Annotated in this window: 47 protein-coding genes (1 of these 47 only partly in view); 33 read left to right on the top strand and 14 right to left on the bottom strand. The window is 62.4% G+C overall.

The genetic code is table 11. The annotated features are described in order from the left end of the window. The 7 genes from B0B52_RS02740 to B0B52_RS02710 all read left to right on the top strand — a co-directional run. Window positions 1-560, top strand: the end of a protein-coding gene (locus B0B52_RS02740; RefSeq protein ID WP_077592070.1) for a sugar ABC transporter ATP-binding protein. Its footprint begins 970 nt before the window's first position; the window shows 560 of its 1,530 coding nt (coding positions 971-1,530); its start codon lies off the left edge, out of view; its stop codon occupies window positions 558-560. Further along, complete coding sequence (locus B0B52_RS02735) at window positions 553-1,602, top strand: ABC transporter permease (RefSeq protein WP_077592069.1); 1,050 nt, start codon at window positions 553-555, stop codon at window positions 1,600-1,602. Before B0B52_RS02740 ends, B0B52_RS02735 begins: the two co-directional genes overlap by 8 nt. After that, on the top strand, window positions 1,599-2,639 hold the full coding sequence (gene yjfF, locus B0B52_RS02730) for a galactofuranose ABC transporter, permease protein YjfF (protein WP_077592068.1): 1,041 nt from the start codon (window positions 1,599-1,601) through the stop codon (window positions 2,637-2,639). The genes B0B52_RS02735 and yjfF overlap by 4 nt, the downstream gene beginning before the upstream one ends. Before the next feature lie 11 nt (window positions 2,640-2,650). Continuing rightward, window positions 2,651-4,384 carry an IlvD/Edd family dehydratase gene (locus B0B52_RS02725; RefSeq protein ID WP_077592067.1) on the top strand — a complete coding sequence of 578 codons (1,734 nt, stop codon included), beginning with the start codon at window positions 2,651-2,653 and terminating at the stop codon, window positions 4,382-4,384. 57 nt (window positions 4,385-4,441) lie between these two features. Further along, window positions 4,442-5,371 carry a dihydrodipicolinate synthase family protein gene (locus B0B52_RS02720; protein ID WP_077592066.1) on the top strand — a complete coding sequence of 310 codons (930 nt, stop codon included), beginning with the start codon at window positions 4,442-4,444 and terminating at the stop codon, window positions 5,369-5,371. A gap of 117 nt (window positions 5,372-5,488) precedes the next feature. Then, on the top strand, window positions 5,489-6,205 hold the full coding sequence (locus B0B52_RS02715; protein ID WP_139351787.1) for a haloacid dehalogenase type II: 717 nt from the start codon (window positions 5,489-5,491) through the stop codon (window positions 6,203-6,205). A 48-nt stretch (window positions 6,206-6,253) separates the two neighbouring features. Next, window positions 6,254-8,470, top strand: a complete 2,217-nt coding sequence (locus tag B0B52_RS02710; RefSeq protein ID WP_077592065.1) for a malate synthase G — start codon at window positions 6,254-6,256, stop codon at window positions 8,468-8,470. A gap of 140 nt (window positions 8,471-8,610) precedes the next feature. Here the strand turns inward: B0B52_RS02710 and B0B52_RS02705 are convergent, their stop codons facing one another. The 3 genes from B0B52_RS02705 to B0B52_RS02695 form a co-directional block, all read right to left on the bottom strand. Continuing rightward, entirely contained in the window at window positions 8,611-9,894 is a 1,284-nt protein-coding gene (locus B0B52_RS02705) for a glucarate dehydratase family protein (RefSeq protein ID WP_077592064.1), read from the bottom strand. Window position 9,895: 1 nt separating this feature from the next. After that, on the bottom strand, window positions 9,896-10,909 hold the full coding sequence (locus B0B52_RS02700; protein WP_077592063.1) for a tripartite tricarboxylate transporter substrate binding protein: 1,014 nt from the start codon (window positions 10,907-10,909) through the stop codon (window positions 9,896-9,898). Window positions 10,910-11,037: 128 nt separating this feature from the next. Next, window positions 11,038-12,081, bottom strand: a complete 1,044-nt coding sequence (locus tag B0B52_RS02695) for a LacI family DNA-binding transcriptional regulator (RefSeq protein WP_077592062.1) — start codon at window positions 12,079-12,081, stop codon at window positions 11,038-11,040. 510 nt (window positions 12,082-12,591) lie between these two features. Here B0B52_RS02695 and B0B52_RS02690 point away from each other — a divergent pair. After that, window positions 12,592-15,180 (top strand): DUF1631 family protein, encoded by a 2,589-nt coding sequence (locus B0B52_RS02690; RefSeq protein WP_077592061.1) that lies wholly within the window; start codon window positions 12,592-12,594, stop codon window positions 15,178-15,180. A gap of 131 nt (window positions 15,181-15,311) precedes the next feature. Here B0B52_RS02690 and dacB read toward each other — a convergent pair whose 3' ends face one another. Then, on the bottom strand, window positions 15,312-16,805 hold the full coding sequence (gene dacB, locus B0B52_RS02685; protein WP_077592060.1) for a D-alanyl-D-alanine carboxypeptidase/D-alanyl-D-alanine-endopeptidase: 1,494 nt from the start codon (window positions 16,803-16,805) through the stop codon (window positions 15,312-15,314). A 63-nt stretch (window positions 16,806-16,868) separates the two neighbouring features. On the opposite strand from dacB, the gene B0B52_RS02680 reads away from it, so the two are divergent. The 4 genes from B0B52_RS02680 to B0B52_RS02665 are packed head-to-tail and all read left to right on the top strand — an operon-like array spanning window position 16,869 to window position 20,088. After that, the gene (locus B0B52_RS02680) at window positions 16,869-17,885 is read left to right on the top strand and encodes a DMT family transporter (RefSeq protein ID WP_077592059.1); all 1,017 of its coding nucleotides are present in this window, start codon (window positions 16,869-16,871) and stop codon (window positions 17,883-17,885) included. A 15-nt stretch (window positions 17,886-17,900) separates the two neighbouring features. Beyond that, entirely contained in the window at window positions 17,901-18,626 is a 726-nt protein-coding gene (gene tsaB, locus B0B52_RS02675) for a tRNA (adenosine(37)-N6)-threonylcarbamoyltransferase complex dimerization subunit type 1 TsaB (protein ID WP_077592058.1), read from the top strand. A gap of 6 nt (window positions 18,627-18,632) precedes the next feature. After that, window positions 18,633-19,133 (top strand): ribosomal protein S18-alanine N-acetyltransferase, encoded by a 501-nt coding sequence (gene rimI, locus B0B52_RS02670; protein ID WP_077592057.1) that lies wholly within the window; start codon window positions 18,633-18,635, stop codon window positions 19,131-19,133. Window positions 19,134-19,191: 58 nt separating this feature from the next. Continuing rightward, entirely contained in the window at window positions 19,192-20,088 is an 897-nt protein-coding gene (locus tag B0B52_RS02665) for a uracil-DNA glycosylase family protein (protein ID WP_254425617.1), read from the top strand. A 126-nt stretch (window positions 20,089-20,214) separates the two neighbouring features. Here the strand turns inward: B0B52_RS02665 and B0B52_RS02660 are convergent, their stop codons facing one another. Then, window positions 20,215-21,099, bottom strand: coding sequence for a DMT family transporter (locus tag B0B52_RS02660; RefSeq protein WP_077592056.1), 885 nt, complete (start codon window positions 21,097-21,099; stop codon window positions 20,215-20,217). Window positions 21,100-21,225: 126 nt separating this feature from the next. Between B0B52_RS02660 and pyrF the strand changes: the two genes are divergently transcribed. The 4 genes from pyrF (at window position 21,226) to B0B52_RS02640 (ending at window position 25,033) form a co-directional block, all read left to right on the top strand. Continuing rightward, on the top strand, window positions 21,226-22,050 hold the full coding sequence (pyrF, locus tag B0B52_RS02655) for an orotidine-5'-phosphate decarboxylase (RefSeq protein ID WP_174575465.1): 825 nt from the start codon (window positions 21,226-21,228) through the stop codon (window positions 22,048-22,050). A gap of 29 nt (window positions 22,051-22,079) precedes the next feature. Continuing rightward, window positions 22,080-22,979: a LysR family transcriptional regulator gene (locus tag B0B52_RS02650; RefSeq protein ID WP_077592055.1), complete on the top strand. Its 900-nt coding sequence runs from the start codon at window positions 22,080-22,082 to the stop codon at window positions 22,977-22,979. A gap of 100 nt (window positions 22,980-23,079) precedes the next feature. Further along, window positions 23,080-24,063 (top strand): tripartite tricarboxylate transporter substrate binding protein, encoded by a 984-nt coding sequence (locus tag B0B52_RS02645; protein ID WP_077592054.1) that lies wholly within the window; start codon window positions 23,080-23,082, stop codon window positions 24,061-24,063. Further along, window positions 24,056-25,033 carry a succinylglutamate desuccinylase/aspartoacylase family protein gene (locus tag B0B52_RS02640; RefSeq protein WP_077592053.1) on the top strand — a complete coding sequence of 326 codons (978 nt, stop codon included), beginning with the start codon at window positions 24,056-24,058 and terminating at the stop codon, window positions 25,031-25,033. The genes B0B52_RS02645 and B0B52_RS02640 overlap by 8 nt, the downstream gene beginning before the upstream one ends. 111 nt (window positions 25,034-25,144) lie before the next feature. Here B0B52_RS02640 and B0B52_RS02635 read toward each other — a convergent pair whose 3' ends face one another. After that, window positions 25,145-25,789 carry an NAD(P)-dependent oxidoreductase gene (locus B0B52_RS02635; RefSeq protein WP_077592052.1) on the bottom strand — a complete coding sequence of 215 codons (645 nt, stop codon included), beginning with the start codon at window positions 25,787-25,789 and terminating at the stop codon, window positions 25,145-25,147. Between the two features lie 111 nt (window positions 25,790-25,900). Here B0B52_RS02635 and B0B52_RS02630 point away from each other — a divergent pair, with 111 nt between their 5' ends. Then, a complete protein-coding gene (locus B0B52_RS02630; protein ID WP_077592051.1) occupies window positions 25,901-26,818 on the top strand; it encodes a LysR family transcriptional regulator in 918 nt (305 codons plus the stop codon). Here B0B52_RS02630 and B0B52_RS02625 read toward each other — a convergent pair. From B0B52_RS02625 to adh, 3 genes are all read right to left on the bottom strand, one after another. Next, window positions 26,805-27,716, bottom strand: a complete 912-nt coding sequence (locus B0B52_RS02625) for an EamA family transporter (protein ID WP_077592050.1) — start codon at window positions 27,714-27,716, stop codon at window positions 26,805-26,807. The genes B0B52_RS02630 and B0B52_RS02625 overlap by 14 nt on opposite strands. Then, a complete protein-coding gene (locus tag B0B52_RS02620) occupies window positions 27,716-28,165 on the bottom strand; it encodes an acyl-CoA thioesterase (protein WP_077592049.1) in 450 nt (149 codons plus the stop codon). Before B0B52_RS02620 ends, B0B52_RS02625 begins: the two co-directional genes overlap by 1 nt. Before the next feature lie 182 nt (window positions 28,166-28,347). Further along, the gene (gene adh / locus B0B52_RS02615) at window positions 28,348-29,868 is read right to left on the bottom strand and encodes an aldehyde dehydrogenase (RefSeq protein ID WP_077592048.1); all 1,521 of its coding nucleotides are present in this window, start codon (window positions 29,866-29,868) and stop codon (window positions 28,348-28,350) included. Between the two features lie 280 nt (window positions 29,869-30,148). Here adh and B0B52_RS02610 point away from each other — a divergent pair, with 280 nt between their 5' ends. Beyond that, a complete protein-coding gene (locus B0B52_RS02610) occupies window positions 30,149-32,065 on the top strand; it encodes a sigma-54-dependent Fis family transcriptional regulator (RefSeq protein WP_077592047.1) in 1,917 nt (638 codons plus the stop codon). A 7-nt stretch (window positions 32,066-32,072) separates the two neighbouring features. Here B0B52_RS02610 and uvrA read toward each other — a convergent pair whose 3' ends face one another. After that, a complete protein-coding gene (uvrA, locus tag B0B52_RS02605) occupies window positions 32,073-35,174 on the bottom strand; it encodes an excinuclease ABC subunit UvrA (protein ID WP_077592151.1) in 3,102 nt (1,033 codons plus the stop codon). A 214-nt stretch (window positions 35,175-35,388) separates the two neighbouring features. On the opposite strand from uvrA, the gene B0B52_RS02600 reads away from it, so the two are divergent. From B0B52_RS02600 to B0B52_RS02580, 5 genes are all read left to right on the top strand, one after another. After that, window positions 35,389-36,633, top strand: a complete 1,245-nt coding sequence (locus B0B52_RS02600) for an MFS transporter (protein WP_077592046.1) — start codon at window positions 35,389-35,391, stop codon at window positions 36,631-36,633. Window positions 36,634-36,652: 19 nt separating this feature from the next. Beyond that, window positions 36,653-37,153 (top strand): single-stranded DNA-binding protein, encoded by a 501-nt coding sequence (gene ssb / locus B0B52_RS02595; RefSeq protein ID WP_077592045.1) that lies wholly within the window; start codon window positions 36,653-36,655, stop codon window positions 37,151-37,153. 148 nt (window positions 37,154-37,301) lie between these two features. Further along, a complete protein-coding gene (locus tag B0B52_RS02590; RefSeq protein WP_077592150.1) occupies window positions 37,302-38,720 on the top strand; it encodes a MipA/OmpV family protein in 1,419 nt (472 codons plus the stop codon). 254 nt (window positions 38,721-38,974) lie between these two features. Then, window positions 38,975-39,706, top strand: a complete 732-nt coding sequence (locus B0B52_RS02585; protein WP_077592044.1) for a response regulator transcription factor — start codon at window positions 38,975-38,977, stop codon at window positions 39,704-39,706. Next, entirely contained in the window at window positions 39,703-41,556 is a 1,854-nt protein-coding gene (locus tag B0B52_RS02580; RefSeq protein WP_077592043.1) for a histidine kinase, read from the top strand. Before B0B52_RS02585 ends, B0B52_RS02580 begins: the two co-directional genes overlap by 4 nt. A 99-nt stretch (window positions 41,557-41,655) precedes the next feature. Here B0B52_RS02580 and mnmA read toward each other — a convergent pair whose 3' ends face one another. Further along, window positions 41,656-42,843 (bottom strand): tRNA 2-thiouridine(34) synthase MnmA, encoded by a 1,188-nt coding sequence (gene mnmA / locus B0B52_RS02575; RefSeq protein WP_077592149.1) that lies wholly within the window; start codon window positions 42,841-42,843, stop codon window positions 41,656-41,658. 216 nt (window positions 42,844-43,059) lie between these two features. Here mnmA and B0B52_RS02570 point away from each other — a divergent pair, with 216 nt between their 5' ends. Beyond that, on the top strand, window positions 43,060-44,661 hold the full coding sequence (locus B0B52_RS02570) for a glucan biosynthesis protein D (protein WP_168173462.1): 1,602 nt from the start codon (window positions 43,060-43,062) through the stop codon (window positions 44,659-44,661). A 76-nt stretch (window positions 44,662-44,737) separates the two neighbouring features. Here the strand turns inward: B0B52_RS02570 and B0B52_RS02565 are convergent, their stop codons facing one another. Beyond that, entirely contained in the window at window positions 44,738-45,241 is a 504-nt protein-coding gene (locus B0B52_RS02565) for an NUDIX hydrolase (RefSeq protein WP_077592147.1), read from the bottom strand. Window positions 45,242-45,389: 148 nt separating this feature from the next. Here B0B52_RS02565 and B0B52_RS02560 point away from each other — a divergent pair, with 148 nt between their 5' ends. From B0B52_RS02560 to B0B52_RS02535, 6 genes are all read left to right on the top strand, one after another. After that, window positions 45,390-46,505, top strand: coding sequence for a Re/Si-specific NAD(P)(+) transhydrogenase subunit alpha (locus B0B52_RS02560; protein ID WP_077592042.1), 1,116 nt, complete (start codon window positions 45,390-45,392; stop codon window positions 46,503-46,505). A gap of 17 nt (window positions 46,506-46,522) precedes the next feature. Further along, window positions 46,523-47,062: a phenylacetic acid degradation protein gene (locus B0B52_RS02555; RefSeq protein ID WP_077592041.1), complete on the top strand. Its 540-nt coding sequence runs from the start codon at window positions 46,523-46,525 to the stop codon at window positions 47,060-47,062. Between the two features lie 25 nt (window positions 47,063-47,087). Further along, window positions 47,088-47,423 (top strand): NAD(P) transhydrogenase subunit alpha, encoded by a 336-nt coding sequence (locus tag B0B52_RS02550; RefSeq protein ID WP_077592040.1) that lies wholly within the window; start codon window positions 47,088-47,090, stop codon window positions 47,421-47,423. After that, complete coding sequence (locus B0B52_RS02545; protein WP_077592039.1) at window positions 47,420-48,853, top strand: NAD(P)(+) transhydrogenase (Re/Si-specific) subunit beta; 1,434 nt, start codon at window positions 47,420-47,422, stop codon at window positions 48,851-48,853. Before B0B52_RS02550 ends, B0B52_RS02545 begins: the two co-directional genes overlap by 4 nt. Window positions 48,854-49,031: 178 nt before the next feature. Further along, entirely contained in the window at window positions 49,032-50,720 is a 1,689-nt protein-coding gene (locus tag B0B52_RS02540) for a long-chain-fatty-acid--CoA ligase (protein ID WP_077592038.1), read from the top strand. A gap of 81 nt (window positions 50,721-50,801) precedes the next feature. Then, window positions 50,802-51,533, top strand: a complete 732-nt coding sequence (locus B0B52_RS02535; RefSeq protein WP_077592146.1) for a 5'-methylthioadenosine/adenosylhomocysteine nucleosidase — start codon at window positions 50,802-50,804, stop codon at window positions 51,531-51,533. A gap of 196 nt (window positions 51,534-51,729) precedes the next feature. On the opposite strand, the gene corA is transcribed toward B0B52_RS02535, so the two are convergent. Together corA and B0B52_RS02525 are read right to left on the bottom strand one after the other, a co-directional pair. Further along, window positions 51,730-52,716, bottom strand: coding sequence for a magnesium/cobalt transporter CorA (gene corA, locus B0B52_RS02530; protein ID WP_077592037.1), 987 nt, complete (start codon window positions 52,714-52,716; stop codon window positions 51,730-51,732). Between the two features lie 217 nt (window positions 52,717-52,933). Beyond that, window positions 52,934-54,148, bottom strand: a complete 1,215-nt coding sequence (locus B0B52_RS02525) for a patatin-like phospholipase family protein (RefSeq protein ID WP_077592036.1) — start codon at window positions 54,146-54,148, stop codon at window positions 52,934-52,936. Between the two features lie 229 nt (window positions 54,149-54,377). Here B0B52_RS02525 and B0B52_RS02520 point away from each other — a divergent pair, with 229 nt between their 5' ends. From B0B52_RS02520 to ptsN, 3 genes are all read left to right on the top strand, one after another. Beyond that, a complete protein-coding gene (locus B0B52_RS02520; protein WP_077592035.1) occupies window positions 54,378-56,411 on the top strand; it encodes a response regulator in 2,034 nt (677 codons plus the stop codon). A 278-nt stretch (window positions 56,412-56,689) separates the two neighbouring features. Further along, window positions 56,690-57,019: a ribosome hibernation-promoting factor, HPF/YfiA family gene (gene hpf / locus B0B52_RS02515; protein WP_077592034.1), complete on the top strand. Its 330-nt coding sequence runs from the start codon at window positions 56,690-56,692 to the stop codon at window positions 57,017-57,019. A gap of 158 nt (window positions 57,020-57,177) precedes the next feature. Then, on the top strand, window positions 57,178-57,651 hold the full coding sequence (ptsN, locus tag B0B52_RS02510) for a PTS IIA-like nitrogen regulatory protein PtsN (RefSeq protein ID WP_077592033.1): 474 nt from the start codon (window positions 57,178-57,180) through the stop codon (window positions 57,649-57,651). Window positions 57,652-57,671 lie beyond the last annotated feature (20 nt).

Below are 57,671 nucleotides of genomic sequence, written 5' to 3'. Positions count from 1 at the left end.
TCAAAATCGACGGCCAGGTGGTGACTTTTTCCAGCCCCGCCGATGCGATCCGCCATGGCCTGGCGCTATGCCCTGAAGAGCGCAAGACCGACGGCATCGTGGCTGAGCTGTCGCTGCGCGAAAACATCGCGCTGGCCCTGCAGGCCCGCATGGGCATGCGCCGCTTCCTGTCGCGGGCCCAGCAGACGGCACTGGCTGAACGTTTTGTCCAGGCGATGGGCATCAAGACCGCGAGTGTGGACACGCCCATCGGCTTGCTGTCAGGTGGCAACCAGCAAAAGGCCATGATCGCCCGATGGCTCGCGACCGAACCGCGCCTGCTGATCCTCGACGAACCGACGCGCGGCATCGACGTGGCCGCCAAACAGGAAATCATGGAGCAGATCCTGCGCCTGGCACAGGCCGGCATGGCCGTGATTTTCATCTCCTCCGAAATGAGCGAAGTGGTGCGGGTGGCGCACCGCATCGTCGTGCTGCGCGACCGCCGTAAAGTGGGCGAACTGCCTGCGGGCAGCAGCGAAGACACCGTCTATGAACTGATTGCCGCTGAACATGTCTGAAGCTTCCCACTCCCCTCTGACGGCGCTGCTGCGACACCGCCTGGCCTGGCCGCTGCTGACGCTGGTTCTATTGCTGGTGGTGAACACGGTTTTCAACGCCAGCTTTTTGCACATCGAGTGGCGCGATGGCCACCTCTACGGCAGCCTGATCGACATTCTCAACCGCGCGGCGCCGCTGGTGCTGGTGTCGCTCGGCATGACGATGGTGATCGCCACCCGCGGCATCGACATTTCTGTGGGCGCCGTGGTGGCCATTGCGGCCGCCGTGGCCGCCTGGATGATAGGTGGCTCAGTGTCGGGAAGCGTGAGCCGTTTCCCCATGCCGCTGGCGATTCTGGCGGCGCTGGGTGTCGCTCTGGTGTGCGGGTTGTGGAATGGCCTGCTGGTCGCCAAGGTCGGCATGCAGCCGATCATTGCCACACTGATCCTCATGGTGGCAGGCCGCGGTATCGCACAGCTGATCACCGACGGACAGATCATCACCATCTATTACGCACCTTTCTTTTTCCTGGGTGGCGGCTACCTTTGGGGCCTGCCGTTTTCGCTGTTTATTGCGGCAACGGTGTTCGGTGTGCTTTACCTGGCCGTGACGCGCACGGCCCTGGGCCTGTTCGTCCAGGCGGTCGGCATCAACCCGACAGCGGCTCGCGTGGCTGGCGTGCAGGCCCGGCGGCTGATCATTGCTGCCTATGCTTTCTGCGGCCTGTGTGCCGGCATTGCAGGCTTGCTGATCAGCTCCAACGTCAAAAGCGCCGACGGCAACAATGCAGGCCAGCTGCTCGAGCTTGACGCCATTCTGGCCGTGACGCTGGGCGGAACCGCCCTCACCGGAGGACGCTTCAGCCTGGTAGGCAGCGTGATAGGCGCCCTGATCATTCAGACCCTGACTTACGCCATCTACTCCCTGGGTGTTCCGCCCGAGATCAACCTGGTGGTCAAGGCCGTGGTGGTGTTTGTCGTGATGATGCTGCAGTCGCCAGAATTCCGCGCCCAGGTCGGCGCCTGGGTACGCCGGCCGGCAGCACGCGAGATGTTGTCATGAGCGAGGTCGTGACCACCCCCGCGGCAGCGAGCGCGCCCAAACAGCCAGCGCGTTCGCCGGCATCCAGCTTCAACCCCAAATACCTGCCGCTGGCGGCCACCATTTCACTGTTCATGGCCATGGCGACCTTGGGCTCAGTGCTTTACAGCGGGTTTTTCTCGGCGCAGGTCTTCCTCAACCTGCTGGTCGACAACGCTTTCCTGATCATCGTTGCGGTGGGCATGACCTTTGTCATTCTTTCCGGCGGTATCGACCTGTCGGTCGGCTCGGTGATTGCGCTGACCACCATGGTCTCCGCTTCGCTGGTGGAACACCGGGGCTGGAGCCCAGCCGTGGTGATTCCGCTGGTACTCCTCATGGGTTCGGCCTTCGGCGCTTTCATGGGCTTTCTGATCGAGCGTTTCCGTCTGCAGCCTTTCATCGTGACGCTGGCCGGCATGTTTCTCGCGCGTGGCCTGTGTTACCTGATCAGCGTGGACTCGATCAGCATGACCAACGAGTTTTATTCAGAGGTCTCGCAGTGGCGTGTTTCCTTGTGGGAGGGCGCCTCGCTTTCCGTCGGTGCGGTGATATCCATTGCAGTGCTGCTGGCGGCGGTGTTCATTGCACACTGCACGTCGTTCGGCCGCACTGTTTACGCGATTGGAGGCAGCGAACAGTCGGCACTGCTGATGGGCCTGCCGGTACGTGCCACGCTGGTGGGGGTGTACACACTTTCCGGTTTCTGCTCGGCGCTGGCAGGCGTGGTCTTCACCTTCTACATGCTCTCGGGCTACGGCTTGCACGCTGTCGGGATGGAACTCGACGCCATAGCCGCGGTGGTCATTGGCGGCACGCTGCTCACCGGCGGCGTGGGTTATGTGGCCGGCACGCTGTTCGGTGTGCTGATGCTCGGGATCATCCAGACCCTGATTTCCTTCGACGGCACCTTGAGCTCCTGGTGGACCCGCATTGTCGTCGGAGCCCTGCTGTTCGTTTTCTGCCTGCTGCAACGCCTGCTGACCAGCCGCCGAACCAAATCTTCCGAAATCAATTGACAGACCTTTTCATGACAAACACCAAGCGAAAACTGCGCTCCACCGAATGGTTCGGCTCAGCCGACAAAAACGGTTTCATGTACCGCAGCTGGATGAAGAATCAGGGCATACCTGACCATGAGTTCGATGGCCGCCCCATCATCGGCATCTGCAACACCTGGTCGGAACTGACCCCCTGCAATGCCCACTTCCGCAAGATTGCCGAGCATGTGAAGCGCGGCATTTCCGAGGCTGGTGGTTTTCCGGTGGAATTCCCGGTGTTCTCCAACGGTGAGTCGAATCTGCGGCCCACGGCCATGCTCACGCGCAACCTCGCCAGCATGGACGTGGAAGAAGCAATTCGCGGCAACCCCATTGATGCCGTGGTGCTGCTCACCGGCTGCGACAAGACCACGCCCGCGCTGCTGATGGGTGCCGCGAGCTGCGACATACCGGCCATCGTGGTGACAGGCGGGCCCATGCTCAACGGCAAGCTTGAAGGCAAGAACATCGGCTCGGGCACCGCAGTGTGGCAGCTGCATGAGTCTCTGAAAGCGGGCGAGATTCAGCTGCACCAGTTTCTCGCGGCAGAAGGCGGCATGTCACGTTCAGCCGGCACCTGCAACACCATGGGCACAGCCTCCACCATGGCCTGCATGGCCGAAGCGCTGGGCACGTCGCTGCCGCACAACGCAGCGATTCCCGCAGTGGATGCGCGCCGCTATGTGCTGGCGCAAATGTCAGGCATGCGCGCCGTCGAGATGGCCCGCGAGGGCCTGACGCTGTCGAAAATCCTCACGCGCGAAGCCTTCGAAAATGCGATTCGCGTCAACGCCGCCATTGGCGGCTCCACCAACGCAGTGATTCACCTCAAGGCCATTGCAGGCCGCATGGGCGTGCAACTGGACCTGGAGGACTGGACGCGGATCGGCCGTGGCACTCCTACCCTGGTCGACCTGCAGCCCTCCGGCCGCTTCCTGATGGAGGAGTTCTACTACGCCGGCGGCCTGCCCGCCGTGTTGCGCCGCCTGGGTGAAAACGGTTTGCTGCCTCACCCCAGTGCGCTCACCGTCAATGGCCAGTCGATCTGGGATAACGTTCGTGAGGCCCCGCAATACAACGACGAAGTGATCCGCCCGCTCGACAACCCGCTGATCGCCGACGGCGGCATCTGCATTCTGCGCGGTAACCTGGCGCCGCGCGGTGCGGTGCTCAAGCCTTCCGCTGCTTCGCCCGAACTGCTCAAGCACCGTGGCCGCGCAGTTGTGTTCGAGAACCTGGAACACTACAAAGAGCGCATCGTCAACGAGAACCTCGACATTGACGCCAGCTGCGTCATGGTGATGAAAAATTGCGGCCCCAAGGGCTATCCCGGCATGGCCGAGGTCGGCAACATGGGCCTGCCGCCCAAGCTGCTGCGCCAGGGTGTCAAGGACATGGTGCGCATCTCGGACGCGCGCATGAGCGGCACTGCTTACGGTACTGTGGTGCTGCATGTGGCCCCCGAAGCCGCAGCCGGGGGACCGTTGGCCGCTGTGCGCGACGGCGACTGGATCGAGCTTGACTGCGATGCAGGCCGCCTGCACCTGGACATCAGCGATGCCGAACTGGCAGAACGCCTCGCGGCCCTGGAGAAGGCTCCGGCTGGCATGCGTGGCGGCTACCAGCGCCTGTATGTCGACCACGTGCTGCAAGCCGACGAAGGTTGCGATTTCGATTTCCTGGTCGGCTGCCGCGGCTCCGAAGTCCCCCGCCATTCCCACTAAACCGGTGAATCACTCAATCAGCGAACACTGCATTCTCTTCAACCTGATCCAGACCCAATGACCACGCCTCGCCAGCCGCGCTACCGCGGCATCTTCCCCGTCGCCCCCACCACATTCACCGAAACTGGCGAGCTTGACCTTGAAAGCCAGAAACGCTGCATCGACTTCATGATCGATGCCGGATCCGACGGCATCTGCATCCTGGCCAACTTCTCCGAGCAGTTCGTACTTTCGGACGAAGAGCGTGAAATCCTGACCCGCACCATCCTCGAACACGTGGCCGGCCGCGTGCCCATCATCGTGACCACCACCCACTTCGGCACGAAGATCTGTGCCGAGCGTAGCCGCCGCGCGCAGGACATGGGCGCCGCCATGCTGATGGTCATGCCGCCGTATCACGGTGCGACCTTTCGCGTGGGCGAGCAGCAGATTTACGAGTTTTATGCGCGCCTGTCGGATGCCGTGAACATTCCCATCATGATCCAGGACGCCCCCGCCAGCGGCACGGTGCTTTCGGCCGCTTTCCTGGCACGCATGGCACGCGAAATCGAACACATTGCCTATTTCAAGATCGAAACAGCTGGCGCAGCGTCCAAGCTGCGCGAGCTGATCCGTTTAGGCGGCGACGCCGTGGAAGGACCTTGGGACGGCGAAGAGGCCATCACGCTGCTGCCCGACCTGGACGCCGGCGCCACCGGCTCCATGACCGGCGGCGCTTATCCGGATGGCATTCGCCCCATCATCGAGGCGCACCGCACCGGCGACCATGACAAGGCCTACGCCCTCTACCAGCAGTGGCTGCCACTGATCAATTACGAAAACCGCCAGGCAGGGCTGCTGGCCGCCAAAACCCTCATGAAAGAAGGCGGCGTGATCGCCTGCGAAGCACCGCGCCATCCCTTTCCGGCCATGCACCCGGAGACACGTGCGGGCCTGCTGGCTACCGCCAGACGGCTCGATCCCCTGGTACTGCGCTGGGCAAGGTAGTCCGCCATTTTCCGTGAGGGGATGCTGATATTCCCCGCTATTACATGCATTAATGTCACTGATAAGTAGACTTTTGATTTATTAATCTGCATTGAAGTATCAAATACAGTTGGGGTTATGGAAAAACCTAAAACCGGGCACATGGTGCCGCGGGCTGTTCTCTTTGATGCTTATGGCACGCTGTTTGATGTGTACAGCGTCGGTCTGCTCGCGGAACAGCTGTTTCCCGGCCAGGGCCAGGCGTTAGGCCTGCTCTGGCGTGACAAACAGATTGAATACACCCGACTGGTCACCACCAGCAACGAGGGCGCCTACTACCAGCCCTTTTGGGAGCTGACGCGCGCCGGACTGCGCTACGCATGCAAACGGCTTGCGTTGCACCTGACCCCGGAATACGAACTGCGGCTGATGAACCAGTACCGTCACCTGTCGGCCTTTCCGGAGACTCACGAGGTGTTGCAGGTGCTGAAGGAGCGCGGCATTGTCACCGGTATTTTGTCCAATGGCGACCCGGGCATGCTGGAGGTAGCCGTCAAGTCTGCCGGATTGGAAGGCCTGCTCGACCACGTGCTTAGCGTCGACAGCATCCGCAAATACAAGACCCACCCGGACGCCTACGCTCTCGGGCCCAAGGCCATCGGCCTGCCGGCGCGGCAGATCGCTTTTGTCAGCTGCAACAGCTGGGATGCGCTGGCGGCCACCTGGTACGGCTACCAGACGCTGTGGGTCAACCGTTACGCCTTGCCGTTTGAAGAGTTGGGCACGCAGCCGGCGCGCACCGGCACCAGCTTGCGCGAAGTGCTGGAATTTTTCCCTTCTGCATCAGCGTCCTGATTTCCAGTTTTCCCTTCACTTTCATTTTTCTTTTTCTGAGGTTTCACCATGACAACAACTCCACGCACATCACTCCATCGCCTGCAGGTGGCCACGGTACTGCAACGCTTTGTGGATGAACAAGTTCTGCCCGGCACCGGCGTGGATCGCGCATCGTTCTGGAAAGGCTTTGACGCCATCGTGGCCGACCTGGCGCCGAAAAACATTGCCCTGCTGGCCGAGCGCGACCGCCTGCAAAGCGAGATGGACGCCTGGCACAAAGCCAACCCCGGCCCGATTGCAGACATGAAAGCCTACCGCGCCTTTCTGGAGAAAACCGGCTACCTCGTACCCCAGCCGAAAAAGGTCACCATCACTACCGGCAATGTCGATGCCGAACTGGCCAAGCAGGCCGGCCCACAGCTGGTGGTGCCCATCCTGAACGCACGCTACGCGCTCAATGCGGCCAATGCCCGCTGGGGCTCCCTGTATGACGCGCTGTACGGCACCGATGCGATTCCCGAAACCGGCGGCGCCGAAAAAGGCAAGGGCTACAACCCGGTACGCGGCGCCAAAGTGATTGAGTACGCGCGTTACGTGCTGGACCGCACCGCGCCGCTGAAGAAGGGCTCGCACATCGACTCGACCGCTTATGCTGTCAAGGGCGGCAAGCTCGTCGTCACCCTGAAAGGCGGCAGGACAACGGCGCTGGAAAACGCCAGCCAATTCATTGGCTTCCAGGGCAAGGCTTCCGCGCCGTCGTCGGTGCTGCTGCAGCACAACGGCCTGCACATCGACATCCGCATTGACCGCAGCACGCCCATCGGCAAAACTGATGCTGCTGGCGTGAGCGACCTGGTGATAGAGGCTGCACTGTCCACCATCATGGACCTGGAAGATTCCGTGGCGGTGGTGGATGCCGACGACAAAGTATTGGCCTACAGCAACTGGCTCGGCATTTTGCAGGGCACACTGATCGAAAGCGTCACCAAGGACGGCAAGACCTTCACGCGCGGCCTGAACCCGGACCGTGAATACACCTCCCCCAAGGGCAAGCCCGTCACGCTGCACGGCCGCTCGCTGATGTTTGTGCGCAATGTCGGCCACCTGATGACCAACCCGGCCGTGCTGTATACCGCAGCCGACGGTGCGACGCGCGAGATTCCCGAAGGCATCCTGGACGCAGTGATCACCACGACGATTGCGATTCACGACCTCCAGCGCAAAAGCAAGAAAGGCATCAAGAACTCGCGCAAGGGCTCGGTCTACATCGTCAAACCCAAAATGCACGGCCCGGCCGAAGTCGCCTTTGCCGCCGAGCTGTTCAGCCGCGTCGAGAAGATGCTGGGCCTGCCCGACAGCACCGTCAAGCTCGGCATCATGGACGAAGAGCGCCGCACCAGCGTCAACCTGAAAGCCTGCATCGCCGCTGCCGCCAGCCGTGTGGCCTTCATCAACACCGGCTTCCTGGACCGCACCGGCGACGAGATGCACACCGCCATGCAAGCCGGCCCGATGATCCGCAAGGGCAACATGAAAATCAGCGCCTGGCTCAGCGCCTACGAGCGCAGCAACGTGCTGGTGGGGCTGGTCTGCGGCCTGCGCGGCCGCGCCCAGATCGGCAAGGGCATGTGGGCCATGCCCGACCTGATGGCCGACATGCTCAAGACCAAAATCTCGCACCCGCAGGCTGGCGCCAACACCGCCTGGGTCCCTTCGCCCACGGCCGCGACGCTGCACGCGCTGCACTACCACCAGGTCAATGTGGCGGCGGTGCAGAAGGAAACCGAGAAGAAGGTCGACCTGCGGTCCGAAATCGCCCGCCTGCTGCCCGAGCTGCTGATGGTGCCGGTTTCGCCCGACGCAAAATGGACACCCGCCGAGAAACAGCAGGAACTCGACAACAACGCCCAGGGCATCCTCGGCTACGTGGTGCGCTGGATCGACCAGGGCGTCGGTTGCTCCAAGGTGCCCGACATTCACAACGTGGGCCTGATGGAAGATCGCGCCACACTGCGCATCTCCAGCCAGCACATCGCCAACTGGCTGTTGCACGGCGTGGTGAGCAAAGCGCAGGTGAAAGAGACCTTTGAACGCATGGCTGCCGTCGTGGATGGGCAAAACGCTGGCGACCCGCTGTACAAAAAGATGGCCGGTAACTTCGAGACCTCGGCTGCCTACAAGGCCGCCTGCGACCTGGTCTTCAAGGGCCTGGAGCAGCCAAGCGGCTACACCGAGCCGCTGCTGCACGCCTGGCGGCTGAAGGTGAAAGCCGGCATCGCCTGAGCGCTACCAAATTAATAGCTGCTTGCGCCCGTGTTTATTGGGCTGATGGCACATATAGTTGGGTAAAAAGCTTGGGGCGGCAAGTGCCGCCCCAAGCTTGAGTTTCCGCCAGCGAAAACTCCCCGCGTCCTGCCGCAGCTTCAATAACGCGGGCTGATGCCGGAAAACCCCGGGTCGTACTTGCGCATCTGCGCCAGATCATTGCGGTTGCGCACACCGCAGTCCAGGTACTGCTGGTGCAGCTTTTCCAGTTGCGCGTGATCAAGCTCCACGCCCAGACCCGGCACTGTCGGCACCTTGACCGAACCCTCATGAAAAGCTATGCGGCCGCCCTTGATGACTTCTTCCTCTTGCCACGGGTAATGCGTGTCGCAGGCATAGGTGAGGTTGGGAATCGCGGCGGCGGCGTGCGTCATGGCCATCAAGCTGATGCCGAGGTGTGAATTGGAGTGCATGGACATGCCCATGCCGAATACATCACACATTCGCGCGAGGGAAGCGGTGGCGCGCAGGCCGCCCCAGTAGTGGTGGTCTGACAGCAATATCTTCACCGCATGGGTGGTGGCATTGCGCTTGAACTCTTCCATGGTCGTGACACACATGTTGGTTGCCAGCGGTGCGCGGCAATGTTTCGCCAGTTCGGCCATGGCTTCCTGGCCGGGCGCCGGGTCTTCGTAGTACTCCAGCAGGTCGTCAAGCTCCTTCGCCGCGGCGATGCTGGTCTCCAGCGACCAGTTGGCATTTGGGTCCAGCCGCAGGGGCACACCCGGGAAAGCTTTCGCCAGCGCTTTCATGGCGGCAATTTCTTCGGCCGGCGGAAACACGCCGCCCTTGAGCTTGATGCTCTTGAAACCGTAGAGCGCCACCATGCGTTGCGCCTGCTTCACCACCTGCTCCGGTGTGACGGCTTCGCCCCAGGCGTCGGGCGCATAGGGTTTGCCGGCGTGCTCGGCGTATTTGTAGAACAGGTAGGCGCTGTAAGGCACCTCGTCGCGCACCGCACCACCGAGCAAGTCGCAGACGGGCAAGCCCAGAATCTGCCCCTGCAGGTCAAGCATGGCAACTTCCATCGTGCTGATGACCTTGTCGGCGTTCTTGGCGGTGTGCGAGCCGGGCGCGAGTTCGAACTGCACGCTGCCGTCGGCCTTGTGGCCCGGTTTGATGGCGGCGCGCACGTTTTCTTCCATCACGTTCAAGTCAAACGGTGACAGCCCCATCACCAATGCCCGGGCCTGCTCCAGCACCTTGACCATGGGTTCATCGCCATAGGTTTCGGCGATACCGATCCGGCCGTCCGAAGTTTCGATTTCAACAATGCTGCGCAGGGCCCAGGGTTCGTGGATGCCGCTGGCGTTGAGAAGCGGGCCGTCGCGGAACGCAATTGGCGTGATGCGCACCTGTGCGATTCGAATGTCTTTTCTCATGTCAGCTGGCGGTTGCTCCGGATTTTTTGACCAGATCGGCCCAGCGGGCGATCTCGGACTTCATGTGCGCAGCGAGTTCGTCTGGTGAGCTGCCGATGATTTCCATACCGAGCTGGCCATTGAGCTTGGCCACCACGTCCGGCATTTTCAGGATCTTGACGATCTCGGCGTTGAGGCGCTGCACGATGGGTTTGGGCGTTCCCTTGGGGGCGTACACAGCCTGCCAGGAGGACATCTCGAATTTGGACACGCCGGACTCCATCATGGTCGGCAACTGGGGCGCCAGCGCGATGCGTTTGCCGGTGGTGACGGCCAGCAGCTTGAGCTTGCCGGCCTGCACCAAGGAGACTGCGGCCGTCATCTGGTCGAACATGAAAGGCACCTGGCCGGACGAGACATCCATCATGGCCGGCGGCGTGCCCTTGTAGGCAATGTGCGTCAACGGCACGCCAATCAGGTCGGCAAACATTTCACCGGCCAGGTGAGTGGAGGTGCCCGCGCCCGATGAGGCGAAGCTGCGCTTTGTAGGGTCACGCTTGAGCAGCGCTACCAGCTCCGCTACGGAGTTGACGCCGAGCTCGGGGTTGACGATTAGCACGTTGGGCAACATGGCCACCAGCGCGATCGGTTCAAAGTCCTTGACCGGGTCATAGGGCAGGTTTTTGTACAGGCTGGCGTTGATGGCATGGGTGCTGATGGTGCCGCCGAACAGCGTGTAGCCGTCGGGTTTGGCACGGGCGGCCGCTGTGGCGCCGACTGCACCGGCGGCACCGGGCTTGTTGTCCACCACAACCGGCTGGCCCAGTACCTCGCTCAGTTTCTGCGCCAGGGTGCGGCCAATCACATCGGTCGAACCGCCGGGTGTGAACGGCACGATGTAGGCGATGGGTTTGGTCGGCCAGCCGGGCGTGGCCGGTGACGTACTCTGGGCGCGCAACGGCAGGGGCAGCATGGTCGCCAGGCTGAAACCGGCCAACCCCTGAAGGGCGGCACGGCGGGTAGGACGGATGGTCATGGAAGTCTCCAGTGGAAAGGCGCGGCGCGCCCTTTTTTGACAAGAATGGACAGCAGATTGGTTTTGATGCTCGCATAATGTTAGCGCTAACAAATGGATGTTAACGGTGCGACGGAGTAGTCGTCAAGCTAGACGCTGGCTCTTTTGACTATGGAAAACCCGAGGTCACGGACCTTGGGGCCGGGATCTCGGTTTTCGACCCGGTCGAGGATGAAACGCGCCGCCTGGCGGCCAATTTCAGCGCCGTCGACTCGCACCGTGCTGAGGGGTGGATGGGTGTGACTGGCAAATGGCATGTCGCCAAAACCCATCACCGCCACGTCGTCCGGCACGGCCATACCGGCAGCTTGCACTTCGGTCATCACGCCATGGGCCAGCATGTCGGAGCTGCAGACAACTACATCAATGTGCTGGTCCTGCCTGCGCAGCTCTGCCCAGCCGGCGCGCCCATTGCCCAGTGACGAGGGTGCAGGCACCACGCAGGCTGGCAGGGCGCCGAAGCCCAGTTCGCGCAAGCGCTGCTCGAAGCCGGCCCGGCGCAGGCCGGCGCGGTGGTCGTCTGCAGTCACGATGGCAGGGTGGCGATGACCCTGCTCATGGATGAAGTCGGCCACCGCGCGGCCAATTTTCTCGTGAGAGAACCCGACAATCATGTCGATCGGCGTGGGGGTGAGGTCCCAGGTTTCAACCACCGGAATGCCGCAGGCCAGCAGCTTGCGTCGTGCCTCGGCCGAATGCATGATGCCGGTCAGCACAATGCCGTCGGGCCGGCGGCCAACGATGGCGTCAATAAGTGCATCCTCACGCAGCCCGGTGTAGCCGCTTTGCCCCAGCATCAGCTGGCAGCCGGCCTCGGCCAGCGCGTCGGTTAGCGCCTGTATGGTTTCCAGGAAAACCGGCCCGGCGATGGTGGGCACCAGCGCCGCCACCAACCGGCTGCGGTTGGATGCCAGGCCACCGGCCACCAGGTTGGGCACATAGCCGCTGCGCGAAATCGCGCCACGCACCCGCTCCAGGGTGTGCGGCGAGACAGCCGCCGGCGTGTTCAGCACCCGCGAAACCGTGATGGCTGAAACGCCGGCCAGCCGGGCCACGTCGGCCAAGGTGATGCCGCCTGTGCCCGGACGGGCGGCGCGGCTGTTCTTTTTACGGCTGGATGGTGGCGTTTCCACGCGCAGATGTTAACGCTACCCACGACATGCTGACCCCGTCACCTCGCACCCATGGGACCCCATGCATCCCCCGCTCCGATCTTTACATTCGGAAGAGCCACGGCAAACTGCAACGGTTTGTTGTGGCTCTCGTCTTTTTGGGCCACCCGAGGAGGAGACCCCATGCGTGCGGCCTGCACGGAGGTTTGCTGTGCCTAGAAATTTTCAATGCTACAAAATATATAGCGTGTAGTGCCCATTAAATAAGGGCAAATAACCCATATCATCCTGCTGTCAGGATGATTCACACCACGGCGCAATAGCTCGCCACACCCGGTTCCGCGCTGCCCGCGAATGTAAGAAGCGTTTTTTTGATGCGCTCTTAGTTAGAAATAGTTACAAGATACTTCTGGATTTTCGGCACCCGAGAGCGGGTTCAGACCACACTTCAAGGTCGGTCCCGGCGGAATTTTTTCCCAAAAAATTAACTTGACGCGTTTCCACTTCTGTTTTTGATTGCCTCCTTTCTATATGGCACTGCAAGCCGACGTTTTTCAGCGATGTCTCCAGGAAGCCGCCAAGGCGGGTAAACCTGCGCTTGAACGCTGTATTGACCACGCCGTGTCGGCGTTGCAGGTGGCGGAAACCCAAAGCATGAAGGCGGTCGAGCGGGACGAGCTGGGCCAGGCCTGGCGCGAGCTGGTGAGACTCAAGGGCAGCTGGTGCCAGCAATATGCGGCAGACCTTTCGCAGGCCTTCAATGCCGCGGCTTCCGCCACCCCCAAGGTCAAAGTAATGTCCACTTCCCGGCCGGCCGCCCTCGCGCTGGCGGGGGCCGACTTGTTTTCGCTCGTCGATGACACCCAGGTCGAGGCAGGCATCGAGTCTTCACGACTGATGCAACAGGTCGCGCCTGTCGTTGAGCAGGTTCTGGCCGAACTCGATGGTTTGATGAGCTCGGCACAGGGTCTGGTCAACGTCAGTCCCGAGGCCAATCCGGTTCGGCCCGAAGTGTATGTACAAGCGCTGCGCGCCCTGCTGGCTGCCACGCCGGCGGCGCCCGGCGTCGGTGCCCTGTGGGTAAAGCATCTGGCCGAGCCGCTCGGACGGGAACTCAAGCGGGTCTACGAGCAGTTGGTCAACATGCTGGAGCTGGCCCAGGTGCGGGCGGCCAGCTACCGGGTACTGCAAACGCCTGCCGGCAACGAGAGAAAGCCGACCCAGGCAAGTGCCGCAATGGGAAGACCTGCCAGCGGCGGGCCGGGTGAAACCGGTGACGGTGCCCCAACCGGCCCGGGAGGTTACGTTTCGGACGAGCCGCTCCCCCGGACCCCTTCCCAGTATGCGGACCTGTCCAATTACGAAATCAAGGACGCGCTGTTCCAGGACTTTTTGTTCCGTGGCGGCAGCAATGCCAACCACGGTCTGGCCCCCTCCTACTACGCAACCATCGAAGAAGAGTTGATCGCTCTGAAGGCCACCCCTGATTCGGCGCAGGCGCCGCTGCAGGCGGGAGAGCACCAGGAAAGCGGCGATGCCGATCACAGCTACCACGGCACCCGAAGCGACCCGCGTCGTCACACGCTGCCAGCCACCGACGCCTGGGAAGAGCCTGATACCTGGGAAAACGGGCCTGGGTCTGGCGGCCCTTCGCGTATTGTTGACGTGCTGAGCCAGCTCAGCTCGCAGGTCTGGGGCGTGTACGGACGGGCCCGCGAGCGGGCACTGGTGCGCACCCAGCTGAAAAAAGACGCCACCCATGTCGGCCAGGTGCTGGGCATGGAAGTGGTGAAGAAACTGGTTAACCAGGTTGCGCAGGATCCGCGACTGCTGGTCCCGGTGCGCGAGGCCATCGTGGCACTGGAGCCATCGCTGCTGCGTTTGGCCATGGTGGACTCGCGTTTTTTCAGCGAAGAAAACCACCCCGGCCGGCGCCTCATGGAACGAGTGGCGCAGCGCAGCTTCAAATACAACGATGAGCGCAGCCCCGAGTTCGACATTTTTTTTCACTCGGTCACCGAGGCTTTCAATACGCTCAATGCGCTGGAGATTGAGGATGCCAGGCCTTTCGGGGCCGCGCTGACGGACCTGCAGAACCTGTGGGACGAACAGGACCAGCATGAGCAGGCACAGCGAAGCAACATCCGGCAGACCATGCAATTCGCTGAGGAGCGGCAGGCGCAGGCCGACCAGATCGCCTTCGACATGAGTTTGCGCGCCGACCTGGACAATGTTCCGGGGGTGGTGCTGGACTTCCTGTTCGGTCCGTGGGCGCTGGTCATGGCGCATGCGCGGCTGACCGACACCGCGCGCCAGATCGACCCCGAAGGCTACGGCTCGCTGGTCACCGATCTGCTGTGGAGCGTCAAGCGCGAGGTGACGCTCAAGCGCCCGGGCAAACTGATCACCATGATTCCCGGCCTGCTGGGCAAACTGCATGAAGGCCTGGCGTCTCTGGGGCTGGACCCGCGCGAAACTGAAGCGTTTTTCAGTGCCATCGAAAAACTCCATCGCCCGGTGCTCAAGCTGCGCCGCGTTCGCAGCCGGCGCGACGCCGTCGAATCGGATCAGGCGCCACTGGAAGTCGAGCTGGCCGAACCCGAGACACCTGACCTGAGCGACATCCTGCCCGCCACCCCGGAACAGCGCAAAGCCAAGGCCGCGGGGCAACCCTGGCTCGCGCCCCAAGAGTTGGATCACGCCGGGTTTGAAGACACCATGCCCTCGGGGCCGGCCGAGTTGAGCCCCACGCCCGACGACGAACAGGCGACCACGATTTCGGGTGATGAAGACGATGAGGACGAGCAAACCCGCGCAGCAGGCGACGAGCAACGCAAGCCTGAAGATATTCTGATGGATTTGCGCGAAGGCAGCTGGGTAGACCTTTACTCCAAGCGTCGCTGGCTGCGCGCGCAGCTGATCTGGGCCAGCAACCGCGGCACCCTGTTCATGTTCGTCAGCCACGGCGGCCAGCCGCACTCGATGACCAAGCGCAGCTGTGAACGCCTGATCAAGGACAACCTGTTGCGACCCGTCGAAACCCATGGCGTGGTGGCGCATGCGCTGGACAACCTGGTCAGGGAGGCGGCGCCTGCGGATGCAGAGGGAAGTGCTGCCTAGGAGCCTGGGCGGCAAAAACTGTCCTCGCCAGGGCTGCTTTTCGCTTCGACGCCTTCTGCCGCCCAGACTCTTGGGTTGCTTGGCCTTCTCGATTCAGCGTTTTCTTTCAGATTAGCGGCATCACGCGGCCGTCAGCGCTCCTGCACCGCCCACTGAATCAAGGCATCCAGCGCAGGCCGCGCAGCCCCCGCATTCGGATGGTTCACCATTCCGACCACGATGTAACGCGCGCCGCTTACGCCGTTGGCATAACCGGCCACGGCAGTCACGTCGCGCAGTGAGCCGGTCTTCATGAAAGCCTGCCCGGTGACAGGCTTGGCGCGCTCACGCATGGTGGCGTCCACGCCCGCCACAGGCAGTGAGTCAAGCAGGTCCTGCGCCACACGGCTTTGTGCGGCGCTTTGCAGCATGGCAGCCAGGCTGACAGCGCTGATGCGTTCGATGCGGCTCAGGCCGGAGCCGTTGTCCATCACCGGTGCATCCTGTCGCGGCAATACTTTTTTCCACCACGCGGCCAGCGCGGCCCGGCCGGCCTCGGGCGTGCCTTGTGGGTTGTCGCCGGGCTGGGCGTTGCGGCCCAGCGTGAGGAACAGGTGCTGGGCCATCACGTTGTTGGAGAATTTGTTGACGTCGCGCACGATCTCGCGCAGCGGCAGGGAAGGCGCGTCCAGACGCAGCGGCGCCTTCTCGCCGGACAGCGTACCGCGGGCACGCAGCACCGCCAGTTCACCAGCACTGGTATCGCGCACGCTGCCCGTCAGCAGACCGCCGAGTGCGCGCCACGAACCTTCAATGGCGCGCGCTGCAAAGGTGTCGGGCTCTGCATAGGCGGTGGGCCAGACGCGTTCGCCGCAGGCCGAGGAATAAGTACCGGCAAACTGAATGCGGTTGGGGTTCTCCACGCTGGCCCGCAGCTCGCTGCGCCAGTCGCCGCAGCGAGCCACGCGAATCATGGGCACGCTTTCATCCACCATCAGGCCTGCCATGGGCGGCTCGGTCTGCACCAGCGCGCGGTGGTTCAAAGGGTCGGGGGTGAAACGAAACACGAGCGACTTGAAGTTGATCAGCAGCGCGTCAGGCCGCGCGTTGTAGGGCCGCAGCGGCTCGCCGTCGAATTCTCCCGCATCAGTCAGCGGTACCTGGAAGGCGCTGCGGTCCAGCACGATGTCGCCGCGAATCACCTTCACGCCGCTGGCCTGCACTTGCCCCAGCAAGGCCTGCAGGCGTTCAACCACCATTTTTGGGTCGCCCCCGCCGCGCACCACCAGGTTGCCGTGCAGGATGCCGTCTGACACCTGGCCGTCCATCAGCACGCGCGTGTTCCACGTGTAAGTGGGTCCCAGCACGTCCAGCGCGGCGTAGGTCGTCACCAGTTTCATGACCGATGCCGGGTTCATGGGTACTGCGCTGCGGTGGTTCAGGCGCGGCGGTTGCACGCTGGTGGCGTCCACCACCAGCAGGGTCACGGCATCTAGCGGCACCTGGGCGCGCACCAGCGCCTTGGCGATGGCGGGTGGCAGGGCGGGCTTGGGCGCGCGCGCTGCCTTCTGGGCCAGCGACCAGCCCGGGGCCAGGCCGAGTACGGCCACGGCCACCAGCCGGCAGAAGAAGGGATTCAGGAGCATGGCTGATTATCCGTGTTGCCCCTGCGCCAAGCCGGGCTGGTGGCTTGCCCGGATAATCTCCTCATGCGTTTTTCTCCCAAGACGGTGGGTGTGCTTGCCGCCATCATCACCGTCACCATCTGGACATCCTTTATCGTGATTGCGCGCGCCACGGCGCACCGCAGCCTGACGCCGCTGGACATCTGCGTGCTGCGCTTCACCGGTGCGGCGCTGGTGCTGCTGCCCTGGGGGGCGTGGATGGTCTGGCGCCGCGCGAAAGACAACGTTGGCGGCGTGTTGCCGCCAAGCTGGCTGGGCCTGTCGCCGCTGGGCTTTCGGCTCACCGCACTGATCGGCCTGCTGGGCGGCGTCGGTTATGCCTGCCTGGCCTACAGCGGGTTTTATTTCGCACCTGCCGCACACGCTTCGGTGTTGCTGCCCGGCACCTTGCCGCTCAGTACCACCCTGATGGCCGTGTTGATTCTTGGCGACCGCGTCACCCCGCTGCGCGCTGTGGGCCTCGGGCTGATCTTTCTGGGCGATGTGATGGTGGGCGGTGCCAGCCTGTTGCGCGCCTGGACGGACGCTGGCAGCCAGGTCTGGAAGGGCGATCTGCTGTTCCTCGCCGCTTCCACCTGCTGGGCCGTGTATTCGGTGCTGGTGCGCAAACATGCACTGCAAGCTGTGCCGGCCACCATTGCCATCAGCGTGTTTGCGTTTGTGAGTTATGTGCCGGTTTATGGCTTGCTGGTGTTTTCCGGGGCTTTGGTGACAAAGCTGGCCAGCGCGCCCTGGGGTGAAATTGTTTTCCAGATGGTGTTTCAGGGCGTGGGCTCGGTGGTGATCTCCGGCATCACCTTCACCAAGATGGTCCAGTACTTCGGCCCGGTCCGCTCGACCATGATCACAGCCGTGGTGCCGGGCCTGTCGGCGCTGGGGGCGGTGATTTTTCTGGGCGAGCCGCTGTACTGGAACCTGCTGGCCGGGCTGGGCCTGGTGACGGCGGGCATCGTGTTTGGCGTGCGGGCACAAGCCAGGCCGATACCATCTGCTCCTGATTCAATAGCTGATGGCGCCCGTGTTACAAGGGCTAAAGCCTGATTTGGTTCATAAAAAATGAAACTCCTTGCTTTTGACACCAGCACCGACAGCATGTCGATTGCCGTCACCGACGGCAACCGCGTCTGGCAGCACACCGGCGCCGGCGGCGCACAGGCTTCCAGCACGCTGATTCCGGCCATCCTGGGGCTGTTGGCGCAGGCGGGGCTAACCTTGCCCGGCCTGGACGCGCTGGTGTTTGGCCGCGGGCCGGGTTCGTTCACCGGCCTGCGCACCGCCTGTTCGGTGGCGCAGGGCTTGGCGCTGGGGGCGGGGCGTGCCGTGCTCCCGATGGACACCTTGCTCGCGGTGGCTGAGGAAGCCCGCTTCCAGCACGAAGGAGAAAAGGCGGCAGCTTCACTGCAGGTGAATGCATTGCTAGATGCACGCATGGACGAAATGTATGTGCAGCGCTTCGCCTGCGCTGCAGGGCAATGGAGATCGCTGGGCGACTGCGGCCTGACGCGCCCGGAAAACCTTCAGCTGGACCCAGGCGATACGCTGCTGGCCGGCAATGTGTTCGGTGTTTACGCAGATCGCCTGCCGGTTTTCCCCGACACGCTGCCGCGTATCACGGCCTTGCCCACGGCCACTGCCATGCTGCGGTTGGCCCCGGCCATGCTGGCCGCCGGTCAGGGTGTGCCGGCCAGCCAGGCGCTGCCGCTGTATGTCCGCGACAAGGTGGCGCTAACCACCGACGAGCGGGCGCGGGCCAAGGCCGAAGCGCTGGCGTCCGGCCGATAATGAACCATGAGCGCTCTTCTCGAACCCCTGGAAGCCCAGCTCGAACCCATGACCGAATCGTGGTTCGAGGCGGTGCTGCGGGTCGAGCAAAGTGCTTACCCCCACCCGTGGTCGCGGGGCAACTTCAGCGACTCGCTCAGGGCCGGGTACCAAGCCCTGGTTCTTACCGGCGGCCCGGGCCCGAACGCAGAGCTGCTGGGCTATTTTGTGGCCATGAAGGGCGTGGACGAGGTACACCTGCTCAACATCACGGTAGCGCCTGCCTACCAGTGCCAGGGCTGGGCCCGCGTGATGCTGGACGCGCTGGCGCTCTGGTCGCGCGGCCAGGGCGCGCAATGGTTGTGGCTGGAAGTGCGCATGAGCAACGGCCGGGCCAGAACAGTCTACGAGCGTTACGGCTTTCGCCATGTGGGCAGCCGGCGCCAGTACTACCCGGCAGCCAACGGCGCGCGGGAAGATGCCGTGGTCATGAGCCTGGCGCTGAATGCCGGGAGCAACGAAACATGACAGCGCCTTTTCACACCTGTGACCGCGCAGCCGTGCTTGTGAGGGAGCGGCCGTGAGCCTGGACCTGGACAAGCGCCAGCGCGCCATGTTGCGCGAAATGGGCGTGCGGGTTTGGCAGCCGATGCCCGTCGTGGCAGAGGTGCAGCCGGTTGAGGCTGCTATTAATACTATAGCTACTGGCGCCCGTATTGAAAGAGCTCAACCCCGATTTGATGCTGAGAAGCCGGTTGTAGCGCCTGCGCGTACGGCGCCGGCACCCGTAGCCGCACCAGCGCCGCGTCAGGTGCCCGGCTTGCCGCCCCGCCCTGCCGGCATTGACCGGATGGACTGGTCTGCCCTGCAGGCGGCTGTGTCCGGTTGCCGCGCTTGTGCCTTGTGCGAGAGCCGCAAAAACACCGTGTTCGGCGTTGGGCCGGCCGCCGCCGATGGCGTGGCCCCGCAGGTGGACTGGCTGATTGTCGGCGAAGCGCCGGGCGAAAACGAAGACCTCGCCGGTGAACCTTTCGTCGGCCAGGCCGGCAAGTTGCTGGACAACATGTTGCTGGCCATCGGTTTGCAGCGCGGTGACGACGCCCCGGCGCGAACCGGGGCGTCCCGAAGCGTGTTCATCACCAATGTGCTCAAGTGCCGCCCACCCGCGAACCGCAACCCCGAACCCGCCGAGGTGGCGCAATGCGAGCCTTACCTGAAACGCCAGGTCGAGCTGCTGCGGCCCAAAATGATTCTGGCGCTGGGCAAGTTCGCTGCGCAGTCGCTGCTGCAGGACAGCGTGCCCGAGGTGCAGAAGATCCCGCTCGGAAAGCTGCGCGGCCAGGTGCACCATTATCTGGGCGTGCCGGTAGTTGTCAGCTACCACCCGGCTTATCTGCTGCGCAGCCTGGGCGACAAGGCCAAGGCCTGGGATGATCTTTGCTTAGCGCTGAGTGTGGCCCCCACGGTCGTTCGCTCCGCGTAACTGCCCGCCCCCACGCTTGTCGCTTCGCGTACTGCGCTGCCCCCCGAGGGGGCGCTGCGCCTGCGGACTGGCAGAGCCAGATCCGCGGCCCCGGTTGGTCTGAAGATGGCCCCTACGCTGTACCGCTCACTTGACCGCTGTCCGCGCTGGCACCAGCACCGAAGCAATCGCCACCACCATCAGCACCACTGCGGCCCAGTCCTGCCAGTGCAGCACCTCGCCCAATCCCAGCGCGCCCGAGAAAACGCCGAGGATGGGAATCATCATCACGCTCAGTGACGAGGCCACGGGCGGCAGGCTGCGCGCCAGAAAGTACCAGGCTGCGTGCGCAAAGCCGAAGATCAGGATGGCGTTGTAGGCAATGGCCCACCAGGTGGCTGTGCCGGGCACTTTCCATTGCGGCATCTCGAACAGCAGGCTGAGCGCGCTCAACACCATGGCGGTCATGACGGTCATCCAGAATGAAATGGTCAGCGTCGCGACCGGCATGGTGGTGTTGCGCAGCTTGTGGGTGCCCAGCGCCCAGGTGGCCGCACCGATCAACGCAGCCACCACGGCCACCGGTTTGCCGGTCAGGTTGGTCAGCTCGTGCCAGAGCAGCAACGACACCCCCAGTGCAGCCGCGGCCACGCCGATCCAGCTGCGCGCTTTTAGCTGATTGCCGAAGAACCAGGCGCCCAGCAGCGCGGAAAAAATAGGCATGGTGTAGCCGAGAATCGCCGCGCGCCCGCTGCTCAGGTGCTTCAGGGCCAGGATGATCAACGCGTGCCAGACAAACATGTTGGCAAACGCCAACCAGAACAGCTCGCGGTATTTCTCGCGCGGCACAAAAAACGGCACCTTCATGACCACCAGCGCCAGGCCCAGCACCGGAACACCCAGCCAGATCGACAGGGCCCGAAAGGTCAGAGGCGGAAAGTCCGCAATGCCCAGCTTCATGACCGGCCAGTTCAAGCCCCAGGCCAGGGTGAGCAGGACCAGCACGATGAGTTGTTGACGGGTCAGTTGCATGCGAGGTGAGTCGGAAGGTGAGGGGTACCGCTATTGTCCTGGCAGCAAGGAAATTCCGCTGCGCTCTTCAACCAAGCTGCGACCGTGGGGGCCCTTAAGTACCGTGGGGGCTTTTACAATCAGTTCATGACCTTTCTTGAGATGCTGGGCGCGGCTGAGCGCCAGAACCAATCGATGCTGTGCGTGGGCCTGGATCCGGATCCCGTGAAGTTTCCCGGCAAGCTCAAGGGCGACGCCAACAAGATCTACGACTTCTGTGCGGCCATCGTGGACGCCACGGCCGATCTGTTGATTGCTTTCAAGCCGCAGATTGCCTACTTTGCCGCGCACCGCGCCGAAGGCCAGCTTGAGCGCCTGATGGAACACATGCGCCGCGTGGCGCCTCAGGTGCCCATCATTCTGGACGCCAAACGCGGAGACATCGGCAGCACCGCCGAGCAGTACGCGCGTGAAGCCTTCGAGCGTTACGGCGCCGACGCTGTGACGCTGTCGCCCTTCATGGGTTTTGATTCGGTCGCGCCTTATTTGAAACACGAAGGCAAGGGTGCGTTCCTGTTGTGCCGCACTTCCAACCCCGGCGGCGACGATCTTCAGAACCAGCGCCTGGCTTCCATCGAAGGCCAACCCCTGCTCTACGAACACGTGGCCCGGCTCGCGCAGGGCCCCTGGAACCTCAACGGCCAGCTTGGCCTGGTGGTGGGGGCCACCTACCCGGCGGAGATCGAACGTGTGCGCGCCGTGGCGCCGACCTTGCCTCTGCTGATTCCCGGTGTCGGCGCGCAGGGTGGCGACGCGGTGGCCACGGTCAAAGCCGGTTGGCGGCCTGGTGCGCCCATCATCGTCAATTCGTCGCGCTCCATCATCTACGCGTCGTCTGGCGATGACTTTGCCGAAGCAGCGCGGCGTGAAGCCATCAGGACACGCGACGTGCTACAGGCCGCGCGGGGCTGAAGTCCAGGCTGCACCAGGGAGCCAACTCCATGCAACTGAAATGGCTCGAGGATTTTGTTGCATTGGAAAAAACGCGCAACTTCAGCCGTGCAGCAGAGCTGCGCAATGTCACCCACCCGGCCTTTGGCCGGCGCATCAAGGCGCTTGAAGCCTGGGCCGGCACCCCGCTGATCGAGCGCGGCAGCAGCCCCGTCACCCTGACCGCCGCGGGCAACAGCCTGCTGGAGAACGCCCAGCAGACGATGCGCAGCCTCGGTCATGCGCGCGAAGAGTTGCTGGGCGTGGCCGGGCGCCAGGAAGGTGTAGTGACCCTGGCCACTGGCCGCACCCTGGCGCGTACCCTGGTCGCGGACTGGCTGGTCAAGTTGCAACCTGTGTTGTCGCAAGCCGGCGGCGAGTTTCGCATCCTGACACGTTCGTTATCGGAAACCGCCCAGCTGCTCGAACGCGGTGACGCCGACTTCATGCTCACTTACCACCACCCGCTATTGGCCGTACGGCTCAATGCCCGGCAGTACAGCCACCTCACCTTGGGGCAGGACTGGCTGGCTCCCGTGACACGCGCCAATGCCCATGGCCAGGGCAAGCACCGGTTTGAGCCGGGCAAGCCCACCGCCTATCTGGCCTATGCCGGGACGCTGGCCTTGGGCCGGCTGGTGGAAGATCACCTTGCCAACCATCCGGACGCGCCCGAGTTGCGCCGGGTGGTGGAGTGCGACTCGGCCGATGCCTTGTTTGAATATGCGCTCAAGGGCCTGGGCGTGGCCTGGCTGCCTTGGTCCATGGCGGCCGGCGCCGTCAAGGCCGGGCAACTGGCCACCGTGGGAGACAAGCGGCTGGAGATACGGTTTGAGGCACGCATGTATCGACCGAAGCGCCGCCTCAGTCCGCTCGCAGAAAACCTGTGGCGCAGGCTGGAAGCAGGGTAGTCAGAACTTCGCTGAAAAAGCACAGTTCTGTGCCTTAACGGCACCAAGTGCGGATTCGTGATGCAGAGAATGGGCTCACCATTACACCCAAGGATTTGCCATGGCCACTTTGAATATCCTGCGTTGCGTTGCCGTCCTGGCCAGCCTGGCGCTGCTGGTTTCAGCATCCGCCACCGCCCAGACCGACAGCTACCCCAACAAGCCCATCACCATCGTGATTGGCTACCCACCCGGCGGAAGCACCGACCTGACGGGCCGGACGCTGGCGAACGAGCTGGCCAAACGCCTCGGTGTGCCGGTGGTGATCGAGAACGTGGGCGGTGCGGGCGGCGTGATCGGCGCCCAGAAAGTGGTCAACGCCATGCCCGATGGCTACACTTTGTTTGTGGGGGCCAACAACGAAATCGCCATCAGCCGGCTGGTTTCCCCCGCGGTGAAATACCAGATCAAGGATTTCACGTCGATTGGCCTGATCGCCTCGCAACCCATGGTGCTGGTGGCCTCGCAGAAGTCCGGCGTCAAGACCGTCGATCAGTTTCTGAGCCAGGTCAAGAAGAACCCCGGCAGGTTCAGCTACGGTAGCTCCGGAGTGGGCACGGCCCTGCATCTGGCGGGCGAGATGGTCAAGGAAAAAGACAGCCTCTTCATCACCCACATTCCTTACCGCGGCGTGGCACCCCTGGCCAACGACCTGCTGGGCAACAACATCGACTTCGGCGTGTTTGTGCTGTCCAGTGGCCTGCCGCACATCCGCAGCGGCAAGGTGACCGCGCTGGGCATTACCGAGGCGAAACGATCTGCCGTGGCGTCGGATATAGCCCCCCTGGCAGACCATCCCAAGCTCAAGGGCGTGGACATCGGTGTGTGGTTTGCACTGATGGGCCCGGCCAAGCTGCCAGAGCCCGTGCGTGCGCGGCTCAAGAAGGCATTTGACGAGGCCATGCAGTCGCCCGATCTGCGCAAGAAACTGGAAGAGAGCGGCTCCACCCTGGCACCGCCCAACATCGACCTGCCTCAGTTCCTCAATACCGAGACCGCCAAGTACAAGAAAATTGTCGACCACGCGAAGATCACGAATGACTGAAGCGCCGGTTTTTGAACTTCCGGTCCCCGATCTTTCTGCCTGGCGCGCCGGCAACACCGGTGTGGAAGGGGTCTGGCACTTTGACTCCGGGCAAAGCGGGCGCTCCGTGATGATCAGCGCGCTGGTGCACGGCAACGAGTTATGCGGTGCATGGGCGCTGAAAGGATTGCTGGAAGCGGATGTGAGGCCCCAGCGCGGCCAACTGACTTTGGCTTTGTGCAATCTGGCGGCCTTTGACCGGTTTGACCCGGCCAACCACGACGCCTCGCGTTTTGTCGATGAAGACATGAATCGCCAATGGCAGGAGGATCGAATGGCCAGCGGCAGTACGCTGGAGCGTCGCCGCGCTGCAGAACTGAGGCCCTTTGTCGAGCAGGCCGACTGGTTGCTCGACCTGCACTCCATGCATGAACGCGCGGCGCCCCTGCTGCTGGCCGGCATGCAGCCGCGCAACCTGGCGCTGGCCCGCAGCTTGCGCGCACCTGAACACGTGGTGGTCGATGCCGGGCACAAGGACGGCGTGCGCATGCGTGACTTCGGCCGATTTGGCGAGATCAATCCGGAAGGAGGGGGTGCGTCTATACGCTCGCTCCTGCTGGAATGCGGCTTTCATGGCGACCTGAGCAGCCGGGTGGTGGCTCAGGACATGTGCGTGCGTTTTCTGCAAGCTGCCGATACGCTGGACGCGGAGGCCCTGCAGCGCGCCTTGCCGGGTTGGCTGCAAAGTGATTCGCCGCGCCAGTGGGCGCTGGAAGTCACCGGCCCGGTGGTGGCGCGCAGCGACCGGTTTCGTTTTACCCAGGCCTTTCAGGGGCTGGAGCTGATCGAGCACGCTGGCACCGTGATTGGCTGGAACGACACCGAACCTGTGACCACACCCTACGACAACTGCGTGCTCGTGATGCCCTCGGTGCGCCAGGCCCGTGCTGGCGTCAGCGTGGTGCGCTTCGCGCGTCGCCGGCCCTTGTAAAGAGATTCCGCCGCGGGGCGCCCAGATGCGGGCTGCGCCGTGGCGGACTGGTGCGCTATCTATTTGGTAGCTACTTGCGCCCGTATCTAAAGGGCTAGAGGCCGATTTTATTCAGTGCGCAACGGTAAACCGCTTCTGCACATGCCGCGGTGTCTCGATTTCATCAACAATCGCCACAGCTAGGTCGGCCACTGAAATACCGGCCGGCTGGTCGCCCTGGCCGGGCAGCAGGTCGTCGGCGCCCAGGCGGTACTGGCCAGTGCGTTCGCCCGGTGCCAGGCCGATAGGGGGCGAGACAAAGCTCCAGTCGAGAGCGGTTTCCTTTTTGAGCTGATTCAGCGCCTCGCGGGCGGCCAGCGCACCCTGTTTGTATTCGGCCGGAAAGGGGGGCGTGTCCACCAGCTGCACGCCAGGGGCCACATACAGACTGCCGGCACCGCCGACCACCAGCAGGCGTTTGACGCCCGAGGCCTTGACGCCTTCAACAATGGCCTGGCTGGCCTGCAGGTGCAGGTCATAAATTTTCGGCTCGCTCCAACCCGGGTTGTAGGCGCTGATCACTGCGTCGTGGCCGGCCACGGCTTTGGCCACTTGCGTTGAATCCAGCGCATCGGCTTTCACCACAGTGAGGCCTGCTTGCGCGGGCAGCTTGGAGGGTGTGCGGGCCAGCACGGTGACTTTGTGGCCACGGCTGAGCAACTCGGAAAGGACGGGAGCGCCGACAAAACCGGTGGCGCCAACGAGTGCGATGTTCATGAAAAACTCCTGAGGTGAAAAGAAGGCTCTAGTCTGATTGCTTCACAAGTACCTGAATAGATGGCTTAATTGGCTAACACTGTGAAGCACAACTAATTAATCAGATAGAAAATGGACCAATTCAAGCGCATGGCCATCTTTGCCGAGGTGGTGGCGACCGGATCCCTGACCGCTGCCGCGCGGCAGCTGGGCATGACGCCTTCGGCCGTCAGCCAGCATCTGCGGCAACTGGAGCAATCGCTGGGTTTGGCCTTGTTGCATCGCTCCACGCGGCGCCTGACGCTGACCGAAGCCGGCGAGCGCTACCACGCAGGCTGCGCGGCCATGGTGGCCGCGGCGCGTTCTGCCGAGCAGTCGCTGGCGCGCCTGCGCGATGAGCCCGAAGGCGAGCTGCGTCTGGCTGCCCCCATCGGTTTTGGCGGCCTGCTGGCCAATGCGCTCGCGCCTTTGCGCGACCACCCCAGACTGTCGCTGCGCTTGTTACTGGACGACGCGGTGATCGACCTGATCGCCGCGCGGGTCGACATCGCCTTGCGTGTGGGCGCGCTGGCCGATTCAACACTGGTGGCGCGCAAGCTCGGCAGCATGAAGCGGCAGTTGTGCGCGGCTCCCAGCTATCTGGCTGAACGCGGCTGGCCGGCCAAAGCGCAGGACCTTCTGTCGCACGATTGGCTGGGTGGCCGGCCCGGTGCTGCGGGTGGTGAGTTGCTGGAGCTGCAGGGCCCGGGGGGCGAACAAGAGACGGTGCGCATGGAAGGGCGGGTGCAGGCCACGCAGGTGACGGCCTTGCACGCGCTGTGTGTGGCCGGCTGGGGCATCAGCATCGTCGTCAGCGACGACGACCGGCGTGCACTGGCCGACGGGCGCCTGCTGCCGGTGCTGCCGGGCTGGCATCTGCCTGATCTGCCGGTGTATGCCATCACGCCGCGGCGCGGCGAGCAGCCGGCCAAGGTTCGTCATGCACTGGATCTGCTGGCCGCCTGGTTCAACAAGCCACGCCCTGCGGACACGCGTATCAGCGTGGCTTGAGCAGGCCGCCCAGCATCACGCAGCCCAGCGCCGCCACCAGCAGCGCGGTGCCGGCCCACTGCCAGGGCGTGATGGCTTCGCCGAGGACCAGCATGCCGGTGGCCAGGCCAACTACCGGCACACCCAGGCTGAAGGGCGCGACGCGGTTGGCCGGGTGGCGCTTGAGCAGGCTGGTCCACAGGCTGTAGCCCAGGATGGTGGCGACCCAGCCGAGGTAGGCCACGGCCAGCCAGCTGGAGGTACGCGCCTCCATCCAGTGCCAGCGCGAGGCCTCGGGATCAAAGGCCCAGGACAGCGCGGCAAAGGGCAGCACGGCGACGAGGCTGCTCCAGACCACAAAGGCCAGCGGGGAGTAATCGCTGTAAGTCTGCTGTACGCGCCGCGCCACGATGTTGGACATGGCCCACATGGCCGCCGCACACAGCGTGAGCACAAAGCCCAGCGGTGTGGTGGCACTCGCAGCACCGGCGGAGGGGTTCACATAATTGAATGCGAAACAGGCCAAGCCCAGCGCGGCAAGCACCATGCCCACTTGCAGAGGACGGCTGGCGCGTTCGTGCAACAGCACAAAGCCGAAAAGCGCGGTCCAGAACACCTGGGTTTGTTGCAGCACGGAAGCCAGCGCCGCTGTCATGCCGACCTTCAGCGCGAAGAACAGGATGCCGAACTGCCCCACGCCTTGCAGCAGGCCGTAGCCCACCACCCATTTCCAGGCAACATTGGGCCAGCGGACCAGCAATACGAGTGGCAGAACCGCGAATACATACCGGGCCGCACCCAGCTGGAAGGGTGTGAAATCGCGCAGGGCGAACTTCATGACCACGAAATTGACGCCCCAGATCATCACCACGGCCAGGGTCGCGGCCAAGTCGCGGCCCGTCAGGGCGGTGGGCCGCATCAGCTGTGGTTTTGTGCGGCGCGTGTCATGTCGAGGTGCGCCTTGACGTTTTGCGCCAGGGCCACATCACCCGGTGTTTCGGGCTGCCAGGGCTCGACCGGAATGGTCTTGCCGTCGGCGTCGACCGCGACGAACACCACAATACATTCAGTGATGACTTCCATTTGCCCGGTCTTCATGTCGCCGGCGCGCACTTCGACGGAAATGTTCATGCTGGTGCTGCCGGTGTAGGCCAGCCGCGCCTGCACCTCCACCAGGTCGCCGATCATGATGGGACGCTGAAAGCGGATGCTGCCGACCGAGACGGTGACGCAGTAACGTTTGGCCCAGCGCGTGGCACAGGCGTAGCCGGCCTCGTCAATCCATTTCATGACGGTGCCGCCGTGGACTTTGCCGCCAAAGTTGATGGTGCTCGGTTCAGCCAGGAAGCGCAGGGTGATTGATGACATGGAATGCCTCAGTGGGTTGCAACAGTCGGCGCGTGCGATTAAAAAAGCACGCGCTGCATATTGTCACCCATGAGCGGCGCGGCCTGGGCCTCCCTTTCCCCGCTCGGGAAACGAGGTGAGGTGGCCGGCATACCTGCGGTTGCCGGACGGTAGCGACCGGAGGCACGGGCCCTTGGGCAGACTCAGAAGAAACCGAGCTTGCTCTCGCTGTAGCTGACCAGGAGATTCTTGGTTTGCTGGTAGTGGTCAAGCATGACCTTGTGGGTCTCGCGGCCTATGCCCGATTCCTTGTAGCCGCCGAAGGAGGCATGCGCCGGGTAGGCGTGGTAGCAGTTGGTCCAGACGCGGCCGGCCTTGATGGCGCGGCCCATGCGGTAGGCTACATTGCCGTCGCGGCTCCAGACACCGGCGCCCAGCCCATACAACGTGTCGTTGGCAATGGCCAGCGCATCGGCTTCGTCCTTGAAGGTGGTCACGGCCAGCACCGGGCCGAAGATTTCCTCCTGGAAGATGCGCATTTTGTTGTTGCCCTTGAACAGCGTGGGCTGCACGTAGTAGCCGCTTTCCAGGTCGCCACCCAGGTGCGCCTGCTTGCCGCCGATGAGCAGTTCTGCACCTTCCTGCTTGCCGACATCCATGTAGCCCATGATTTTGGTCATCTGCTCTTTGGAAGCCTGCGCGCCCATCATGGTGTCGGTGTCCAGCGGATTGCCCTGCGTGATGGCTGCCACGCGCTTGAGCACGCGCGCCATGAATTTGTCGTAGATGGATTCGTGAATCAATGCACGCGAAGGGCAGGTGCACACCTCGCCCTGGTTGAATGCAAAAAGCACCATGCCTTCGATGGCCTTGTCCAGGAAGCCGTCGTCCTTGTTCATGACATCGGCGAAAAAGATGTTGGGCGACTTGCCGCCGAGCTCCAGCGTGGCGGGAATCAGGTTGCTGGCCGCGGCCTGTGCAATCAGGCGGCCGGTAGCGGTGGACCCCGTGAACGCGATTTTGGCAATGCGTTTGCTGTTGGCCAGCGGCATGCCGGCTTCACGGCCGTAGCCGTTGACGATGTTGAGCACACCGGGTGGCAGCAGGTCAGCGATCAGCTCGGCCATGATCAGGATGCTGATAGGCGTCGATTCGGCGGGCTTGAGCACGACGCAGTTGCCGGCGCCGATGGCGGGGGCCAGTTTCCACGCGGCCATCAGGATCGGAAAGTTCCATGGAATGATCTGGCCGACGACGCCGAGGGGTTCGTGGAAGTGATAGGCCACCGTGTCGCCGTCGATATCGGAAAGGGCGCCTTCCTGCGCGCGTACGCAGCCGGCGAAGTAGCGGAAGTGGTCGACGGTGAGCGGGATGTCGGCATTCAGTGTTTCGCGGATCGGTTTGCCGTTGTCCACCGTCTCCGCGTAAGCCAGCAGTTCGAGGTTGGCTTCCAGGCGGTCGGCAATTTTCAGCAGGATGTTCGAGCGCTCAGTGGGCGAGGTTTTGCCCCATGCGTCTGCCGCGGCGTGGGCGGCGTCAAGGGCCAGTTCGACATCTTTGGCGCCAGAGCGTGCTGCTTGGGTGTAGGGCTTACCGGTGATCGGTGTGATGACGTCAAAGTAGGCGCCTTCGACTGGAGCAACGAATTTGCCGCCGATGAAGTTGTCGTAGCGCGCCTTGTAGGCAATTTTGGCGCCGGCTGCGCCTGGGGCTGGGTAAAGCATCTTGTCTCCTGATTTCGTGGTTGTTTGCGATTGATCAAAGTGACCCGGAACGGGCCCCGGACTTCATCTCAAGTCCCGTGCCAGTTCCGTGCTGAGCCTCAGAGCGTTGATTCAAAACAATTTTTGATAATTGGCGCCATGTGCCCATTGATCCGTGCAACGTTCCAGCTTGCGACACCTGTACCAAAACGGTACAGGTGGGCCGGTCTGCGGCCTTTGCGCCGGACACTCATCTCGCTACACTCGATCAGGAACGGATACCACTCCGTCAGGAGACAACGTGCAGACACCATCGCCCGCGTCGGCATTGCGCCAGGCGCGCATGCATTTGCTGGAATACGGCGACTGCCCATCCGGCAGCATCGACGAGCGCCTCGCCCGTTCCTGGCGACGCAGCCTCGAAGCGGGCCTGTCGCCGACGGACCGGGTGGTCGATACCGAACATGCCAGCGCAGGCCATCTGAGCCATGCCCTGGCTTGCAGCCATGAACTGCTCGCCCATTCCCGGCCGGTGATGGAATACCTTTTCGAACAGGTGCGGCACAGTCAGAGCATGGTGGTGCTGGCCGACCCGCGGGGCATGTTGATCAACACGCTGGGTGATGCCGGTTTTCTCGACAAGGCTGCCCGTGCTGCGCTGACCTCCGGCGCCTCATGGCACGAGCAGCACCGCGGTACCAATGCCATTGGCACGGCACTGGCCGAAGCCAGCGGGGTGGAGGTTCACGGCAGCGAGCACTTCCTGGAACGCAACGGTTTCCTCACCTGTGCCGCCGCGCCCATCATGTCGGCCGGCGGCGAGTTGATGGGTATTCTCGATCTGTCCGGAGACCAGCGCAGCCGGCATCCCTATACCCTGGGTCTAGTCAGTACAGCCGCCTGCATGATCGAAAACCGCCTGATCGTTTCTGCCTGCCGGAGTCACATTCGCCTGCATCTTCACGCGCAACTGGAAGGCATAGGCACTGTGGCCGAAGGCATCATTGTCCTTTCGGAAGACGGCTGGATTGTCGGCGCCAACCGCAAGGGGCTGGAGCTGCTGCATCTTCGATGGCCCGACCTCGGCGCCACGCCGCTGGTCCGGGCAATCGATGTGCGAGTCGATGAACTGTTGTCCCGCCACACGCGCCGTCCCGGCCAGCCGACGCAGGTGCGCCTGCACGACGGTCGCATGCTTTTTGTGCAGGTGCACGCGGAGCAATCGGCATTGACCGCCGGCCCGGTGCCAAGTACCGGCAAGGCCATTGCCATGCAGCCAGACGCGCTGGCCGGCCTCGACACCGGCGATCTGCGCTGGCGGGCTGCGGCCCAGAAAGCCCGACGCGTGGCCGGTAAACCCATCCCCTTGTTGATCCAGGGTGAGTCCGGCGTGGGCAAGGAATTCTTCGCACGCGCTGTGCACGACAGCGGCCCTCGCAGTGACGGCCCTTTTGTGGCCATCAACTGTGCCGCTGTGCCGGAAAATCTCATCGAGGCCGAATTGTTCGGTTATGCGCCGGGCGCGTTTACCGGCGCGCGCCGCGAGGGCAGTGTTGGCCGCCTGCGTGAAGCACACGGCGGCACGCTTTTCCTGGATGAAGTTGGGGATATGCCGCAGGGTATGCAAAGCCGTCTGTTGCGTGTTTTGCAGGAGCGGCAGGTCACACCGCTCGGTGGTGGCCGGGCTGTCGAAGTCGATTTCGCCCTGATCTGCGCGACTCACCGCAATCTGCGCGAAGAAACCGACCAGGGGCGCTTCCGCAGCGACCTTTACTACCGTATCAACGGGCTGGCTGTACAGCTGCCACCCCTGCGCGAGCGCAGTGATTTTGGTATCTTGACCGAGCGTCTGCTGGCCAGCTTCAACCCCGAAGGCGACATCCGCCTCGTACCCGATCTGATGGCGCAATTGAGCCGGCACGCATGGCCCGGCAACCTTCGTCAATATGCCAGCGTGCTGCGCACTGCCAGCGCCATGCTGGAGCCGCACGAGGAATATATCGACTGGCAGCATCTGCCGGACGACATGCAGGAAGAACTTCGCGCTTTGGCGCAGCCGGCGATGCTTCCGGCCGCAGGCGGCCTGTCGCACAACCTTGAAGAGTTGTCGCGCGTGGCCATCCGGCAGGCGCTGGAAAGCAGCTGCGGCAACATCTCGCAAGCCGCCCGACGCCTCGGGATCAGCCGGCAAACGCTTTACCGCAAGCTCAACGCCTGAGTGCGGTTCACAGCAGGCGTTTGAGGTAACGCCCGGTGTGGCTATCCGGGTTGGCTGCGATGTCTTCCGGCGTGCCCACGCCCACCACACTGCCGCCGCCGGCGCCGCCTTCCGGTCCCATGTCGATCAACCAGTCGGCGGTCTTGATAACGTCGAGGTTGTGTTCGATCACGACAATCGTGTTGCCCGCATCGCGCAACTGGTGCAGCACCTTGAGCAGCAAATCGATGTCGGCAAAATGCAGGCCGGTGGTCGGCTCGTCCAGGATGTACAGCGTGCGGCCGGTGTCGCGTTTGGAAAGCTCCAGCGCCAGCTTGACGCGCTGCGCTTCGCCGCCTGACAGCGTGGTCGCGGCCTGGCCCAGCTTGATGTAAGACAGGCCGACGTCGAGCAGCGTGTGCAGCTTGCGCGCAATCACCGGCACCGCCTTGAAGAACTCGGCGGCGTCTTCCACCGTGAGGTCCAGCACCTGCGCAATGTTCTTGCCCTTGTACTGAACTTCCAGCGTCTCGCGGTTGTAGCGCATGCCCTTGCAGACATCGCAGGGCACATAGACGTCGGGCAGAAAGTGCATCTCGACCTTCACCACACCGTCGCCCTGGCAGGCCTCGCAGCGGCCACCGGCCACGTTGAAGCTGAAACGTCCCGGGCCGTAGCCGCGTTCGCGTGCCGTGTTCATCTCGGCCATCAGTTCGCGGATAGGCGTGAACAGCCCGGTGTAGGTGGCCGGGTTGCTGCGCGGCGTGCGGCCGATGGGCGACTGGTCCACATTGATGACCTTGTCGAAATGCTCGATGCCTTCGATGCTTTCGTGTGGCGCCGGCTCCTCATGCGCGCGGTACAGCGTGCGCGCCACCGCGGCATACAGCGTGTCGTTGACCAGGGTGGACTTGCCCGAACCCGAAACGCCTGTAACGCAGGTCAGCAGGCCTACCGGAAAGTCGACGCTGACACTTTTCAGGTTATGCCCGGTGGCGTTGACAACCCGGATGGCTTGCATGTCGCCCTGCGTGCGCAAATGTTCAGCCTCGCGCGCGGCACGCTTGATGCCGGCTGCGCTGGGCGCAAACTTCGACGGCTTCTTCGGGTCGCGGTAAGGCGCTTTGACGACCGTCGGCAGCCAGGGTGTGCGGCGTTTGGGCACCGCAATCTTCAGGATCTGCGCCAGGTATTTGCCTGTCAGCGAATCGGGGTTGGCCACGACGTCGGCATAGCTGCCCTGCGCCATCACGCGTCCGCCATGGATGCCGGCGCCCGGGCCCATGTCGATCACATGGTCGGCCGCGCGGATCATGTCTTCGTCGTGCTCGACGACCAGCACGCTGTTGCCGATGTCGCGTAAATGTTTGAGCGTGCCGATCAGGCGGTCGTTGTCGCGCTGGTGCAGGCCGATGCTGGGCTCGTCCAGCACATACATCACGCCGGTCAGACCCGAGCCGATCTGCGAGGCCAGGCGGATGCGCTGCGACTCGCCACCCGACAGGGTTTCGGCACTGCGGTCCAGGCTCAGGTAGTTCAGACCCACGTCGTTGAGGAACTTAAGGCGCAGTCCGATCTCGCGCACCACCTTGCCGGCGATCTCGGCTTTTGCGCCTTCCATGGCCAACGCGTTGAAGTAGTCGAAAGACTCACGCAGGGTGACGCTGCTGATTTCATAGATTGCCTTGCGCTCGCCGGGTGTGCCGTCGGTCTGCGGTGCGCTGACCAGGTAGACATGACGCGCCTCGTTGCGCAGGCGCGTGCCTTCGCAGTCGGGGCAGGGCTGCAGGCTGCGGTAGCGCGCGAGTTCTTCGCGCACCGCGGCCGAGTCGGTTTCGCGGTAACGGCGTTCGAAGTTGGTGATCACGCCCTCGAACGGATGCTTCTTGTTGATCTTCTTGCCGGCAAAATTGCCGGAGTCCATCACGTAGCTGAACTTGATTTCTTCGTCACCCGAACCATGCAACACGACCTGCTGCACCTCGGCGGGCAGGTTTTCAAAAGCCGTGTCCAGGTCGAACTTGTAGTGTTTGGCCAGGCTTTCCAGCATCGAGAAGTAATAACCGTTGCGCCTGTCCCAGCCCTTGACGGCGCCGCTGGCCAGGCTGAGCGAGGGAAAGGCCACGACGCGCGCCGGATCGAAAAACTCCATGTGCCCCAGGCCGTCGCAACTCGGGCAGGCGCCCACCGGCGAGTTGAAGGAAAACAGCCGCGGTTCCATCTCGCTGAGCGAGTAGCTGCAGACCGGGCAGGAAAACTTGGCGCTGAACAAATGTTCCTTGCCCGAGTCCATTTCCATGGCCAGGGCCTTGCCGTCGGCCAGGCGCAGCGCGGCCTCAAAACTTTCGGCCAGGCGCTGCTGCATGTCGGGTCGTACCTTGAGCCGGTCGATCACCACGTCGATGTTGTGCTTCTCGGCTTTCTTGAGCTTGGGCAACTCGTCGAATTCGTAGGCCGTGCCGTCGACGCGGAAGCGCACATAGCCATGGGCCTGCATTTCCGCAAACACGTCGATGAACTCGCCCTTGCGTTCGCGCGCCACCGGCGCCAGGATCATCAGCTTGGTGTCTTCCGGCAGCGCCAGCACATGGTCGACCATCTCGCTGACGCTTTGCGCCTGCAGCGGCAGATCGTGCTCGGGGCAGAAAGGCGTGCCCGCGCGTGCAAACAGCAGGCGCAGGTAGTCATGGATTTCGGTGACGGTGCCCACAGTGGAGCGCGGGTTGTGCGAAGTCGCCTTTTGCTCGATGGAGATCGCTGGCGACAGGCCTTCGATCATGTCCACATCGGGCTTGTCCATCAGCTGCAGAAATTGCCGTGCGTAAGTGGAGAGGCTTTCCACATAACGACGCTGGCCTTCGGCGTACAAGGTGTCGAAAGCCAGGCTGGACTTGCCCGAACCGCTCAGACCGGTAATCACGACCAGCTGATTGCGCGGAATGTCGAGGTCGATGTTCTTGAGGTTGTGCGTGCGCGCCCCGCGGATGCTGATGCGCTGGGCGGCCAGCGCCTGGGCTAGGTAGCGGCTCTGGTCGGGTTCAGCCACTTGCTTGCCGCCAGCAGCCGTCGATGCGAGATATTTGCCGTCGTTGGGAGAGTTCACTGTATAGGGCGCCGCAAAACCCTCCATCATAGACCGATGTGTGTTTTCCGGCGTAGTGGGCTTGTCGCGCGAACGCTCGCGGCCTGGTTCAGGCGCAAATCGTGCTTGCGCAAGCACAAAAGAGGTGCGCTCCAATTCAAAGACAATAGCCACTGCTCTTTCACGAATCGGCCTTTTCAGGCTTCCCTTGCTCTGCATTTCCTGCCATTTTTCCGTGTCACTAACCCCGCCTTCTACTTCCATGACCCCCGTTGAGCGTCGCGCCAGCGCCTCGCTTGCGGCGATTTTTGCGTTGCGCATGCTCGGGCTGTTCCTGGTGCTGCCGGTGTTTGCGCTAGAGGCGGCCCGTTATCCCGGTGGCGACGACCCTGCCCGCATCGGTCTGGCCATGGGCATTTACGGCCTGACGCAGGGCATTTTGCAGATTCCTTTCGGCATGGCGTCGGACTGGCTGGGGCGCAAGAAAGTCATTATTTTTGGCTTGCTGGTGTTTGCGCTGGGAAGTTTTGTCGCCGCGTGGGCGCCTGACCTGACCTGGCTAATCATTGGCCGTTCACTGCAGGGCGCCGGGGCCATTTCGGCTGCCGTCACCGCGCTGCTGGCCGACATCACGCGCGACGAAGTGCGCACCAAGGCCATGGCGCTGGTGGGCGCCAGCATTGGCCTGATGTTTGCCCTTTCGCTGGTGCTGGCCCCGTTGCTGGCCGCAAAAATCGGACTGAATGGTCTTTTTATAGTCATTGGCGTGCTGGCGCTGGCCGGTATCGCGGTCGTGATCTGGTGGGTACCACCCGAACCGGCTCAGCATGTGGACCGGCCGCGAGGCAGCCTCTCCGAAGTTCTGAAACACGAAGGCCTGCTGCGGCTTGACCTTGGCGTGTTCGTATTGCACGCTGTGCAGTTGGCCATGTGGGTGGCGATTCCGGCCCTGTTGGTACAGGCCGGGCTGGCCAGCAGCAGCCACTGGCAGGTTTACCTGCCGGCGGTGCTGGCGTCTTTTGTGGTCATGGGTGCCGCGCTTTTTCCGCTGGAAAAACGCGGTTACCTGCGTGCCGTGTTCCTGGTGGCAGTGGCCTTGATCGGGCTGGTGCAGTTCGCCCTGATGGGCGCGGCGGGGCAGGCCGTGCCCAGCCTGGCCGGGCTGGGGGCCCTGTTGTTCCTGTTTTTCTGCGGCTTCAATATTCTTGAAGCCAGCCAGCCCAGCCTGGCCTCACGCATCTCCCCGGCGCATTCACGTGGCGCTGCGCTGGGGGTGTACAACACGCTCCAGTCGCTGGGTTTTTTTGCCGGTGGCGCCCTGGGTGGCTGGCTGGCCAAAACGGCCGGGAGCCAAGCGTTGTTTGCAGGTTGCGGGGCCCTCATGCTGCTGTGGCTGCTGGTGGCGTGGCCGATGAGGGCGCCTGGCCGGCATGCCGGAGCGCCAGTTTCCGGGCCGTCTGGGTCTGAAGCGGCTGGTGCGGCCTCGGCCCAGCCAGTTAAACTGTGAAAAATTAGGAGAACACGCCATGGCATCCGTCAATAAAGTCATCCTCGTCGGCAATCTGGGCCGCGACCCTGAAGTGCGTTACATGCCCAGCGGTGACGCGGTGGCCAACATCGCGCTGGCCACCAGCAGCAAATACAAGAACAAGGCCGGTGAAATGGTCGAAGAGACCGAATGGCACCGCGTCAGCTTCTTCGGTCGCCAGGCCGAAATTGTCGGTGAATACCTCAAGAAAGGCCGCTCGGTCTATATCGAGGGCCGCCTGAAAACCCGCAAATACACCGACAAGGACGGCGTCGAAAAATACGCAACCGACATCATCGCCAGCGAAATGCAGATGCTCGGCAGCCGCGAAGGCATGGGTGCCCCCGGTGGTGACGGCGATGGCGATGGTGGCGAGCGCCAGTATTCGCGTCCGCCGGCTGCTGCCCCACGGGCCGCTCCTGCTCCTGCGCCGCGCGCCCCTGCGCCCACCAAGGCCGCCAGCGGCTTTGACGACATGGACGACGACATTCCGTTCTGACCTGCGGGCGTTCTGAGCCCTTTAAGCAACAGCCTTGTCAACCGGCGCCTTGCCGCCGTGTAGGTGCTTTTCCTGTTGTGCGGTGTGGACGGTTTCAGAGGCGAAGTGGTGGCTAGCATGGGGGTTGGCCAACCACGAAGTCGTCCCCATGAGCCCGCAACACTCCGTCAAAAACATTCCGACTCGCCTGCCTTGTTGGCTGGGCGCCATCGCGCTGGGCATAGCGGGGTTGGCTTCGTCTGGCGCACACGCCAACACCGACCCGCTGAGTGACCTGCTGACGGTACCCGGAAGTGCCGCCCTTGGTTTTGCGGTGCGTGCCGAAGAGTCGCCCTATGTCGGTGGCGGCACGCGTTATGACCTGTTACCCCTGTACCTGTACGAAGGTGAACGCCTGTTCCTGCACGGTAGCCGCGCTGGCGTGAAACTTCTCAAGAACGAGACGCATCGCGTTAATCTTTTCCTGGACCAGCGCTTCGAAGGCTATGCCGACGACCGCATTCCGCCCAGCCTGGCTGGCATGGAAGAACGCGGCTCCGGCCTGGACGCCGGGGTGTCTTACCGTTATCGCCAACCCTGGGGTACCTTGCAAGCCGAATACCTGCAGGACGTCAGCAGCTTTTCAAAGGGCAGTGAACTCCGGCTTTCCTACAGCTACGACTGGCATTCCGGCCGGCTGACATTGCGCCCCAGCCTGACGGTGGCGGCGCGCAGTGCGCGGCTGAACAACTATTACTACGGCGTGCGGCCTGGCGAAGCCACGGCGACGCGGCCGGCTTACGAGCCGGGCAGCGGCGTGAACACGACACTGGCGCTTTATGGCACCTATGCACTCAATGGCGGCTGGCGGCTGCTGGGCGGTGTGACGCACACGCTGCTGGATAACAAAGTCAAGGCCAGTCCGATTGTTGCCAAAGGCAGCCAGACCGGCGTCTTTGTGGGGGCTGCTTATGACTTTGGAACCTACAAGGGGCACTGGGCCCAGGAAACCTCGCCGACTTACGTGAAAGTGCTTTACGGCAAGTCGACGGATGACGGCTGCCACCTCGCGAAAATCGTGACGCTGCGCTGCGCGTCCACCGCCAAGGTCAACTCCACGCGGATTACCGGCGTTCAGATTGGCAAGCCATTCATTGACCAGCTCAATGGCTGGCCGCTGGACATCGTCGGTTATGTGGGCATCCTGCAGCATGATGAGCGCGGGCTGGCACCCAACGGGCTGCAACTGGATGCTTTCATGAAAGCTTACTACTACGGTTTTCCGTGGAGCGAGCGAGTCAAGACCCGGCTTGGCCTGGGTGTGGGGCTGTCGCTGGCGCAGCGTGTGCCTTATGTGGAGGCGACCAGCCAAGCCGGCCGCGGTCGCGGCACTTCGCGGCTGCTTAATTACCTGGACCCCAGCGTTGACTTCAGCGTCGGCGACCTGCTGGGTGTGCGTTCGCTGAAAAACACCTATCTCGGTGTGGGCGTGTCGCACCGTTCGGGCATATTCGGTGCCTCGCGCCTGCTGGGCAATGTGAACGGCGGCTCCAACTACATCTACACCTACCTGGAAACGGCCCTGTAAGTTTACGTGGATGCTCCTGATTTCATAGCTATTTGTCCTTATCCGTAAAGGGCTAGAGGCCGATTTTGCTATGCATGCACGGTGCGTGGGTGGTTTTGCTGGGCGCCGGCCCCCATAAACCGGGGATTGCGCCAAACAGGCGTAGCGATAAAAGTCGAATCCCTTCCGTTTGATGCCTGAAGTTTTCCCCGGAAAGCAGCAAGGCTCCGGACTTATCATCTGCTGCTGTGCAGCCCCGCCCAAAGACCTCACCGATGCCAACATGGCGCGTATTAATTGTTGAAGACGACGTTCCCACCCGGGTTTTCTTCGCGGACAGCGTGTCGCGTTGTGACGGGCTGACGCTGGTCGCTGGCGTGGGCACTTTCGAGGAAGCGCGGCAGCTCATCGCCAATGAAGATCTGGCCATCGATATTCTGCTGACGGATCTGGACCTGCCGGACGGCAACGGGCTGGACCTGATTCGCCTTGCCGGGCGCCTGCGGCCGGTCTGTGAGTCGCTGGTGATTTCAATGTTCGGCGACGAGGACAGCGTGCTTTCCAGTGTAGAGGCGGGCGCCCTCGGCTACATCCAGAAAGACTTCACCCCCGACAACATTGCCCACACGATTCTCGAGATGAAAGCCGGCGCCTCGCCGATCTCGCCCATGATCGCGCGCCGGGTGCTGGCGAAATACCGGGCGCTGCACCTGGTCGACCAGATGCCCGTTTCTCCTGCCGCTGCGGTGGCTGGCGCAAACGAAGCCGCTGCGGCTGAGGTGGAGCGGGCCTTGCTCTCCACCCGCGAGCAGGAGGTTCTGGAACTGATCGCCCGGGGGTTTTCCTATGCGGAAATTTCCAAACTCAAGGCCGTGAGCGTGCATACCGTTCAATCCCACATCAAGAACCTCTACACCAAGCTTGCGGTGCACTCCAAGAGCGAAGCGGTTTATGAGGCGACCCGACTGGGCCTGCTGCAGCCGCCGACGTCGGTGAACACCCGTTGAGCCGCCGCACCCCACACCTGCTTCTGCTTTGCCGCAGCTTGTTGTGTGGGGCGGCTTTTTACCTGCTGGGGCTGACTGCGGTTCATGCGCAGGAGCCGGTGCTGGAGTTGCGCGAGGCCCGCGCCGTGGTCACCGTGCAGGGCAGCCCTCCCGAACAGAAAAACGTGGCCTTGCCCTACCACTGGGACCGCCATCACAAGGGGCAGCCGGGCGATGCTGTTTTTGAAATGGCGTTTTCCCTGGCCGTGGTCGAGAAGGAGCCTTACGGTGTTTACTTCCAGCGCATCGGCAACACGGCGGACATCTGGCTGAACGGCTCCTTGTTGGCGCGTTTTGGTGATCCGGGGCGACCCAATACGGAGGACTATGCCAAGTCCCCGCAATACATTTCCTTGCCAACCCGTTTGCTCGGAGCGCAGAACACCCTTCGTATTCGTATTCACGCCGATGGCGGCCGGCGCGGCGGCCTTTCAACGGTGGTGATTGGCCCGGAAAGCCAGGCGCGGGCACTGTATGTGACGGCTTTTAACTGGCGGGTCGCTGCCTCCATGGGGGTGATGATTTTCAGCCTGCTTGTCGGCGGGATTGCCATGGCCCTGTGGGTCACGCAGTCCGATCCGGTGCGAGGCAACCGGCGTGAACCGGTCTACCTGTTTGCCGGGCTGGCTGAAATTTTCTGGGCCCTGCGAGTAGGGGATGTTGCCATTGAGCAGCCCCTGCTGGCCTGGCCCGCCTGGGGCGTGGTGGTGACGGTCGCCTTTGCCGGGTGGTTTTGCTGCATTGCGCTTTTCTGCCATCACGTGGCTGGCTGGCACAAGCATCCCAGCATGGTCTGGGTGCGAGGCGGGCTGGCCGCGCTTTTTGCAAGCTCCATCGCAGCTTCCACCCTGTCGTTTGCGCTGCGCGAGCCGGTGTACCTGACGGCCTGGCTGGGCATGGTCAATGTGCTGTTCATTGTTTACACGGCGGTTTACCTCTGGGGCGCCATCCGCATGCGCGACACGGAGTGGCTGATGGTCGCCATTGCAGGTGCATTGAATGTGTTGATGGGCGTGCGCGACTGGGTCGCCGTCCGCATCAGCGGTAGCTATGTTGACAACACCTGGATCCGTTACAGCTCGGTGCTGTTCGGGCTGGTCCTGGGCTACATCGTGATCCGGCGCTTTCGGGCAGTGAGTGTGCAGGCGACCGACCTGATGGCCAACCTGTCGAGCCGCATTGCGCAGAAAGAGCAGGAGCTGGGGCAAACCTACCAGAAGGTTGAGCAGCTGGCGCGCGAGCAGGAGCGCGTCAGCGAGCGCACCCGCATCTTGCGCGACATGCATGACGGCGTGGGCGCGCATTTGAGCGCCGCGATCCGGCAGCTGCAGTCTGGCAAGGCCAGCAGCGAGGACGTGCTGCAGACACTGCGTTACACGCTGGACCAGCTCAAGCTGTCGATTGACGCCATGCATTTGCTGCCAGGCGACATCAGTTCGCTGCTGGCCAACCTGCGCTACCGGCTGGAGCCGCGCTTTGCAGCGTCGGACATCGAGCTGCAGTGGGTGGTCGGCAGCCTGGAGCCGATGGCCCGCATGGACGCCAACGCCATGCGGCAACTGCAGTTCATGGTGTTCGAGGCGCTCTCCAATGTGCTGCAGCATTCACATGCGACCACGCTGGCGATCGAGGCAGAAATGGCTGGCTCCGGCATGGTCCTGCGCGTGGTCGACAACGGGCTCGGTTTTGACGCAGCGCTGCAGCCCCGCAAGGGTTTGCTCTCCATGCGCGAGCGGGCGACAGCCATCGGCGTCACGGTTTTGATCACCAGCCAGCCGGGCCGTACCGTGGTGGAAATCCGGATTCCTTAGGGCCTGAATCCTGATTTTGCTATAAAAACAATAGCTATTGACACCCGTATTTAAAGGGCAAACGTTTGATTTTCTTGTAAAAATCAGGGTGGAAAGAACTCAGGGCAGGTTCTGGACGTTGCTCGAAGCAATCACCCCGCCGCCCAGACACACCTCGCCCTGGTACAACACCGCCGACTGACCGGGCGTCACCGCCCACTGTGCCTGCTCGAACCGCAGTTCGGCCTGCGTGGCCGATGCCGTCACCAGCTCGCAAGGGGCATCGGCCTGCCGGTAGCGTGTTTTGGCGGCCATGGCTCCCAGGGCGGGCGCTGTGCCGGCGACCCAGCTGCAGTCCTGGGCCTGCAGCACGGTCGATTGCAGCCAGGGATGGTCATGCCCCTGCACCACCCACAAGGTGTTGCTTTCCATGTCCTTGCGCGCCACAAACCAGGGTTCATGTTCGCCCAGCCCGCGTTGTCCCAGCGCCTGCACGGCCTTGAGCTCGGCGCCGCGGGCTTTCACACCGCCTATGCCCAACCCCTGCCGCTGGCCCAGGGTGTAAAAACTCAGGCCCACGTGTTCGCCCAGCACGCGGCCTTTGTCGTTTTTGATCGGCCCCGGCGCCTTGGCGATGTAGCGGTTCAAAAACTCGCGGAAAGGCCGCTCGCCGATGAAGCAGATGCCGGTGGAGTCTTTTTTCTTCGCGTTCGGCAGGCCGATCTCGTCGGCAATCCGCCGGACTTCGGTCTTGCGCAGCTCGCCTACCGGGAACAGCGTTTTGGAAAGCTGCGCCTGGTTCAGCCGGTGCAAAAAGTAACTCTGGTCCTTGGCCGGATCCAGGCCCTTGAGCAATTCGTGCAGGCCGGTGGCCTCGTTTTTTCGCACGCGTGCATAGTGGCCAGTGGCGATTTTTTCCGCGCCCAGGCGCATCGCATGGTCGAGAAAAGCCTTGAACTTGATCTCGGCGTTGCACAGGATGTCGGGGTTCGGCGTGCGGCCGGCCTGGTATTCGCGCAGGAACTCGGCGAAGACGCGGTCCTTGTAGTCGGCCGCAAAGTTGACGTGTTCGATCTCGATGCCGATCACGTCGGCCACCGCGGCAGCGTCCACGAAGTCGATATTGGACGAGCAGAACTCGCTGTCGTCGTCATCTTCCCAGTTTTTCATGAAGATGCCGATGACCTCATGACCCTGCTGTTTGAGCAGCCAGGCGGTGACCGCCGAGTCCACCCCGCCGCTCAGGCCGACAACGATCCGTTGCCGCTCGCCGTCGTGGCCGTGTGTGTTGTTTTGCTTGTTGCCCATGGTCCCATTGTAAAAAGGCGAATGCATATGCGCCTGCTTCGGGCCTTTCGGGGTTTTTTGGCCTTGCCGGCCATGCGCCCCGCGGCCTGACGGGCTTCTCAGGAGGTCAACCGCTGATTTGCAGAGCCATTCGGACTATTGTCGATGGCGGCCCTGCGCCGGCGCGGATCTTTCCAGCACAATGGAATGTCCCTTTTCCCTGCAGGAACTGCCACTTTGCAACGACGACAATTTCTTTCCCGCACCGGCCAGGCCGTCACGGCGGCCGGCATGGCCACCGGACTGCCATGGCTTTCATCGCTGGCCCAGGCCGCCGGCCTCAAACCCGTGGGCAAGGCCCAAGCCTTCGACTACGCGGGGCTCAAGGGCCAGGCGCGCGAGCTGTCGGCCAAACCTTACCGCCCCCGGTCGGTGGCCTTGCCGGCTGATATTTCGGACCTGACCTGGGATCAGCACCAGGCGATTCGCTTTCGGGACGACCATGCCTTGTGGGGCGATGACAAGCTGCGCTTCGTGGCGAAGTTTTTCCACCTCGGCCTGTACTTCAAGACGCCGGTGCGCATGCACGAAGTGAGCAACGGCCAGGCACAGGAACTGGCCTATGACCCGGCCATGTTCGATTACGGGAAAAGCGGCGTGCGGGGCGACAAGCTGCCCGCCGATCTCGGTTTTGCCGGCTTCCGGCTGAATTTCCACACCGATCCGGTGCGTGACGTGGCGGCCTTCCTCGGCGCAAGCTACTTTCGCGCGGTGGGTGGCGAATGGCAGTATGGCCAGTCGGCACGGGGCCTGGCCATAGACACCGCGCAAACTTTCCCGGAAGAGTTTCCGGATTTCATCGGCTACTGGCTCGAAAAGCCAGACCCGAAAGCCGCTTCGCTAACCGTGTACGCCCTCCTGGATTCCCCGAGTGTCAGCGGCGCCTACCGCTTTGTGATCACGCCGGGCGACACGCAGGTCATGGACCTCGATGTGGCGCTGTACCCGCGTAAAACCATCGATCGCCTGGGCATTGCACCGTGCACCAGCATGTTCCAGACCGGCGAAAACGACAGACGCATGGGTTGGGACTGGCGCGGCGAAATCCACGACACCGACGGCCTGGCCATGCACAGCGGCGCGGGCGAATGGTTGTGGCGCCCATTGACCAACCCGGCGCAACTGCAGTTCAACGCCTTCCAGGACAACAACCCGCGCGGTTTTGGCCTGATGCAGCGCGACCGGAACTTTGACCACTATCAGGACGATGGCGTGTTCTATGAAAAACGCCCGAACCTGTGGGTCGAGCCCAAGGCGGGCTGGGGCGCGGGTACGGTGCAGCTGGTGGAAATCCCGACCGTGGACGAAACCTTTGACAACATCGTTGCCTTTTGGAACCCCAAGGACAAGCCGCAGGCAGGGCAGGAGTTGCTGCTGTCCTACCGGTTGCATTGGGGTACCCAGACGCCCGCCGCGCGAATACCGCTGGCGCACTGTGTGACCACACGTACCGGCCTCGGCGGTGTGGTTGGGAAAAAGCGCACGGCCTACGCGCGCCGTTTTGCAGTCGATTTTGCGGGAGGCGACTTTGCGTTGCTGAACCCCGGGGCCCAGGTCAAAGCCGTGATCACCGCTTCGCGCGGCACGATTGAATTGACGTCGGCCCGGCCGCTGGAGTCCATCAAGGGGTGGCGTGCCATGTTCGATGTGCGCCCCGATGGCGACAGCACGGCACCCATCAACCTGCGCATGCATTTGCAGATCGACGGCCAGGCATTGACGGAAACCTGGCTGTACCAATGGACGCCGCCGCCTGTGGCGCAACGGATTCTCTACTGACGCCTACGCTCGCTGTCCTTTTCAAAAGCTGTCCTGGAAAGAGACGTGTCTGCTCACCTCCAACCGGCAACGCTTTCTACCGCTGGCTCAGCGGTGCATGCACGCTGGGATCGGTCGTGATCAATTCCAATGGGAAGCGTTTGCCGGACAGATAATCTTCCATGCAGGTCAGCAGCAAGGGGCTGCGGTGCAAGTGAGCGCACGCCCTGATCTCTTCCGGCGTCATCCAGACGGTGCGCACAATGCCTTCGTCCAGCGCCTGTCCCTCAACTTCCGCGCCCAGCGTGCCGCAAAAGGCAAAGCGCAGATAGGTGATGTCCAGGGGATGGGTCTGGCCCGGCACCGCGCGTTCAAAGCGCGACATATAGATACCGACCAGCGCATCGGGCGTGAAGTGAAAAGCAGTTTCTTCCAGCGTTTCCCGGATACAGCCCTGCACCGGGCTTTCACCCTGGTCCAGATGACCGGCCGGATTGTTCAGCCGCAAGCCGTCCTGCGTGTGTTCCTCCACCAGCAGGAATTTGCCTTGGCGCTCGATGATGGCCGCGACTGTTGCACTGGGTTTCCATCTTGTATTCATGCGCGCATTATCCTTGCGCGTCCGGCCGGCCCAGACAATGCGCGGCGGCATCTGGGTAGCGGCCTCCAGAAAAAGCCCGCCAAAGTCATGTAAGCTAGCTGACAGCTAACAATTCACCCAGAACTACTTACGCAACGAGGAGACACCCATGCGAATCGGGGTACCGGCCGAAATCACGGCGGGGGAAACACGCGTTGCCGTCACGCCCGAGACGGCCAAAAAACTCAAGGCCCAAGGCCACACCGTATGCATCCAGTCGGGTGCCGGGGTGGCTGCCAGCGTGCCGGATGAGGCCTATGTGGCGGTTGGCGCCGAGATCACTGATGCCGTCGGCGCCTATGCCAGCGACATCGTGCTGAAGGTACGCTGCCCGCAGGACAGCGAAATCGGCTTGGCCAAAGCCGGCACGGTGCTGGTCGGCATGCTCAATCCCTTTGATGCCACGGGCCTGCAGCGCCTGGCTGGCGCCCAGCTGACAGCGTTTGCGCTGGAAGCCGCACCGCGCACCAGCCGCGCGCAAAGCATGGACGTGTTGTCGTCGCAGGCCAACATCGCCGGCTACAAGGCCGTGATGATGGCGGCAGACAAATACCAGCGCTTTTTCCCGATGCTGATGACTGCTGCCGGCACCGTCAAGGCGGCCCGGGTGGTGATTCTGGGTGTCGGCGTGGCCGGCTTGCAAGCCATTGCCACTGCCAAGCGCCTGGGTGCAGTGATTGAAGCCAGTGATGTGCGTCCGAGCGTCAAGGAGCAGGTCGAGTCGCTGGGTGGCAAGTTCATTGACGTGGCCTACGAGACCGACGAAGAGCGCGAAGCCGCCGTCGGTGTCGGCGGTTATGCCAAGCCCATGCCGGCGAGCTGGCTGGAGCGGCAAAAGGCCGAAGTCGCCAAACGTGTGGCGCTCGCCGACATTGTGATCACCACGGCGCTGATCCCGGGCCGCGCCGCCCCGGTGCTGGTGACAGAGGACATGGTCAAGGCCATGAAACCCGGTAGCGTGATTGTTGATCTGGCCGCGCCGCAGGGCGGCAACTGCCCGTTGACCGAGCCTGGCAAAACCGTGGTCAAACACGGCGTCACGCTGATCGGCGAGACCAATGTGCCGGCGCTGGTGGCTGCCGATGCCAGCGCGCTGTATGCCCGCAACCTGCTGGACTTCCTCAAGCTGATCATCAGCAAAGAGGGCGCGCTGAACATCGACCTGGAAGACGACATCGTGGCAGCCTGCCTGATGGCGCAGGGCGGCGAAGTCAAGCGCAAGTAGTCAGCAAGGGGGCTTCAATGGGAATCATCCTGCAACTGCTTGGCTTGGTCATCACCTTTGTCATGGCCATGGAGGCCTTGCGACGCTTCGGCATTGACGTGGGTTGGCTCAACCCGCTGACATTTTTTCGCCGGCGCAGTTGGCGCAACAAGGTCACCACCCCGCCGCTGTACACACTGGAGCATCCGGTGGACGTGGTGGCGGTGCTGGCGCTGGCGACCGTGCAGACGACGGGCGTCATCAGTTCCCAGCAAAAGGCCGGCGTGCAGGAGCTTTTGCGAAAGCACCTCAACATGAACGATGCGGACGCCGTCAGCCTGTGGCTGTCCAGTTCGCACATGCTGCGCAACCGTCCCCTGGAACTGACCGAAGTGCCCACCGTTCTGCAGCACAGCGCAGACAAGTTCAGCGATTACCACATCCAGACCCTGAAAACAGTGATGCATGCAGCCGCCTTGATCGAACCTCCGGTCAACCAGGCACAGCAGCAGCTGTTAGATGCCGTTGACGCTTTCTTTTTGCATAGAAAAGCTGCGCCCAGAACCTGGTCTACCTAAGTATTTATCAATCAGAAGGACTTCCATGGAAGCAGTCTCTCCCACCATCATCAACCTCATCATCTTTGTGTTGGCCATTTATGTGGGCTACCACGTGGTGTGGACCGTCACGCCAGCCCTGCATACGCCGCTGATGGCGGTGACCAACGCCATTTCGGCCATCGTCATCGTGGGCGCCATGCTGGCTGCCGCGCTGACGGTCACCCCGCTGGGCAAAACCATGGGCGTGCTGGCCGTGGCGCTGGCTGCGGTCAACGTGTTCGGTGGCTTCCTGGTGACACGGCGCATGCTGGAGATGTTCCGCAAGAAGGAAAAGAAGACAGTTGCCGCTGATGCAGCAGGCTCGGGAGTGGCCAAATGAGCATGAATCTTGTCACGCTGCTGTACTTGGTGGCTTCGGTTTGTTTTATCCAGGCGCTCAAAGGCCTGTCGCATCCCACCACGTCGATTCGCGGCAATCTGTTCGGCATGGTCGGCATGGCGATTGCCGTGGTCACCACCGGCGCCTTGATTGTTCAGATTTCCGGCGGCAAGGCCTTGGGCATGGTCTACGTGTTGGGCGCCCTGGTTGTAGGTGGGTCGGCGGGCACGCTGATGGCCAAACGCGTCGAGATGACCAAGATGCCGGAGCTGGTGGCGTTCATGCACAGCATGATCGGTCTGGCTGCGGTCTTTATTGCGGTGGCGGCCATGGCCGAACCCGATGCTTTCGGCATCGTCGCGGCGGGCCTGCCGACTGCGGCGATTCCGGCCGGTAACCGGCTCGAGCTCTTCCTGGGCGCGGCCATCGGCGCCATCACCTTCAGCGGTTCGGTGATTGCCTTCGGCAAGCTCAGCGGGAAATACAAATTCAGGCTGTTCCAGGGCGCGCCGGTGACGTTTGCCGGCCAGCACATGATTAACCTGGTGCTGGGCATTGCCACGCTGGCACTGGGCCTGGTCTTCATGTTCACCGGTAACTGGACAGCATTTTTCGCGATGCTCGCGTTGTCCTTTGTGCTGGGTGTCCTGATCATCATCCCGATCGGCGGCGCCGACATGCCGGTGGTGGTGTCCATGCTCAACAGCTACTCGGGCTGGGCTGCAGCGGGCATCGGTTTCTCTCTGAACAACGCGATGCTGATCGTGGCGGGTTCGCTGGTGGGCTCTTCTGGCGCCATCCTGTCCTACATCATGTGCAAGGCCATGAACCGCTCGTTCTTCAACGTCATCCTGGGTGGCTTCGGCGGCGAGGCCGGCGCAGCGGCAGCGGGTGCCAAGGAGCAGCGTCCTGTGAAATCGGGATCAGCCGACGACGCGGCCTTCATTTTGGGCAACGCTGAAACCGTGATCATCGTTCCGGGTTATGGCCTTGCCGTCGCGCGTGCACAGCATTCCGTCAAGGAGCTGGCCCAGAAACTCATCGAACGGGGCGTCAACGTCAAATATGCGATTCATCCCGTGGCCGGCCGCATGCCTGGCCACATGAACGTGCTGCTGGCCGAAGCCGAGGTCCCTTACGACCAGGTGCACGAAATGGAAGACATCAACGCCGAGTTCGGCCAGGCCGACGTCGCCATCATTCTGGGCGCCAATGACGTGGTGAACCCGGCCGCCCACGTGAAGGGCAGTGCGATTTACGGCATGCCGATTCTTGAGGCCTACAAGGCCAAGACTGTCATCGTCAACAAACGCTCGATGGCAGCCGGTTATGCCGGCCTGGACAACGAGTTGTTTTACATGGACAAAACCATGATGGTGTTTGGCGATGCGAAGAAAGTCATTGAAGACATGGGCAAGGCGATTGAGTAAGTTGCCGGCAATAGCACTTTTTGCTTGCCGAGATATGGGAATCAGAAGGAATTAAAAGGAATTAGAGGCGCCCCTCTTCTAATTCCTCCGTTTCCTAGGGAAAACGCAATAGCCCCGAAGAGGGTAGCGCCATGAAAATCCGTGGCAGTTGTTCAATCGTTATCTGGAGAAGACAAGCATGAATGCATCCACCCTCGACCGTCCCTGGCTGAAAGCCTATCCACCGGGCGTGCCGGCCGACATTGATGCGTCGCAATACGCTTCGCTGGTAGCGCTGATGGAAGAAAGTTTTGCCAAGAACGCTTCGGCCGTGGCCTACAGCTTCATGGGCAAGGACATCACTTTCGGCCAGACGGACAGCCTGTCACAGGCGTTTGCTGCTTACCTCCAGGGGCTGGGGTTGGCCAAGGGGGATCGTGTTGCCATCATGATGCCCAACGTGCCGCAGTACCCGGTCACGGTGGCGGCCATTCTGCGTGCCGGTTTTGTGGTGGTCAACGTCAACCCGCTGTACACCCCGCGCGAACTCGAGCACCAGCTCAAGGACTCCGGCGCGAAGGCGATCGTCATCATCGAAAACTTCGCCAACACGCTGGAGCAGTGCATCGCCGCCACGCCCGTCAAGCATGTGGTGCTGACGGCCATGGGCGACCAGCTGGGCATGCTCAAGGGCGCACTGGTCAACTACGTGGTGCGCAATGTCAAGAAAATGGTGCCAGCCTTCAACCTGCCTGGCGCTGTGCGTTTCAATGACGCTGTTGCACAGGGTACACGCGGCACGCTCAAGCGTCCCGACATCAAGCCTGATGACGTAGCGGTTCTCCAATACACCGGCGGCACCACCGGTGTCTCCAAAGGTGCCGTGCTGCTGCACCGCAATGTGATCGCCAATGTGCTGCAGTCCGAGGCCTGGAACGGCCCGGCCATGTCCAGCATGACGTCCGGCGCTCAGCCCACCTATGTCTGCGCGCTGCCGCTGTATCACATCTTCGCCTTCACGGTGAACATGATGCTGGGAATGCGCACCGGCGGCAAGAACATCCTGATTCCGAATCCGCGCGATCTGCCGGCCGTTCTCAAGGAGCTGTCCAAGCACAAGGTGCACAGCTTTCCGGCGGTCAACACGCTGTTCAACGGCCTGGCCAACCACCCGGACTTCAACACCGTGGACTGGTCTCACTTGAAAATCTCACTGGGCGGCGGCATGGCGGTGCAAAGCGCGGTCGCCAAGTTGTGGCTGGAAAAAACCGGCTGCCCGATCTGCGAAGGTTATGGCTTGTCGGAAACCTCTCCGTCGGCCAGCTGCAACCCGACCAACAGCAAGGCCTTCACCGGCACCATCGGTGTGCCAATTCCCGGCACCTGGTTCAAGCTGCTCGACGATGACGGCAACGAAGTGCCAGCCGGCCAGCCCGGTGAGATCGCCATCAAGGGCCCGCAAGTCATGGCCGGCTACTGGCAGCGCCCTGACGAAACCGCCAAGGTCATGACACCTGACGGCTACTTCAAATCCGGCGACATTGGGGTGGTCGATGAGCGCGGTTTCTTCAAGATCGTGGACCGCAAGAAGGACATGATCCTCGTGAGCGGCTTCAATGTCTACCCGAATGAGGTTGAAGACGTGGTGTCCGGCATGGAAGGCGTGATGGAATGCGCCTGCGTTGGCGTGGTCGACGAAAAGTCGGGCGAAGCCGTCAAGCTGGTCATCGTCAAGAAAAACCCCGACCTCACTGAGGCCCAGGTGCGCGAGTTCTGCAAGACCAACCTGACTGGTTACAAGCAGCCCAAGGTGGTGGAGTTCCGCACGGAGCTGCCGAAAACGCCGGTCGGAAAAATTCTGCGCCGCGAACTGCGTGACAAGAAGTAAGGCGCAAGCCACTTCTTGCAGCAAAGGCGGCTTCGGCCGCCTTTTTTATTGAAGCTCGGCATTTCGGGCAAACTGGCAACCATGACGATCACCGCCATCCTCAGCGCCCTGGCCGAAGAGCAGCAGGGCCTGCTCGAACTTTTGCAACAGCCCCGGAAATCCAGCCACGCCGGACGTGATTTCTGGCAGGGGCGCCTGCATGGTCAGCCCGTGGTGCTTGCACTTTCACGCATCGGCAAGGTGGCGGCAGCCACGACCAGTACCGCGCTGATCGAGCGTTTCAATGTGGGACGGATCGTCTTCACAGGAGTGGCCGGCGGACTGGGTGACGGAGTTCAGGTGGGCGATGTGGTGGTGGCTACAGAATTTGTGCAGCATGACCTGGACGCCTCGCCGATTTTTCCGCGCTACGAAGTCCCACTGTATGGACGGACCCGTTTTCCTTGTGACGCAGCGCTGACCGCGCGCCTGCTTCAGGCCAGCCGAGCAGGGCTTGAGGGCCTCGCGCTGCCTGCGAAGACCCTGCTGCATCACGGCCTGATGGCCAGCGGGGACCGTTTTGTTTCAGGCATGCAGGAGTCCCGTAATCTGCGCACGGCTTTAAAGCAGGGCGGCCACGAGGTGTTGGCCGTGGAAATGGAGGGGGCGGCGGTAGCGCAAGTGTGTTTTGACTACGGTTTGCCATTTGCCGCCGTGCGCACGATCTCCGACCGCGCCGACGACACGGCGCATGTGGATTTTCCGGTGTTCGTCAAGGACGTAGCCAGCCTGTATGCGCAGGCGATTGTCCGGCATCTCCTCGAAGCGCTATAAATTTAGTAGCTGTTGGCGCCCGTCACGCAAGGGCTCACTGCCGATTTAACTGACAAGCGCAGAACGAACGAAATACCACGAGCGGCCATGTGGACTCTTCATACCAGCAGGGGCCGCGGGTCCGGCTTTGCCGGCCCGCAGTCGCAGCGGCCCCCTCGAGGGGCAGGGCGCTACACGCAGTGAGCAACCGTGGGGGCTACTTCAACCAGCCGCGCTTCCTGAAATACCACATCGGCACCACCGCACTCGCCGCCATCAGCAGCAGGGCGTACGGATAGCCCAGCGCCCAGTCCAGCTCGGGCATGAGCTTGAAGTTCATGCCGTACACACTGGCGATCAGCGTGGGCGGCAGCAGCGCGACGCTGGCCACGGAAAAGATCTTGATGATTTTGTTCTGGTTGATGTTGATGAAACCCACCGTGGCGTCCATCAGGAAGTTGATCTTGTCGAAGAGAAAAGCCGTGTGCGAGTCCAGCGAGTCGATATCGCGCAGGATCTGCCGTGCTTCCTCAAACTGCTCGCTGTTCAGCATCTTGCTGCGCATCATGAAGCTCACGGCGCGGCGCGTGTCCATCACGTTGCGGCGAATGCGCCCGCTCAAATCCTCATGGCGGGCGATGGCGCCGAGCACCTCGCCGGCCATCACGTCGGTCACGTCGCCTGACAGCACCTTGGTGCTGACTTTTTCCAGGTCGATGTAAATGCCTTCCAGCGTGTCGGCCGAATACTCGGCATCGGCATCGAACAGCTTGAGCAGCACTTCCTTGGCGTCTTCGATCAGCCCGGGCGCGCGGCGCGCGCGCATGCGCAACAGGCGGAACACCGGCACGTCCTCGTCGTGGATGGAAAACAGCACGCCTTTGCTTTTGAGGTCGTCATTGACCAGGTTCAGGATGAAGGCCACCCGCACGGTGCGCGGTTCGTCGTCATCGGCAATCAGGAAGTCGGAGCGGATATGCAGCTCGCCGTTGTCTTCTTCGTAAAAACGCGCGGACTCCTCGATGTCCTCGTCCATCACGTCTTCGGGAATCGACAGACCGTAGTACTGCTTGATCCAGCGTTTTTCTTCCAGTGTCGGTGCCTCCAGGTCCACCCAGATGGGCTGGAACCGGGAGAGTTCCTCGAGCGATTCGATCTCTTCCTGGAACAGGCGCCCGTTGGCGAGCGTGAAAATGTTGAGCATGACTGGCTCCCAATCGGTTGGGGGCGCCTGCACGGGCCTTGGGAAGGCGCGGCGCTGGCGGGGTTGTGGATGGTGGCATCGCTTTCAACCCCGGGGATGACGCTGGCGTCAGTCTGCGGTGTTGAAAGCTAGCGACTGGGGCTGCTTTCCAAGGATTTCTCCGTGTTGAATAAGCGGCGATTATGACACTTCAAGCCTGAGCCATCCACCGCCGGTTTCACATAAAAAAGTCAATCAGCTCACTCTTGTGCGCATAGGCATCCCGCTCACCCAAGGCCATCAAGGCCTTGATGAAGCCGGTCTCAAACAGGAGATAGCTCGCCAACGCGGCTCCGCCCGGGCTGCCCTTGGCCCCCAGCGCGCCCAGGCCAGCCAGCGCGTTGTAGGTGGCGGCCGGCAACTCCCCGGCGTGCGCCTGGGCCAAAGCATCGAGTGACTGGGAGGGGGCGATCGCCAGCACGTTCACTGGCCGGTAAGGCATCACGGCTGCAATTTCGCGCGGCATTTGAAGCAGGGTTTTGCTCACCCGCTGGGCTTGCTCAACGTCGGCCTGCAGTGTGTCCTGGAAAACACTGGCCAGGGCGTGCCCGGCAATGGCACCCAAGGTGGGCCGGCCGTCGACGGCCGGGCTGGCGCCGCCGGTCAGGCCGGCGCGCTCGGGTTGTCCGACGCCAATGACCAGGATTTTCCCCGCACCCAGGTGCAGGGCAGGTGACAGCGGCGAGCTCTGGCGCATGGAGCCATCACCAAAAAACTCCCGGTGGCCATCGACCCATAAAGGCGTGGCCGGAAACAGGAAGGGAATGGCGCTGGAAGCGACGAGATGCTCGATCGTGATGGGTTGGAATTCGGCACGCCGGCCCGGCCGGTTCCACATGCCTGCCCCGGTGCCTCGTGCGGTCTGGCAAAAGGTCCAGTGCACGCCGCTGGTGTAGCTCGAGGCGGTCACCGCCAATGCCAGCAGGGTTTTTTCCTGAAGAGCTTCGTCGATATTGCCCAGCGAGATGACGCGGTGCAGGGTGTCTACCAGCGGCGTGTTGTTCAGGAAAGCCTGCTGCCTGCGCACTTGTTGCGACAAAAACAAGGCCGCCGCGATCCGGCTGGAACGGATCCAGCCCGGGACTTTGAGCTGATAGACCTGTGCGGAACGCAGCGTGGTCCAGAAACTGGCCAGCTGTTCAAACGCGGCCAGGCCCTCATTGGCCCGGCTGGCTAGAAAGCAGGCATTGAGCGCACCCGCCGAAGTACCGGCCAGGATCTTGAACGGAAAACGCCGCTTCGCAGCGTCCTCCTGCAGGTCCAGAATGCGGGCGAGCGCCTGCAATACACCGGCCTGGTAGGCGGTACGGGCGCCGCCTCCCATCAAAACAAGTGCTTTGAGGTCTTCGTCAGGGCGCGTCAGCCCGTTCGAAATAATCGTTTCAAGCGACATGGAACGGACCTGGCGTTGTCCTGATGACCGGGAAACAAGCGAAATCGGCCATAGAGGTTGTTCCTGATCACGGGAAAGATGAGCGACGGCTGTACCACCGTTGATTCTAGAGCCGCGCAGGGTCTCTGAGCTCATCGTTTTGAAGGATGACAAGGCCTGTAAACGTCGTTAGTATGTTTTTTCGCAGGGAGCTCCTGCACACGCCCTGGTTTTTTCTTGAGGGCAACCGATGTCTCAGGCAGTTGAAGTTTTGCTGATTGACAACGCGGAAAGGGACCTGGCCGAAGTCCCGGGTCTGCTGGCGGAAGCGGGCTATGTCGTTCAACCGCAGGCAATCAACACCGCTGCCGCGTTGCGCACCGCTTTGGAAAGCCAGACGTGGAGCGTGGCAGTCTGCGCCTACGCTGCATCCGGCTTCACTGGCTTGCCGGCCTTGGCCATGCTGCAAGCCCAGGCGCCCCGCTTACCGGTTGTGGTGGTCTCTGGCGTTATGGGCGCAGAAGCTGCCGTGGCAGCGATGAAGGCCGGTGCCGCAGACTATCTCGTGCAGAGCGAACTGGTCCGGCTGATACCTGTGCTGCGTGAAGCGCAAAACCGGCGGGCCATCGACAGTGCCGGCCTGGCAGCTGAGACCGCTTTGCGCGAAAGCGAGGCAGGTCTGCGCCGGGCCCAGTCGCTGGCAAGACTGGCGCACATCATTACGCGGCCCGATGGTTCTTTCGAGAGTTATTCAGACTCATTGCTGGAGCTGCTGGGCGTGGATGCCGCGCATGTGCCTGCCTCTACACGGGCGTGGCTGGATATTGTGCATTCGGAGGACCGTGAAGCTTTTCGTGCAACGGCCATCCGGGCCGGAATTTCAGGCCAACGCGTCGAGGTGGAGTACCGGCTTAGATATACCGATAGCGTCTGGCTTCATATGCGACAGGTCATCGAACCCCTTTCCGGCACAACCACCGCGGACGGCAAGATGCGCTGGTTCTGCACCCTGCAGGACGTGACCAGCCAGAAGGCCGCGGAAGAAAAAATACGCAGCCTCAATCTCGACCTTGAGCGCGACATGCGCCAACGCATTGCCGCAGAACAGGAGCATGCCGCGCTGGAGGCTGGCTTGCGCGAAGCGCAGAAAATGGAAGCACTGGGAACCCTGGCCGGCGGCATTGCGCACGATTTCAACAACCTGCTTGCTGCCATGCTTGGCAATGTATCGCTTGCGCGCATGAATCGGGCGGTTCCGCACAAGCTGGGTTACAACCTTGACCAGGTTGACAAAGCCGGCGCCAGGGCGAAGGAGCTCGTCAAGCAGATACTTTCCTTCAGCCGAAAACAACCTCAGCAGTTTGTTGTGCAGTCCATGCATGCGGTGGTCGTTGAAGCCTTGTCATTGTTGCGCTCAACCTTGCCGGCCGGGGTGGACCTGGTCGTATCAATTCCTGAGACACCTTCTACCTACGTCAGTGTTGATGGCGGGCAGATCTCGCAGGTGTTGATGAATTTGTGTACCAATGCCTGGCATGCAACCAGCGGCCTGACTCCCCGCATCGAGGTTTTGCTGGATGAAGTGACCCTGAAAGGCTGCCCGGCCGAGCGGTCCGGAGGTCTGCCGGAAGGCGTCTATGTACGCTTGCAAGTCAGGGACAACGGGCATGGCATGGACGTGCAGACCCAGGCGCACATCTTCGAACCTTTTTTCACCACCAAGCCGGCTGGGCAGGGCACCGGACTCGGCCTTGCCGTGGTGCACGGGATCGTGAAGACGCATGGCGGTGCGATTGCAGTGGAAAGCGCTTTGTCTGGCGGGACGACCTTCACCGTTTATTTGCCCTCGGTGGTTCCGCCGGAGGTGAGGGTGGCGGAGGCGCCGGTGCCTCCGCCGGCCGATGGGCGAGGCAAGAATGTGATGTATGTCGATGACTATGACGCCATGGGCGAGCTGGTCAGCGAGGCGCTGGGTGCAGCGGGCTATGGCGTCAAGGTCCACTTGCGCGGCGAGAACGCCCTGGCGGACCTGAGGGCCCACCCTGATGCCTACGACCTCATCATCACCGACCAGAACATGCCGGGCATGCCTGGTACCGAACTGGCGCGCCAGATCCGGTTGATCCAGCCGGCATTGCCCGTGATCATCAGTTCCGGCTACATCAGCGAGGAGTTGAGGGTTCGGGCCCGCGAAGTGGGCGTGCCCGAAGTCATTGACAAGACAAGGAGCCTGGAGCGGCTGGTTGCCTCGATTCCGGCATGGATAGAAACCGGCAGTCAGTGAGATGGCGCAGGTCGTAAACGGCAATTCAGATCCTGAAAAAAGACATGGAAATCAAGGGGCCGTGGGGTAGGCCAGGGGGTTTGAGCGCCGGTTTGGTGCTCCATGCCCGAGCGTCAAGTTTCTTTTCAGAGCGTTTCATTTTTTGTTGCGATGCACGGTTGCGTTTGCCCGTGTTCGGGCGCATAGTGAAACCAAGAGAGTTGTCCGCCCACCGCTTTGGCCGGCATGCCAGAAGCGGTGTTTTTAACCCCCTCCAGCCATGGAAAAGGAGTCTCTTTATGAATTTGACGATCAGTGGTCACCACCTTGAAGTTACCCCCGCCCTGCGCGGCTATGTAACCAGCAAGCTGGACCGGATTACCCGGCATTTCGATCAGGTGGTGGATGTCAAAGTCCTATTGACGGTAGATAACATGAAGGAAAAGGAGCTACGCCAGAAGGCCGAATGCAATGTGCATGTCAAGGGGCGAGACCTGTTTGCCGAGAGTTCGCATGCTGACCTGTATGCCGCGGTTGACGAGCTCGCCGACAAGCTGGACCGGCAAGTCGGACGTTACAAGACCAAAACCCAGGACCACCATCACGTGGCTGCCAAGCGTCAAATGTAAGCATCAGCGAACAACAAGCGACAGAACTCCCTGTTATTTGCTGTTTGCCCTCAATTTTTTCCTGTTCCAAGGCCGCCTGGGCAAACAGGCGGCTTTTTTATGTCCCGAATGGTCTGCATGCGTATGAAAGTGCATAATTCGGCGACCAAAACCCCGTTATGAACCGTCTTTCGCAAATTCTGCCCCCCGCCCAGGTTCTGGTCAGTGTGGAGGCCACCAGCAAGAAGCGTGCTTTTGAAGAGGCCGGCTTGCTGTTTGAGAATCAGCATGGGCTCAACCGCGCCCTGATCACTGACAGCCTGTTTGCACGCGAGCGACTGGGTTCAACCGGTTTGGGCCATGGTGTGGCCATTCCGCATGGGCGAATCAAGGGGCTGAAAGCCCCGATGGCCGCGGTTTTCCAATTGCACGCCCCGATTGGCTTTGACGCCCCCGACGAGCAGGCGGTGGGGTTGCTGATTTTCCTGCTGGTGCCCGAGGCGGCGACCCAGAAACACCTTGAAATCCTGTCTGAAATCGCCGAGTTGCTCAGTGACAGCGCCCTGCGAGAGCGGCTCAAGGCCAGCACCGACGCCGCCGCGCTGCACCAGCTGATTGCCTCGTGGCAGTCCAGCCATGTCGTCAGCCCCTGATTTGATGGCCCTGGTTTTTC

Origin of the sequence: Polaromonas sp. A23 (assembly GCF_002001015.1) — a bacterium.
Lineage (GTDB): Bacteria > Pseudomonadota > Gammaproteobacteria > Burkholderiales > Burkholderiaceae_C > Polaromonas.
This window is presented reverse-complemented; position numbering and strand designations above follow the sequence as displayed.

What these genes read in the sequence shown, in the direction of transcription:
- B0B52_RS02660 (WP_077592056.1), bottom strand. Translation starts at nt 21,099, where the DNA reads ATGCAACTGACCCGTCAACAACTCATCGTGCTGGTCCTGCTCACCCTG.
- B0B52_RS02680 (WP_077592059.1), top strand. Translation starts at nt 16,869, where the DNA reads ATGCGTTTTTCTCCCAAGACGGTGGGTGTGCTTGCCGCCATCATCACC.
- B0B52_RS02720 (WP_077592066.1), top strand. Translation starts at nt 4,442, where the DNA reads ATGACCACGCCTCGCCAGCCGCGCTACCGCGGCATCTTCCCCGTCGCC.
- dacB (WP_077592060.1), bottom strand. Translation starts at nt 16,805, where the DNA reads ATGCTCCTGAATCCCTTCTTCTGCCGGCTGGTGGCCGTGGCCGTACTC.
- B0B52_RS02555 (WP_077592041.1), top strand. Translation starts at nt 46,523, where the DNA reads ATGGGAATCATCCTGCAACTGCTTGGCTTGGTCATCACCTTTGTCATG.
- B0B52_RS02735 (WP_077592069.1), top strand. Translation starts at nt 553, where the DNA reads ATGTCTGAAGCTTCCCACTCCCCTCTGACGGCGCTGCTGCGACACCGC.
- pyrF (WP_174575465.1), top strand. Translation starts at nt 21,226, where the DNA reads ATGACCTTTCTTGAGATGCTGGGCGCGGCTGAGCGCCAGAACCAATCG.
- B0B52_RS02620 (WP_077592049.1), bottom strand. Translation starts at nt 28,165, where the DNA reads ATGTCATCAATCACCCTGCGCTTCCTGGCTGAACCGAGCACCATCAAC.
- ptsN (WP_077592033.1), top strand. Translation starts at nt 57,178, where the DNA reads ATGAACCGTCTTTCGCAAATTCTGCCCCCCGCCCAGGTTCTGGTCAGT.
- adh (WP_077592048.1), bottom strand. Translation starts at nt 29,868, where the DNA reads ATGCTTTACCCAGCCCCAGGCGCAGCCGGCGCCAAAATTGCCTACAAG.
- B0B52_RS02525 (WP_077592036.1), bottom strand. Translation starts at nt 54,148, where the DNA reads ATGTCGCTTGAAACGATTATTTCGAACGGGCTGACGCGCCCTGACGAA.
- B0B52_RS02645 (WP_077592054.1), top strand. Translation starts at nt 23,080, where the DNA reads ATGGCCACTTTGAATATCCTGCGTTGCGTTGCCGTCCTGGCCAGCCTG.
- B0B52_RS02625 (WP_077592050.1), bottom strand. Translation starts at nt 27,716, where the DNA reads ATGCGGCCCACCGCCCTGACGGGCCGCGACTTGGCCGCGACCCTGGCC.
- B0B52_RS02560 (WP_077592042.1), top strand. Translation starts at nt 45,390, where the DNA reads ATGCGAATCGGGGTACCGGCCGAAATCACGGCGGGGGAAACACGCGTT.
- B0B52_RS02715 (WP_139351787.1), top strand. Translation starts at nt 5,489, where the DNA reads ATGGAAAAACCTAAAACCGGGCACATGGTGCCGCGGGCTGTTCTCTTT.
- yjfF (WP_077592068.1), top strand. Translation starts at nt 1,599, where the DNA reads ATGAGCGAGGTCGTGACCACCCCCGCGGCAGCGAGCGCGCCCAAACAG.
- B0B52_RS02700 (WP_077592063.1), bottom strand. Translation starts at nt 10,909, where the DNA reads ATGACCATCCGTCCTACCCGCCGTGCCGCCCTTCAGGGGTTGGCCGGT.
- B0B52_RS02705 (WP_077592064.1), bottom strand. Translation starts at nt 9,894, where the DNA reads ATGAGAAAAGACATTCGAATCGCACAGGTGCGCATCACGCCAATTGCG.
- B0B52_RS02600 (WP_077592046.1), top strand. Translation starts at nt 35,389, where the DNA reads ATGACCCCCGTTGAGCGTCGCGCCAGCGCCTCGCTTGCGGCGATTTTT.
- ssb (WP_077592045.1), top strand. Translation starts at nt 36,653, where the DNA reads ATGGCATCCGTCAATAAAGTCATCCTCGTCGGCAATCTGGGCCGCGAC.
- corA (WP_077592037.1), bottom strand. Translation starts at nt 52,716, where the DNA reads ATGCTCAACATTTTCACGCTCGCCAACGGGCGCCTGTTCCAGGAAGAG.
- B0B52_RS02550 (WP_077592040.1), top strand. Translation starts at nt 47,088, where the DNA reads ATGGAAGCAGTCTCTCCCACCATCATCAACCTCATCATCTTTGTGTTG.
- B0B52_RS02565 (WP_077592147.1), bottom strand. Translation starts at nt 45,241, where the DNA reads ATGAATACAAGATGGAAACCCAGTGCAACAGTCGCGGCCATCATCGAG.
- rimI (WP_077592057.1), top strand. Translation starts at nt 18,633, where the DNA reads ATGAGCGCTCTTCTCGAACCCCTGGAAGCCCAGCTCGAACCCATGACC.
- tsaB (WP_077592058.1), top strand. Translation starts at nt 17,901, where the DNA reads ATGAAACTCCTTGCTTTTGACACCAGCACCGACAGCATGTCGATTGCC.
- hpf (WP_077592034.1), top strand. Translation starts at nt 56,690, where the DNA reads ATGAATTTGACGATCAGTGGTCACCACCTTGAAGTTACCCCCGCCCTG.
- mnmA (WP_077592149.1), bottom strand. Translation starts at nt 42,843, where the DNA reads ATGGGCAACAAGCAAAACAACACACACGGCCACGACGGCGAGCGGCAA.
- B0B52_RS02630 (WP_077592051.1), top strand. Translation starts at nt 25,901, where the DNA reads ATGGACCAATTCAAGCGCATGGCCATCTTTGCCGAGGTGGTGGCGACC.
- B0B52_RS02520 (WP_077592035.1), top strand. Translation starts at nt 54,378, where the DNA reads ATGTCTCAGGCAGTTGAAGTTTTGCTGATTGACAACGCGGAAAGGGAC.
- B0B52_RS02640 (WP_077592053.1), top strand. Translation starts at nt 24,056, where the DNA reads ATGACTGAAGCGCCGGTTTTTGAACTTCCGGTCCCCGATCTTTCTGCC.
- B0B52_RS02650 (WP_077592055.1), top strand. Translation starts at nt 22,080, where the DNA reads ATGCAACTGAAATGGCTCGAGGATTTTGTTGCATTGGAAAAAACGCGC.
- B0B52_RS02690 (WP_077592061.1), top strand. Translation starts at nt 12,592, where the DNA reads ATGGCACTGCAAGCCGACGTTTTTCAGCGATGTCTCCAGGAAGCCGCC.
- B0B52_RS02535 (WP_077592146.1), top strand. Translation starts at nt 50,802, where the DNA reads ATGACGATCACCGCCATCCTCAGCGCCCTGGCCGAAGAGCAGCAGGGC.
- B0B52_RS02540 (WP_077592038.1), top strand. Translation starts at nt 49,032, where the DNA reads ATGAATGCATCCACCCTCGACCGTCCCTGGCTGAAAGCCTATCCACCG.
- B0B52_RS02545 (WP_077592039.1), top strand. Translation starts at nt 47,420, where the DNA reads ATGAGCATGAATCTTGTCACGCTGCTGTACTTGGTGGCTTCGGTTTGT.
- B0B52_RS02585 (WP_077592044.1), top strand. Translation starts at nt 38,975, where the DNA reads ATGCCAACATGGCGCGTATTAATTGTTGAAGACGACGTTCCCACCCGG.
- B0B52_RS02635 (WP_077592052.1), bottom strand. Translation starts at nt 25,789, where the DNA reads ATGAACATCGCACTCGTTGGCGCCACCGGTTTTGTCGGCGCTCCCGTC.
- B0B52_RS02710 (WP_077592065.1), top strand. Translation starts at nt 6,254, where the DNA reads ATGACAACAACTCCACGCACATCACTCCATCGCCTGCAGGTGGCCACG.
- B0B52_RS02590 (WP_077592150.1), top strand. Translation starts at nt 37,302, where the DNA reads ATGAGCCCGCAACACTCCGTCAAAAACATTCCGACTCGCCTGCCTTGT.
- uvrA (WP_077592151.1), bottom strand. Translation starts at nt 35,174, where the DNA reads ATGGAGGGTTTTGCGGCGCCCTATACAGTGAACTCTCCCAACGACGGC.
- B0B52_RS02725 (WP_077592067.1), top strand. Translation starts at nt 2,651, where the DNA reads ATGACAAACACCAAGCGAAAACTGCGCTCCACCGAATGGTTCGGCTCA.